The organism is Glaciecola siphonariae (genome assembly GCF_042652645.1).
GTDB classification, from domain to species: domain Bacteria; phylum Pseudomonadota; class Gammaproteobacteria; order Enterobacterales; family Alteromonadaceae; genus Glaciecola; species Glaciecola siphonariae.
Window position 1 is genome coordinate 230685 of sequence record NZ_JBHSGU010000029.1, and the last position, 57671, is coordinate 288355.

Genomic DNA, 57671 nt, shown 5'->3' on the forward strand with positions numbered 1-57671 from the left:
AACTGATAATCGATGGAGGTATAGCGTGCTTCAAATACCGCATCGGTAACGGCACCTATGCGATAGTAAAATGTACCTGCCAAACGACTGATATCGCGGTCGCGTGCACGGTATAGCGGCGTGTCTATGTCGTAGTTTAGGGATCTGATATCAAAATTCAGGTCCAAGCGGCCATCTGAATTAAATGCCCCATATGAATACAAAATATCTAATTCAGTTTGCTTGTATTTATCAGGCTCGCTAAGTGATGCACCTGTACCAATTGAAAAGTTACTACCGCGAGCATCATGCCCGTCTTCAAAGTTAAGGGATGCAATGACGCGGTTTCGAGCGTTAAATTCTACATCGGCTTGGGCAACAAAAAAGTGGTCGGTATAGTTATCTTCTTTACTGCTGAAGAAATCTTCATTCCTGAGTCTATAGCCGAGGGTGACCTGACTCGCGCCCAAGCTACTTTCCATCATAATATGCGGCGAGATAATGCGCGACCATGAGCTGATGCTGTCAATGTTGGCTCTAGTTACATTGTCGTCGTACTTTAAGCCGATATCGACCGTTGGCGTAACATCAAATCCGCCAAGCGCGAAATTTGCAGCATCATCAAACTGCTGAGCAGTTGCCACGGTTGCAGTGAAAGAAAGACCAAGCGCAATTAACCTAAGTGTCGTTTTCATATTTTTCTTAATCCCTGAATATAAATTAGCGCGAGCATTGTGATGAAAGAAGCTTATGATAAGGTCATAAGTATACCTTAAATTCCTTTGATTAAACAATGACCTATTTATGCCTTACAGCAAAATAAAACGCATTCTCCTTTTGAAAATTCACTATAAAAACAATGACTAATAACAAGCGGTCTAAAGTGACTATTTTTTGCAACACATCAAAACACCGTTGGAACATGAAACTAAACCACAACGATATTCAAAAAGTACAAATGTTTTCTAACAAAAAGGCTAATAATGACGTCGATTCCTCTAGTATTTCATCCAATATATAGTCAGCTTGACCTTCCTCAGCGGCATCGATTCCCCATACAAAAATACCAAGGAATTAAAGACGCGCTTATAGCAAAAGGCGTTGCTGAATCGTGTTTTCGTCAGCCACAAGCGCTCAGCCTAGGGCAATTGCAAAGCGTTTATGACCCAGAATATATCCGGCAATTATGCGGCGGCGAACTTGATCCAAAGGCCATGCGACGCATTGGCTTTGAGTGGTCTGAACAACTCATTGAACGCACGCTTACGGCCGCTGCAGGCACTGTACTCACCGCTGAGCTCGCCATAGAGTATGGCAAAGCGCTTAATTTGACCGGTGGCTATCATCATGCATTTGCCAATTATGGTTCAGGTTTTTGCATGGTAAACGACTTATACCTTGCAGCGCTTAGCATGCTTAAACATGCGCACATAGATAAGGTGCTCATTTTTGATTGTGACGTACATCAGGGCGACGGCACAGCGAAGTTAGCGGCCAATAATCCGAGTGTGTACACAGTTTCGTTGCATGGTGAAAAAAACTTCCCTCATCGCAAGCAGGTCTCAGACATGGACTTTCCGATTGAGCGAGGCACTACAGACAGCGATTACCTTGCTACCGTTGAACAAGCGCTTGATATGGCGCTTACCTACAGCCAACCCGATGCCGTTATTTACGATGCTGGCGTAGATATTCACGAAAATGATGATTTAGGTCACCTCCTCATCTCAACCAACGGCGTGTTTACGCGCGACAAAATGGTGTTTGATACCTGTAAACAGCGCGGACTGCCAGTAGCGGCGGTGATAGGCGGAGGCTATCAGCGAGACATCGACGCATTGGTTAATGTCCATTTGCAGTTATTCAAAGCGGCTGGTGTTTACTGACTTTTTTTGCGCTCTGTGTTCTGTTTCTAGAATCCAGCTAAGTGCAAACCGGGTTTCCTGCGCGATTAGCTTCAATGATTTACGGAAAACCTGTCCTAATCAATATGATTGCATACTGTTAATACATACAGTATCATTTATTGCTATATTCAAACACAACGCGAAGGTACCTGATGACTTTGTCAGCCACACACAATCTCATCGAGCAGCATTTGTCTCAATTTTCACTGTCGCAGCGAGAACGCTTGGCATTCATCGATTTTAATCTGCAGTTTTTTGGTAAAATTTCGCGCGGCGATTTAATATCGCGTTTTAAAACTGGTCTTGCCGCTAGTACCCGCGATTTTGCGGCCTACAAAGAATTGGCAGAAAACAATCTCACTCTCGATCATTCTACGAAACAATATTACCGCACCGCCGATTTTAAACCTGTATTTGTGTTTTCAGCTCAAAGCATTTTGCAGTCGGTGAGTAAGGGTTTCAGCGATGGGATTGTTAGCGATGCTCAGCCATCATCACACTGTTTTGAAGCAGTGCAGTTAATTCATCCGAACATTGAAATTATTGCTACCCTGATGCGCGCAATACATAATCAACAGGCTTGTTTAGCTACATATGTATCAATAAGTTCTGGCGAGAGCCAACGGCGCATTGTACCGCACGCCATCATAAACAACGGGCATCGATGGCACGTAAGAGCTTACGACGGGCGCTCCAAGTCGTTTAGAGATTTTGTGTGCACGCGCTTTAGCGAGGTGGCAGAACTTGGTGAACCTAATGACGCAAGTGAACTTGCACCATCAGACCACCATTTTAATACTTACACTACGCTAGTATTAGTGCCCCACCCCGGCATTGCCAATCCAACGGCAATTGAAATGGACTACGACATGATAAATGGCGAAAAGTCCATGCGCGTGCGCTCTGCGCTAGCGGCTTATATACTGCGCCAATGGCAGGTGGATTGCTCGCCTGACGCAAGGATATTGCATCAAGGATGTCAGTTAGCGCTTAAAAATACTCAAGTACTTGAAAGCATTGAAAATCCGCAATTAGCACCAGGTTTTCGAACAAAAAAGTGAACCTGAGTTGCCAAACTAGGTCGAATGCATACTTAACATCATGAGTAATTAATATGTCTGACAATATTGAACAGTTACAGCTTAAATCACAGCAGTTCAACGAGGCACTTGTGCGTATGATGGTGCTGTTTTATCAGATAGATGGAAAAATTACCCTCACCGAACAAGATTATTTTGAGAAAGTCACCGACTCTCTAGACTGGCGCAGCGGCGTGGTGCTCCCTGCCTTTATCAATCAGGCTATTCACGATGCTCGAGAAGCCATATCAAGCGGTCAAGCCAGAGAATTCTTGCGCAAGCTCGGTAATGACCTCAACATCGACGCGGCAAAATCGTTTGAAGTCGCCATGGACATCACGGCAGCTGATGGCAAACGAAGCGACGAAGAATTAGAGCTATTGTCGCTTCTGTCAAACCGCGTCTTAGCAAAAGGCTTGGTAGCTTAAGTCACTTTTAAACCAGATCTTAGAGTAGATTTATGCCTGCAACAGCAGGCATATCTAAATTTGCCAACCTATAATAATTCGTTAAACTCTGAATCTTGATCTAAGCCTCCTGCACCGTGAACAGCGCGGCGTATTTTTTACATACTAAATAAGACGCTAGGCCACCCACTACGCCCGGTGCAATCCAAAACACCAGTTGCCATTGTCCTAAATCGCTGAAGAAAGTTCGGGCACCAAAGGTCAAAAATGCGGTGTAGGCGCCAATTCCAGAGCCAATGATGCTGCCGATATGCTCAAATATCCATTGATTTGCCGCGACAGTTTTGGCATAGCAATAGCGCAACATAGTGACAGCAATGATGCAGCCTAAAACACCAAACACAATATACAGTGTGCTTTCACGAAATATCCCCAGAGCAATCATGCCCACGCCCCCGATAGCGAGCAACCAAATCGGCATGATATAGCTGTACCTACGTAAAACGCTGTGCTGTGCTTTATATCTCAGCACAGCAATACCATGTCGCGTTGTGGTGAAAGTCAGTAGCGCTAAATACAGCAAAAACACACTCAAATAGCGGAAATAAGCGGCCGCTGATGCAGCATTTTCAGCATTTGCATACTCATGTTTGATGACCAGTGGCGCAGCCAGCACCAAGGATGCCATCAGTACGCCGGTGGCAGCTGTCCCATACATAGCGGTTTTATAGAAATGACCAAACCTACGATGGTTTAGCTGACCTTTTTTAGTAAACACCGGTACCCAAAAAAGCATTAATGCCGCTGCACCAAAAATGATGTGTAAAACAAAACTAAAGCTGTGTATGTACGTCATGGAATGTTCCTCGTTTTTTCAAACTAAGTGCTACTCACTATTGATACCCAATCAGCGAGTTAAGTTAATAAGTGAGGTAAGCTTAGCCAGCAAGCTAAATACGCATAAGTGCCATTGGTCACATTATGAAACATGACTTATGGCCTATAGATGCGTGACTTGTAAAACTGGTAATCTAAAACCAATGCATACACAATCATGAAAAAGTGTCTTAAAAATGACCTCGACCTCCGCTACTGCCAAACATGGCTCAAGCTCAATGATTCCAAGCGAAAAACGTCCACACGTAATGGCCTCTAACACAATGAACAACTGGCGCGACAAGCTATCACTAGATAAAATCTCCGGCATCATGACCTGGGCAGTTGTTGCCGGCATGAGTTTGTTTGTGCTTCATAAAAATAACGCAGACATGGCCAGCATAGTGCTGGCGAGCGCGCTCTATTTGGTCTATATCGTGGGATGGCTGTTTATGATCAGAGACCGCGATTATCAGTCTGATGGCGCAATCCGCAGCGCTATATTAATTATGCTGTTTGCTGTGGTTATCGGGATCTTTTTTACCGTACCGCTGTCGTTCAACAGCATTTTAATGGGCATCATCTCAGGCGCACTCCCTTATTATGTCAATGTAAAAAAAGCGCTAATGATTGGCACTATTGCGTCTTTTCCTCTTTATTTCGTTTTTACTTATTATTGGCAAGATGACTTTGTATTCTTAACCGCTTCTTTGTTTTGGACCTTCAATATGTTTGCCATCATCATGGTAAATGCAACCGTGAAAGAGAAAGCTGCCAGAGAAAAGGTTGAAGAAACAAATCGCCAGTTAGTTAGCACGCAGGCCCTTTTAAAAGAAGCCAGTAAGCAGAGCGAGCGCATTCGCATAGCACGAAATATTCATGATTTGCTTGGGCATCATCTCACAGCGCTGACTATCAATTTACAGGTGGCCAGTATTAAAGCCGAAGGTGATGTGAAAAAGAATGTTGAACAGTGCCATCAACTTGCCAAACTGCTTTTAAGTGACGTACGCGATGCAGTGAGCGATATACGCGATAAAAGCCAAGTAGACCTTCATGAAGCTATCAATAGCATGGCCAAACAAGTGCCTTTTGTTGATATAGAGCTTATTGTAAGTGACAACTTGCACATAGACGATATTGAGATTGCAGATGCACTTTTAAAATGCGTGCAAGAATCTATTACCAACACCATCAAGCATGCGAAGGGTAAAACCCTTTTGATTGATATTTCTCAAAACGAAACAGCCCTTAGCTTCGAAGTAAGAAATTCAGGAACCATCCCCAAAACCCTTAAGATAGGTAACGGCTTAAAAGGCATGCAGGAGCGCATCAATCTATTGGGCGGGCGCATAACGTTCAGTCTGCAGCCTACAGAATTTATCACCTCTGTAGTATTGCCAATCAATAGCGAGCAACAACCATGATCAATTTGATGCTAGTAGACGACCAAACGCTTGTGCGAGAAGGGATAAAAAGCCTGCTGTCATTGTCAAGCGAGGTGTGTGTTGTCGCTGAGGCACAAAATGGAGAAGTTGCGATTGCGCAATACGCACAGCATCCGAATATAGACGTGATATTAATGGATATTCGAATGCCCGTGAAAAACGGCATTGAAGCGCTGGAAACTATTAGCCAGCAGGCAGATGCGGCGCCAATCATTATGCTTACCACCTTCGACGACCATGAGTCGGTGATGAAAGCGATAAAAGCAGGGGCAAAGGGCTACTTACTAAAAGATGTTTCTCTTGAAACGCTAGTGCAAAGCATACAAACCGTCCATGCGGGCTCCACCTTAATTCAACCCGGCATTACCGAGCGCCTTATCGAAGGTTTACAAGGTAAAGCGAGCGATTTTGAGGCCGCTGACCTGCCGGAAACCCTATCAAAACGTGAAACCGAAATTCTACGCCTTATGGCAGCCGGCTGTAGTAACAAAGAAATGGCTGACAGCCTATTTCGCTCACAAGGCACCATTAAAAACCAAGTCTCGAGTATTCTCGCTAAGTTAGGCGTGCGCGACCGCACCCGGGCTGTGCTTAAAGCCATTGAATTGGGCTTGATATAAGCACCGTTTCTGCTTGCATTAGCAAACAGCTTGGTCGATGTTTGGCGCTTATGTGTTTATAGCAAGGAGCCTATCACCGCCTCAAGCGACGATGCTGACATTTGCTCTTTGGCTAAAACGTGGTTAAACCCTTTGGCGTGCACAAGAGTCTCAAGCTCATCTGTATCTAAGCCAGTCACAATGATGCACGCCGTGGTGTAACCTAAGGCATGAATTTTCTCTGCTAGCTCCACGCCCGTCTCGGCGCCTAAATGATAGTCGAGCAAACACGCATCGATATGTTGTGAGTCAATGATTTCAAGGGCTCCAGCAGTATCTTTAGCCTGAAAGCAGGTAATATCCCACGACTGAATCTGCGACAAGTAATATCCCATTAATTTCAATTCAATATCGCCGTCATCAACTGCGAGGATATTAATCTTACGTTTATTCGAGATATTCGCTTCGTTCATCTAGTTTATCGCTCACTTAGTACTCGTTTTATTTTTGAATGAGGATTCGAATGAAGATTCGAATGAAAATGTGAATACATAAATGACTGAATGCATGAATACGCATGCACTCAGTCAATTAGCTAGCTAACAGCTAACACCGCCTATTTTTCACCAATCCACTGCACACGGTAAAGATCACGTCGTTTATCAAGATAATTACGCACCGAACCTTCGTTTTGCAGTTTTTCTAATTTGTCTAAATCTAAGTCGACAATGAGCATCATCTCAGTGTTCGGCGTCGTTTCAGACACAATGGCATCGTGCGGAAATGCAAAGTCAGATGGCGAGAAAACGGCTGTCTGGCCATACTGAATGTCTACGTTATCCACTTTTGGCAGGTTGCCCACACTTCCGGCTATTGCCACGTAGCACTCATTTTCGATAGCGCGGGCTTGGGCGCAGCGCCTTACGCGCAAATATCCATTTTTGGTGTCAGTCCAAAATGGCACGCATAGTATTTGGATTTGTTCTTCTGACAGTAAGCGAGCAAGCTCAGGGAACTCAACGTCATAACAAATTAAAATACCAATCTTGCCAAAATCGGTCTCAAAAGCCGCCAGTTTATCGCCACCTTTCATCAACCAACCGTTTTTCTCATATGGCGTGGGGTGTAGTTTATACTGGCTATCAATACGTCCGTCTCGATGACAAAGGTACGACACGTTATAAAGCTCATCATCCTCAATTAGCGGCATGGAGCCCGCTATAATATTTATGTTATAGCTAATAGCGAGTTCAGAGATAGCGCTTAAAATTTCAGAGGTGTATTCTGCTAGGTGCCAAATGGCGTCTATCGGCGCCTCAGATTCACTTAATCCCATGAGCGGCGCATTAAAAAACTCAGGCAACACAGCTAAATCACACTTGTAGTCTGACAACGCGTCTACAAAGTACTCTACCTGAACGAGCATATCCTGAACGCTGTCGAAATAGCGCATTTGCCACTGCACAAGACCAATTCGCGCACTTGAGAATTTACTGTCGAGCAAAGACGGCTTCTCAGCGTCGTAGTACATATTGTGCCACTGCAATAGCGTAGCAAAGCCCATAGACTGATTGTCTTCAGGTAAGTAGGCCTTCATCACCTGTTTTACCTCAAAACCGTTGCTCATTTGAAATGATAGAGTCGGATCGTGAATTTCTTTCGCTTTTACCTGTTCAATATACTCAAAGGGCGTCATTTCGTTCGCATATCGCGAATAGTTCGGGATCCGGCCGCCCGCCATAATGCTTTTTAAATTTAAGTTACGACAAAGCTCTTTGCGAGCCTCGTACAGTCTGCGCCCTAATCGCAAACCCCGGTATTCTGGGTCAACAAAGAAGTCGACTCCGTATAGCACATCGCCCTTTGGGTCGTGCGTGCTGATGTAAGCGTCACCGGTTATTTCTTCGTAAGTGTGCTTGTCTCCAAACTTTTCATAATCAACAATCACTGAAAACGCAGCAGCTACAACTCTGCCCTTGTCTTCTATACATATTTGTCCGTCGGCAAAGGTGTTGATTTGCGCTTGATATCGTTTTTTAGTAAACGCACCGCCGTTGTTACGATACACAACATCCATGAGCGCTTTTATGCCCTCAAAGTCGTCCAAGGTAAGGTGTCTTAGTTCAAATAAATGCTCTGTTTCGTTGGCTGGATTAGACGTTTTGTCGTCGCTCACTCAAATCTCCTAATGGCTTCGTTGCGCATACTATCTCATAGCGCCATCAGCAGGTAAATATCGACCATTCGAGCAATATGCGCTTAAACTGTGCTCTAAAGCCTGTTAAAGCCTCGAACTAGCATCTTAAAAAAGCACAGTTAAAATACGTTTATTGCTTAAAAAGAAAGCACATTTAGAGCTTTTGTATCGGCTTTTCCTTGCAAGGTTTGTAAATACAAATCAATGATGGCCTGTTCGCCCGTCATGACCTGTTCATGCATGGTATTCTCAAGGGCACTTGCAACGTGTTTCCACGCTTGCGCATACTTCTCTAAAAACACCCCTTGCCCCCAATCTTGATGTAAGCTTTTTACCACGCTAGGGGCAAAAAATATTTCGGCTTTCAAGGCTTTTTTATTCGGTTTTACTTGCGCCTGCCAGTCGGTGGCGCCAATGAGCGTTACCTTTTTCAAGTCATCGCCTAAGCTTGATTGAATATTAGAAATCACGCTGCCGTTTGCGGCAAAATCTAGTAGCCAACTCGATTTATTCGGTAATTTATTCAGCTCGTCGTAGGTATATACTTTATCGTAACAGCCAAGAGACTCAACCAGCGCTTTATTTGACGCAGACGTTAGGCCAATAACCTCATAAGCATGCTTACGAATCGCTTTATTAGCTTGTAACAAAAATGCGGTACCAAAGGCTGTTTTACTTGAAGCGGAGCTTAGCAGTAAGCTCTCATGGTCTAATTGCTGACCGACAAACTCGTCGAGTACAAACGACGTCATAAACAAGGGTCTAAAATTGAGTTGCCACGGCTCTCGTTTAGCGTTGTAACCAGGGTCTTGTTTGCAGTATACATAGCTGTCATACACAGAGCTGATGCTCTTGCGCTCGGGATGCCCATCAGAAAATCCGTATTGACTCACTTTGTGAGCCCTCACAAGCAAATGACTCGCCATCGGCAAATAACCAAAGACCTTTTCGCCCACTGCTATCTCGCTGTGGTTTGAGTGCGATACCGTAGCAAAGCCCCAAACCGGAACAATGCCGTAACCTTCATCTGCAGGGAAAAACCCCCAATAGCCCATAGTCTCGCCCAGCGCTGCATAGGTAATATTGTTGGCAGAAAACCCAAAGCTATCTGTCGACAATACAATTTCGTCTGGCGCCAAATTCTCAATATCCATAGTAGCCATATGAATCTTTGCACTTGCCAAATCATCTTTTTTAACTTGAATCTGAGTAAGGTTGAGCATGGCCTTGTCTCCATAATAAATTGGGTGCTAAGCACGAATGTTGTTAGCGCTTGTACGTCATCTTTTATTTTGTATCAGCATGTACATGCAAACGCTTAATATTTTGCGATTACGCCGCCTATTTCGAGTCTACTTCTAGGGTCGACTTCTAACGTCTAATTCATTTCCAGACATGCTTTCGGGGTTGGCCTTTATCTCGTTTGCCATCTGCGAATTGACCATAATCAGCTTGGCGGCGTAATCGGCATAGTCAAAACCCTTTGCTTCAAACAAAAGGCTAATATCACTGCTCAGCGGCGCTGATGCAGCAACATCTATTATGTGTGTAAATTGCGCTTGCGTATTGGCAAGCTCTGCGTCGTCGGTAACTGTGCGCACCGCCTGCATGATGCCGGTGTCTGAAAAGCCTGCCAAAAACAAAGATACCGCGCCGTTATCTCGAGTAGTCTTTGCTACCACCGCATAATCGGTATGTTCTTGACTTTGCTGTCCCTCCCCCACAAACGAGTAGCCGGTATCGGTGCTCAAGGTATTCTTGCAGTTGTTCTCGCAGCTAAACTGGCTTTGTTCAAAATAGGTGCGTAAAAAACCCATGCTCTTAATCATGCCAACATATACAAAGTTTGCATCTCTGATGTCTTTGGCATCAACATCTGAAAGGGTTGTGATTTTTACAACTTTGCCAGCGTCGCTCATGACATCATGCAGTGAAATCAAGGTATAGGCCGACGACTGCATCAAAAAACGATTCGCACTTGGCGCAACGCGCGATGCGTATTGCGGATTGTCTGCTTGCCACTGTTCGAAGTCTTGCTGTGAGTTCACGTCATAATTGCGCATTAGCGTGTTTATTGGCGCACTAGATTGGCTATCTTCCGTGGTCGTAACCTCATCGTTATTCGGGCCGAGCGAGTACTCAAACATAAAAAGGTCGCCCAACACGATATATGTGGGAAAATCATTTGCCATAAAACCTGACCAAAACTTAGCGAGTTTTGGCGTATCGCTTAGCTGATTTTGAAGCGCAAGCTCGCGTGTTCTAGCGCTTGAGGCATCGCTTGAAGCGGCGTCCTCAATTTGCTGCCCTATGGGCGTAAATACAAACACAAGCGCTGCGATTAGCATGCACGCACTTAATACAAAGGCAATATACGCGTGCTGGGTAATTCGCGATTTATTAGCATTCTGACCAGACTCTGTTGTTGGCTCGGCCTCAACTACCTCGTACGGCATGAGCTGATAACTGCCTTTTGGAATAATCAAAGTAGTTTTAGAGCTGGCATTATCTTGTACGCCGTCATTTTGCGATGCGCTGTTTTCATAAAACGCTGCCATGCGGGAGCGCAATTTGTGTATGTACACGCGTACAAAGGCATCTTCGCTTGGATCAAAACTTGAGGGTTTGTTAAACACCTCAATACCAATGGTGATCTCTTTTGGCTGATGGTTTTTGAGCGTACAGTCTCTTAAAAATGCCAGTAGTTTGCTCAGCATCGGGGAGCGCACAAACGCATCGCTTGCGAGAATACGAGTGCATTCCCGCTCAACAAATGACTTTTGCTCATCGCTCAAAATTTTCATTAAATACAGTTATTTACCCTTTTGCAGTTAACAAAGAATGCATGTTAACTCTATGTTAGTCAACCGTTAATTAACCATATAAAAGGCGCGTTTTCAGTTCTTTTGGGGCATGATAACAAATAATTAACAAACTCTCGTTTACTAACACGAGGAAGCTGTAAATATGACTCGCACAACTAAAAGCAATTTCGCATCGCACGCTGGCTTTAATTCACCTTGGAATCCATCAGGCGATCGTTCAGGTGATCGATTAGGCGATCGTTCAGATAATGCATCAATCCAAAATAAACGACGCAATTTTTTAAAATCGGCCGCTGCCACTGGCGCAATCGCAACTACCTTGCCACTTAGCTCAGCGCTCGCTTCAGCGTTTTCTGCGCAATCGGGCAATGAGAGCGCGAGCAGTACCGAGGGCGCATACGCGGGGCCACAGCTAAATATCGGCATTATTGGCGTGGGCAGTCGAGGGGCTGGCATTGCGTCCGTACTGAACGATGTCCCAGGTATGAAGGTTAGCGCGATTTGCGACACCCTTGATTTTAGATTGCAAGCTGCAAAAGCGTACATAAAACACGAAGGATATAAGTCATATACAGACTTTCGACAGCTTCTCGATGATAAAGGCATTGATGCGGTGGTGATTGCAAGTCCATTTTCGATGCATGCGAATATGGCCAAAGCGGCTGCACAGGCAGGCAAAGCTATTTATTGTGAAAAAACACTGTCTTATGGCATTGATGAAACGCGCGAACTGGCAAAAGCGGTAAGTTCTTCAGGGGTTATTTTTCAAACCGGACACCAGCATCGGAACTCTCCACTCGTCCAGCAGGTTCGCAACTACGTGCGTGATGGCTATTTAGGCAAGGTCATTAAAATAGAAAGCCAGTGGAACCGAAACAATAATTGGAGAAGAACTGTCCCCGACCCTGCTCTAGAACGCCAAATTAACTGGCGGATGTATAGGGAGTATTCTGGTGGCCTAGCGGCAGAATTATGTTCGCATCAAATCGATTTTGTAAATTGGATTACCGACAGCCACCCCACACGTGTAATGGGCATGGGCGGAATCGACTATTGGAAAGACGGCAGAGAAACGTATGACAATGTGAATATACTTACCGAGTATGACACCGGCCTCAAAGCCTCTTACACCTCGCTTACCAGCAACACTAAAGACCATCGACGCATGACCTTGTTAGGTGACAAAGGCAGCATCGTGATGTACGACGACAAAGCCTATGTTTACAGTGAAACTCGACCAGAAGACCTAGCAGGTGCCGTGGTAGATGGCGTGTCGGGGGCCACCATGAAAGCTTGGCAGCAACAAAAAGGCGTAGCTATTGATGCCGACGGACAAGACTCCACCGCGTATGCGCTCGCTGCCTTCAGAGACGCGATTGTTGAACAAAAACAGCCCATATCTTCACTCAAATCTGGCGCTCAAACCGCGGTGGTCGTGCAAATGGCGCTTGATGCCATGGACAGCGGTAACACCCAACATTGGCGCAAAGACTATGATTTTGTTTAAACACACTGCCTTAAAACATTTTATTTAACGACTTCTCAGGAGATGACACACCATATGGAAAAGCGACAAAACACTCCATCCCGAAGCTTGAGTGCGTATTTTGCGCGCTGTGCTTTTTTTGCTGTAGCCGCATTTATTTCTGTGAACAGTTATGCAGCACTTGCTGACAGTCATAGCGAAGGTAACTGGACGCCTTTATTTAACGGAAAGGATCTCGAGGGCTGGGAAAAGGTAAACGGAGATGCACCTTTTGAGGTGATTGACGACATGATCGTTGGCACATCCATTGCCGATACACCCAACACTTTTTTACGCACCACGCAAACATTCGACGATTTCATCCTTGAATACGACATCTGGGTAGATAATGGGGTCAATTCTGGCGTGCAAATCAGGAGCAATATCGACCCAGATTATCGCGACGGCAAAGTCTTTGGTTATCAGGTCGAGACCGACACTAGCGATCGCGCCTTTACCGGTGGCATATATGATGAGCAGCGCCGCGGCTGGATTTATCCGGTAGCACATCAACCCTCACGCGATGCGTTTATTCGCGGCGGCTGGAATACCATTCGGGTAGAAGCGATTGGACACAGTATTAAAACATGGCTCAATGGCCAGCAAGTCACGCGTTTGGTAGACGACGCAACCAGCAGCGGTTTTATTGGTTTGCAAATTCATAGCGTTTGGCGAGGCTCAAAAGTGGACGGCAAATTTCGCTGGCGCAATATTCGTATCATGACTGAGGACCTTGATAAGCACCAATGGGCTGATGACCCTCAAGTGAGAGAAATCAGCTATCTTGACAATCAGCTCACCGATTATGAAAAGCGTAAAGGCTTCCGATTGTTATTTGACGGCAAGTCTAGTGAAGGTTGGATGGGTGCTAAATTAAATGACTTTCCAACAAGCGGCTGGACAATCGAAGACGGCGTGCTGCGTGTAGAAGCTACCGATGGAGGGGAATCTACCGGGCCTGGCGATATTATCACTACCGATAAATTCAGTAACTTTGAGCTGATAGTCGATTTTAAAATTACTGAAGGCGCCAATAGCGGTATTAAGTATTTTGTTGACCCCGAGCTTAATAAAGGTCCTGGCTCTGCTATTGGTCTAGAGTTTCAAATTCTAGACGACCAGCGTCATCCCGATGCCAAAAATGGCGTAGCCGGTAATCGCACGATGGCATCTTTATATGATTTGATAACCGCAGAAAACCTTACCGATACGGCAAGCGCTAAGGAGCGCTACGTACGCGGACCGGGCAACTGGAATAGAGCGCGTATTGTGGTAAACCAAGGTCAAATTGAGCACTGGCTAAACGGCATTAAAATGGTGGAATTTGACCGAGACTCTCAGCTTTTTACCGCACTGGTGGCCTACAGCAAGTATAAAGACTGGCCTAATTTTGGTCGTCTTGCACAAGGGCATATTCTGCTTCAAGACCACGGAAATGAAGTGCACTTTAAAAACATCAAAATTCGTGAATTTTAGGGGTGAGGCTATGCGTGATTCAAAGGCTATGAATGATTTAACTAACGAGCATACACAATCTGTCGACATTACAGAGCAAAAAAGCAACGACCGACGCCAGTTTATAAAAGGCAGTGCGGCCGTCGCTGCAGGAATATCAATGGGTATGGCATCACTTGGGTTATCTGCCAAAAGCTATGCTCGTGTGATTGGCGCGAATGAACGCATGCACAGCGCTGTAATAGGGGTAAATGGTCGCGGACAAGCGCTTATGAAAGCTGCCGCGCTTGCGCCGAATGCTGAGGTCAATGTTATTTGCGATGTTGATTCTCGGGCGATGCAAAAAGCCAACGATATGCTCGTTCATGATACAGGCTCACCGGCTCGCTTAATCGAAGACTATCGCGAAGTATTAGCACAAAAAGACGTTGATACTGTGCTCATTGCCACCCCAGAGCATTGGCACGCGCCTATGGCCCTTTTAGCGTTGCAGGCCGGTAAACACGCGTATTTAGAAAAGCCGTGCAGTCATAATCCCGCTGAGGGCGAAATGTTGCTGCAAGCTCAGCAAAAGTATAAACCCCTTATTCAGGTGGGTACTCAGCAACGGTCTGCACAAACCTCAATACAGGCGGTTAAAGACATTGCTCAGGGGATTATCGATAAGGTCTATTATGCCAAAGCATGGTATAGCAACAATCGCGCATCGATTGGTCAGGCGAAAGAGTCACCTGTGCCTGAATGGTTAAATTGGGATTTATGGCAGGGGCCTGCACCGCGAGAATCGTTTAAAGATATTTATGTACACTATAACTGGCATTGGTTTTGGCAATACGGCACCGGCGAGATAAACAACAACGCCACACACGAACTCGATATTGCCCGCTGGGCGATGGGTTTGACCTATCCAAACCGCGTAAGCTCCAGTGGCGGGCGCTTTCATTTTGATGATGCATGGCAGTTTTATGATACCCAAGTGGTCAACTACGAATATGACGATGGCAAGATGCTCTGCTGGGAAGGTCGCAGTTGCAATGGCTTTAATCATTACGACCGCGGGCGCGGACTTACTCTGCACGGCACAATGGGAACTATCTTGCTCGACCGAAATGGCTATACCGCCTACAACCTTGAGCGCGAAATCATCAAAGATATGAAAGAAGAAGGCGAGTCGGCTACTACTAACACCATTGGCGCTGGATTTTTAGACAACCAACATATGAACAACTTTGTTGCGGCTATTCGCACCGGTGAAGCACTCAGAGCGCCAATCACAGAAGGAATAATTTCTAACCAGCTCTGCCATTTAGGAAATTATTCACAGGCAGTAAAACGCTCGCTCAATATAGACCCAAGCAATGGGCGCATTTTAAACGACCCTGAGGCGATGAAATACTGGTCGAGAGACTATGAGCCTGGCTGGGAAATGAAAGTGTAGGCAGATACGTAGATACCATAGCGCTGCAATCGCGCTAAAGTTAAGATGCAAATGAGCAACAAGACGAAAATGCCCTCGGTGCCTATCATCAGCACCGAGGGCTTTTTATTGAAAAGTAGAGTCAGCCGATAAGCCGGGTTCTGTGTTCTTTTGCAAGAATGGCAATCATTCGTCTAGGCCAGCAATCGCTCACTGGCTCAAGCAACCTACCCGTTCCCAACGCGGGTCGCGCCATACGGGAACCTATTTGGTCTTGCTCCGGGTGGAGTTTACCTTGCCGTTTACTGTTACCAGAAACGCGGTGCGCTCTTACCGCACCCTTTCACCCTTACCTAATTTTACAATTAGGCGGTCTCCTCTCTGCTGCACTTGTCGTCGGCTCACGCCGCCCAGACGTTATCTGGCACCCTACCCTATGGAGCCCGGACTTTCCTCCCCTAGAGCTTGCTTACACAAACTAAAGCGGCGACTGCCTGGCTGACTCTGGGCGCAGTATAAAGCATCTTCAAAAAATAGCGAATACGAAAAACCAGCATGCCAAGCGATACAAACGCGTAAACTCAGCGCAAAAAAAATACCCTAGTGTGAGTAGGGTATTTTTCAGATGATTTAGATTTATTTTATGTAAGTATTAACAAAGTGTGTTACGTACGGCATATAAAAATACCCAGCTATGAAGACGTAAGCTTAAACGTTCGCATTATGATAAATATTTTGCACATCTTCGCAGTCTTCCAGCATATCCATGAATTTTTCAAACATAGGCATGTCGTCTTCGCTTATATCTTTGGTATCCTGCGGCACCCAGCTAATCTCTTCTACCTCAAACTCAATGCCGTCAAACGCATCTTGAAGCGCGGTTTTAGCCTTGTAGAATTCGGTGTGCGGCACTAAAACGGTTACTTGACCGTCTTCTACTTCCACATCGTGAATATCAACATCTGCTTCCATTAAAGCTTCAAGCACAACCTCGTCGTCATCGCCTTTAAAGCCAAATATAGCTAGATGGTCGAACATGAACGCCGATGAATTTTGCGCACCCAATTTACTGTCGGTTTTTGTAAAGCAGTTACGCACATCGGTGATGGTGCGATTAACGTTATCGGTTAAGCAGTCTACAATGACCATGCAACCGCCTGGTCCAAAACCTTCGTAGCGAGCCGGTGCAAAATCTTCACCGCCGCCGCCAGCGGCTTTATCAATGGCTTTGTCGATAACATGCGCAGGGACTTGGTCTTTTTTAGCCTTTTCAATCAGGCGCTTGAGCGAAAGGTTTGCCACCGGGTCGGGGCCGCCCGCTTTTGCAACAACGTATATTTCTTTGCCGTATTTTGAATACACCTTTGTTTTTTGCGCCGCTGTTTTGGCCATTGCGACTTTTCTTACTTCAAACTTTCTTCCCATAATATGCTCTTATTGTATTATTTATACCCGACACGTATGCCTTTATGAATGGCCGATATTGTACAGGATTTCTTTGTAATGAGTAAGCACACATCTTGCCAAACAAAGCACAGATGGCAGTGTACTAAAGATAAAATCCAAAAGATAAAATCAGCTAAAATTCAAAAGATAAAACCAAAAGACACAGTTCTGTTACCTTAGGGTATCGCTAGAGTATGCTTACGCCAGGTGCTGCTGAGCCAAATAACTGCGCGACTGCATCTCTTGTAAGCGGCTCAAACAACGCTGGAATTCAAAGCTCAAACGCCCTTCGCTATACAGTTTTTCTAGGGGCACTTCCGACGACATAATGAGCTTTACACGTCGCTCATAAAACTCATCGACCATGGCAATAAAACGCCGGGCAATATCGTCTACATTTGCGCTCATTTGCTCCACATTAGCCACCAACACACTGTTGTACTCATGACTTAACTGAATATAGTCTGATTGGCTGCGAGGTCCGTCGCATAGCGCTCTAAATTCAAACATGATAACGCCTTCTGCCTTTCTGAGAGCCGGAATATGACGCCCTTCAATTTCTACAAAAGTATCGCTCTCGCCTTTTTCTGCGGCAAGTTGATCAAAGTAGCGGTTAAGATTTTTCTGAGCGTCACTGTCTAAGGGATAGTGATAAATTTCGGCGCGCTCAAGGGTGCGTAAACGATAATCGTGACCGCTATCAACGTTTATAACACGAGTATTTTCATTAATCAGTTCAATTGCAGGTAAAAATCGTGCGCGCTGCAGGCCGTTTTTATAAAGCTCATCGGGCACGATGTTCGACGTTGCCACCAATACAATGCCTCGCGAAAAGAGCTCTTGCATGAGCGTGCCTAAAATCATTGCGTCGGTAATATCTGATACAAAAAACTCATCGAAACAAATTATACGAGTTTCGCTGGCAATTTTCTTTGCAATGGTTTTCAAAGGGTCAGATTGACCGCCTAACAGCTTGAGCTCTTTATGAACCCGCTGCATAAACCGATGAAAATGTACTCTCATTTTATTTTCAAAGGGCAGACAATCGTAGAATGTGTCTACCAGATAAGTTTTGCCTCGCCCCACACCGCCGTAGAAATAAATACCCTGAATGCTCGGCTTCGTCATGCCCTTACCAAATTTTTGAGCAAGCTTAACCCGCCACTTCACTTTTTGCTGTGGCTTTAACAGCTCGTCGTATAGACGCTGGAGCTCTTTAACCGCGTTTTCCTGTGCTGGGTCATACTGAAACTCAATCAGCGTTAAATCTTCTTGGTACTTTTCCCATGGCGTCATGCTGTTGCGTAAACCTAAGCGTTGTGTAAAGCGAGTAATGGCGCAAGATTATACAGGCTTACCCAATTTTTACGCAATAAAGCCTTGCATGAAGACCATGAATGTTGAATGATCTATGCATTAGAAGCTTTAAAGCAGAGTAAATTATGGACCTTATCAGTATCGTTGTTGGTGCACTTATTGGCGTAGTCATTGGGTTTATCATCGCATGGCAATGGGCTTCTATACGCGCAAACAAAAAAGGCGCGAATCTCAGCCGCTCCGAAAAAGAACTCAAAACTATTTTGGCTGAACAGGCTCATCATCACATTTCATCTAGCAAAGAATCGATTGAAGCTATCCAGCTTCGATTAGAACAACTCACCAATAATCTGCAGCAGTATGAAAGTTCTTTACAGGTTGGCAGTGAAGAAAACGACAAAGTGAGCTTCTTTGGTGAACACGCTAGCGTTTTCTTACGTAACAATAAATCAGTGAAAGCGTCGAACGATAGAATCAATGTGGGCGATGCCCCGCCGCGTGATTTCGCAAATAACGGCTCTGGTTTGTTTGTAGGCAATGTAGCAGAAAACAAAACGCTAAATAAATAACTTGTAATCTGAACTATTGCCCCAAAATTCGAGTCTGTACAAGGTATTTGAATTTAGGAGTAATAAGATACATGAAGCAATTGATACGCCGCAGTTTTGTTGGCATCACCGCCGCTCTATTCGTGTTTACCACCGCATCTACCGCTGTTGCCGGCATTCCGTTTTTCTCGCAGGACGATAAGCTGCCCTCGCTTGCGCCCATGCTTGAGCAAACCACCCCCGCAATAGTTAGCATCGCCGTTGAAGGTACTCAGACCTCACGTCAACAAGTACCTGAAATGTTCCGTTATTTTTTTGGTAATCCACAACAAGCCCCACAAGAGCGCCCGTTTCGCGGATTAGGCTCGGGCGTAATCATCGATGCTGAAGAAGGCTTAGTCGTAACAAACAATCATGTTGTCGACAACGCAGACAAAATCAAAGTTAAGTTAACCGACGGACGAGAGTTTGAAGCTGAGAAACTAGGTGCCGACGCACAAAGCGATATAGCCCTTCTTAAAATAGACCCCGAGAACTTAGTTGAGGTCAAATTGGCAAACTCTGACAAACTCCTTGTGGGTGATTTCGTAGTGGCCATTGGTAACCCCTTCGGCCTCAGCCAAACGGTTACTTCGGGCATTGTCAGCGCCTTAGGCCGCTCTGGGTTAAACATTGGTGGCTATGAGGATTTCATACAAACAGATGCTGCGATAAATCGCGGTAACTCGGGTGGCGCGCTGGTAAATCTAAGAGGCGAATTAGTTGGCATTAACACCGCTATTTTTGGCCCTAACGGCGGCAATGTCGGTATCGGCTTCGCTATTCCGAGTAATATGATGAAAAGCTTGGTAGACCAAATTGTAGAATTTGGCGAGGTGCGAAGAGGCCTTCTTGGTATTTTAGGAAACGATGTTGATGCTGGGCTTGCCGAAGCACTTAACTCACCTGCTAACAAAGGGGCATTTGTTAACGAGGTAGCGGAAGACTCTGCTGCCGAGAAAGCCGGCATACAGTCTGGTGATATTATTACCGCAATAAATGGCAATGAGCTTCATAGCTTTAACGAACTGCGAGCTAAAATCGCAAGCTTGGGCGCCGGTGCCGAGGTAGAACTTACCATTATTCGAAACGGCGACAAACAAACCGTGGAAGTTGTGCTAGATGCCGCTGAAAGCATGGTAGCTGCAGCGGAAGAGATGCATCCAGCGCTTGAAGGCGCCACTTTTGTTACGGGTAATGACCGTGCAGGAAACGCTGCGGTAGAAGTGCCCGAAGTTACCGAAGGCTCTCCAGCCGCTCGCATAGGACTGCGCCCCGACGATGTAATTGTGGGGGTTAACCGCAAGCGCATTAACAGTGTAACGCAGCTTAGTGAAAGCATTGAACAGGCAAAAGGCGTAATAGCGCTTAACGTGCAGCGCGGCAATAGCAATTTATTTGTGATTATCCGCTAAACGGGGTGTTGCCTGCTGTTTTGTCGGCACTGAAGGGCCGCTCTTTGAGCGGCTTTTTGCTTTGTGCAAGATAAAACACGTTCTTTAATGCATTCGGTCAATGACAATGACGTCAGATTTGCTATGATCAAAACACTTGTCTTGCTTGTATGGAATATATGTCTTTATTTAGCCGAATCTTGATTGCACTGATAAAACCGATAATGTTGGGCATTGTCGTGGCCGTTATCTTGCTTGTGTTCTTTCCAGAATTTCGCCAAGGCTCTGGCTTAAATTTAAACTTTTTCAAACCCAACCAAAGTATCCCCCCTCGCATCAGCTATTACGACGCACTCGAGCAAAGCGCACCTGCTGTAGTGAATATTTACAGCATAAGCCTAGAAAACAGCAATCGAATTTTTCGAAACAGAGCGTATGAACGCACGTCGCTAGGTTCGGGTGTCATCATGAGCGAAGACGGCTATTTAATGACCTGTTATCACGTGATCAAGAATGCCGACAGCATATATGTAGCGCTGCAAGACAGTCGCTTATTACAAGCTCAACTCATAGGCTTTGATGAAATTACCGATTTAGCCGTGCTTAAGGTTTTTGCAGAAGACTTACACGTAATGCCACAAATGGAAGAGCCCGATCTTCGAGTGGGCGATGTAGTAATGGCAATTGGAAATCCACTTGACCTTGGACAGACTATTACATCGGGAATTGTCAGCCGTACCGGGCGCAATGGTTTTTCAAATTTCTTCGATTTTGTTCAAACCGACGCCGTGCTTAATCAAGGTAATTCAGGCGGCGCCTTGGTTGACAGCAATGGATACTTGGTGGGCATAACAAATGCAAACTTTAAAACCCTTGATAATCGCCGGCGCGTAACAAGCGTAGATGGCGTTAACTTCGCGGTTCCTTACACGCTGGCGCGCCGCGTGATGGACGAAATCATCACCAACGGCAAAGTCACTCGTGGACAACTTGGATTCTCTGGTAAAGAAATTGGCGGGGCTCAAGGCATTGTAGTTGACTCAGTCATGACTGACTCTCCTGCAGATCAGGCAGGGCTGCAAGTAAATGATGTACTGCTGTCTGTAAATGGCGTAGAAGTCGAAAGCGCCGCCAAGACGCTTGATATGATTGCAGAAACGCAGCCCGGTTCTGAAATTACCTTAGTGGTGAGCCGTAACGATAGAACTATTTCAATGGTTGTGGTGGTAGGAGAGCTTAAGCCCCAGATGATTGCTAGGGGCTAAGCTTAAAGATACTTCAATTACTCAGCAACACGCTCGATGTTTGCGCCTAGGTTACTTAGCTTCGCTTCAATATTTTCATATCCACGGTCAAGGTGATAAATTCTATTGACCGTAGTTTGTCCTTCGGCAATTAAACCTGCAATAACCAAACTCGCAGATGCACGTAAATCCGTCGCCATGACTTGTGCACCGCGCAAGCTAGACGAGCCAGGCGTGACTGCACTGTTCCCCTCTAAATCGATGTGCGCGCCCATGCGCTGCAATTCTGGCACGTGCATAAAACGATTCTCAAAGATGGTTTCGGTAATCACACCAGAGCCCTGGGCAACTGCATTTAAGGTAACAAACTGCGCCTGCATGTCGGTTGGGAAGCCGGGGTGAGGCATCGTTTTAAGCGATACGGCTTTAGGCTGCTTGCCATGCATGTCTAGCTCTATCCAATCCTCGCCTACGGTTACAGAGGCACCACACTGCTCCAACTTGCTCAAAACTGCATCGAGCGTATGCGGAGCGGCATTCTCACAACGAATACTGCCTCTGGAGAGCGCTGCGGCAACTAAAAAAGTGCCCGTTTCAATTCGATCTGGCAAAATGCTGTACTGACAGCCCTGCAAAGATTCCACACCAACAATCGTGACATTATCGGTACCCGCCCCACTAACCTTAGCGCCCATTGCATTTAAGCAATTGGCAAGGTCAACAATTTCAGGCTCTCGAGCCGCATTTTCAATCACCGTGGTGCCTTCGGCTAAGGACGCGGCCATCATAAGATTTTCGGTGGCGCCAACACTGACCATATCCATGAAAATACGTGCGCCTTTAAGGCGACCGTTTACTGATGCGCGGATATACCCTTCTTCAACGTCGATTTTCGCGCCCATCTTTTCAAGACCGTTTAAATGCAAATTTACCGGTCGTGCGCCGATGGCGCAGCCACCTGGCAATGAAACATTGGCTCGTCCGTGTTTAGCTAACAGTGGACCAAGCACTAAAATCGATGCACGCATTGTTCGCACAAGCTCATAAGACGCTGTAACGCTGTCTAATTTACAAGCGTCAATTTCAACGGTATCGCTCGCCGTTTGGTTTGTGGTTGCGCCAAGGTCTTTGAGCAGCAATAGTGTCGTTTTGATGTCACGAAGGTTAGGAACATTTGTGAAGGTGCATGCCGAGTCCGCAAGTAAACTGGATATCAACACCGGTAGCGCTGCGTTTTTTGCGCCTGAAATTTTAACCGTGCCTTTTAGAGGAGGGCTTTTTTTGATAAGCAGTTTATCCACAACTGTCCTTTTTATTGGTGAAATAGTTTCTCTCGTTGCCATTGAGCTTGAGAAAACGTTTTAATAGTTAATGCGTGAATAGTGCCATCTGCTATCTGTTCAGACAAGGGTGAAGACACGAATTGTTGACGTTTCACTCGCGTCATCTCATCAAACTTATCGTCTACAGCAATCACTTGAAAGTGACTTCCTTCACTTTTTACAAAAACCTCTTGTAGTCCGGTTGCGGACTTTATCTTCTCAACAATTTCATCGTGGGTCATTACTACTCTCATTTTTTACTAAAAGTTGATCGGCATTACTCAGCGCAGCGAGCTCCATTAACTTTTTAGGCACCTTGCTCACGGTAACGGTTACGCCCTGCTGACGAATATCACGCACAGCATTCAGTACCCAAGCCAAGCCTGCAGTGTCGGCACGCCCCACTTCGCTTAAATCTATGTTTGTTTTAGTGTTCTTTAAAATTTCTTTTTTTAAGTTGCCGTCTATGCTCGTCCATAGATTGTGCTTCAGCGTGTCGCGGTCAAGTTCACCCGCAACCTTTATGATGCTAGCATCGCTAGTGCTCGAGACAGACAATTTCACTATTGCGTCGCCGCATCAGAATCGTTCGACTCTGCTTGATCGTTATTCAGCGTAATAGGTTGATTAATACTTGCGCGCATTTGAGAAATGACCTCTTGAATCCCATCGCGACGCAAAATTGCTTCAAATTCGCTTTGCTTGCTGGATAAAAGAGAAATTCCCTCCGCTATCATGTCGTATGCTTGCCATTCGTCACCCTTGCGGTCTTTGCGCACTTTAAATGCGACTTTGATGTCTGGGCGGCTGCCGTCTTTAATAACCGCTCGCACGGTTACGTCGCTGCGGTCAGAATAATCGCGCACAGGATCAAACTCGACCACCTGATTGTCGTAATATCCCATGGCAACTGCGTAACTGGTAATAAGGTACTGCCGAAATACTGTAATAAACTCAAGCAAGTCTTTTTTCTCAACACCGCGGGCATACTTGCCCAGTACTTTATATGCTGAAAAGCGATAGTCGATATACGGAAGCAGTTCCTCTTCCATGATCGTGCGAAGCACTTCAGGGTCTTGCTGAATTTGAGCCTGCTCTCGTTTAATGCGTGCGAAGGTTTTGCTCGCCACCTCTTGAACCATTAAATAAGGGTCGGTTCTATCAACCTCTATTACTGTGTCGGTGGCGGCATCTTGTGCCTGCACAGACATTGCCAGCGCAATCAGGGCAGTCGATATCCCAATAAATCGTACAATTGTTTTTAAAATATTAACGCGTCTCATGAATTATTCATTCCCCTGATTGAATAAAAATTGTCCTATTAAATCTTCTAACACCAAGGCTGACTTGGTATCGAGAATTTCTTCGCCCTCAGTTAAATATGGGCAATCTTTGTATGGCGCTGTTTCGCACACTTTATCTTCTTCAATCATTTCTAAGTCTTCTGGAAATATGAAGCCTGGTTGCAAGCCAATGAATTGCTCACCGAGCAGGCCAGATGTCAAGATTGAAAGACTGCTTGTGTCTGGAAATGTTTGTCGATATTCCTCGCCGATTTCTAGTTCTACCATAGGAATTAAATCTTGTTCATTCAAATAAATACGCGATACCCGACCCACTACAACGCCGCCTACTTTTACCGATGAACGTGGCTTAAGCCCGCCGATGTTATCGAAGCGCGCATGCAGCTTGTAGGTATCGCCGCTACCAGCCATACCTTGGTTTGCAACACGCAGCGCGAGCAACAAAGTCGCTGCGATTGCTAGCGCGACAAAAAAGCCTACCGTTAATTCTGTTCGTTTGCTTATCATTGATTTTCCTAGCTAATGCCAAACATTAATGCGGTCAGAACAAAGTCTAAACCCAATATTGAAAGCGACGAAAACACCACTGTCTCGGTGGTCGCTTTGCTGATCCCTTCGGAGGTTGGAACGCAGGAATAGCCTTTATAAAGCGCTATCCAAACCACCACCAAACCAAAAACAAAACTCTTAATGATGCCGTTAACAACATCTTTATTCCATTCAACAGTCGACTGCATAATCGACCAATAGCTGCCTGCATCAACGCCCAACCAGTCTACGCCAACAATATGACCGCCTAAAATACCCACAGCCGAAAAAATTAACGCGAGCATCGGCATGCTTATCACACCCGCCCAAAACCGCGGCGCTATCACGCGGCGTTGAGGGTCAACGGCCATCATCTCTAGTGAACTAAGCTGCTCTGTTGCTTTCATCAGGCCAATCTCAGCGGTCAGTGCGCTTCCCGCACGCCCGGCAAACAAGAGCGCGGTAACCACAGGACCAAGTTCACGCAAAATAGACAACGCAACCATGGGACCTAAGCTGCCCTCAGCGCCGTAATTGACCAATATCGTGTAACCTTGTAAAGCCATAACCATGCCAATGAACAAACCCGACACCAAAATAATGAGCAATGACTGCACACCTACTACGTGCATTTGTTGGATGGTTAAGCCTACATTTTTCCATTTAGGTAAGGCGAATAAAGCGCCAAACAGCATGACGCTCGATGCACCAACGGCAGCGAGCTTGTCTATCGTAGAGCGGCCTAACTTTTGAATCATATTCATTCTTGACTCCCCAAAAAGCTTGTTTCAAGGTCGTCGGAAGGAAAATGGAAAGGCACTGGACCGTCTGCCGTACCGTTTAAAAATTGCTGTACCAGTGGAGAATCTGAATCTTTAATTTGTGCAGGAGTGCCATGTCCAATGATCTTTTTATTAGCCATGATATACACGTAATCAGCGATAGTGAGTACTTCGCTCACATCGTGAGTGACGACTAACGATGTCACGTTGAGCGCTTTGCTGAGGGCCTTAATTAAGGATACTAAAACACCCATAGAGATTGGGTCTTGGCCAGCAAAGGGTTCGTCATACATAATCAAGTCAGGGTCAAGCGCAATGGCCCGCGCCAACGCAGCACGGCGCGCCATACCACCGGAGAGCTCACTCGGCTGCAGATTAGCTGCCCCGCGAAGCCCCACGGCTTCGAGTTTTAGCATCACAATGGTGCGGATGATATCTTCGTCTAACTCGGTGTGCTCACGTAAGGGAAAGGCGACATTGTCGAACACCGACATGTTTGTAAATAGTGCGCCACTTTGGAATAACATACTCATTTTCCGGCGCAATACATATAGCTGGTTACGTCTGATGCCGTGAACATCTTCGCCCTCAAACATCACCTTGCCGGCAGATGGCCTTAACTGCCCGCCAATTATTTTTAACAGCGTAGTTTTACCAATGCCGCTAGGGCCCATGATAGCGGTGATGCTGCCGCGCTTTACCGACAGTGATATGCCTTCGTAAATCACGCGGTCTGCGCGACTGAAATTCATATTATCTATTTTGATGATGTCTTGTGGCATTACATTGTCTTTTATCATGTTGCAAACAACATGTAAGTTCCCTGTGTGTTTAAAATACCGCTGTGCAAGCGCTAATGATCATTAATTTTAAGTAATATCAACTACCTTGCATACATCCGCTTTGGCATTGGTTTTGAGCAATCGTTCAGTCAGGCTGGTCAAAGTAATATCATTTTAGCCTTTTTCAAGCGTAGCTGCCGTATAAAACACAAATAAAGATACATTTTGTAGTTATAGCTTATTTCGAAGCATATAAATGTGATTTATTTATACTAAAACGTTACAATTTGTGACATTGAAATCGTCGGCTTTGACCTGAAGAATTTTGTGCTAATAAATATAATTATTTTTGTTATTGGATTAGTGGTACTGAGCTGGAGCGCAGACCGTTTTGTGTACGGCGCATCTGCTCTCGCTAAAAACATTGGTATATCACCAATGATGATTGGTCTCACCATTGTGGCTATGGGTTCCTCTGCGCCAGAAATTGTCGTATCTGCCACCGCTTCACTTGCAGGCAATGTAGATACCGCGGTAGGTAATGCGCTTGGCTCTAACATTACCAACATCGCATTAGTACTTGGCATCACCGCACTCATCAAACCTTTAATGGTGTCTTCAACCACGCTCAAGCGCGAACTACCGGTCATGCTTCTGGTTACCTTATTAGCGGTATACTTTATTGATGATAGTTATTTATCTCGCATAGAAGGCATCGTGCTGATGACCTTATTTGTGCTGGTAATAGCAGGAATGGCGGTATTGTCTTTCACGGTTGATAAAAACGACCCTATTTTGAAAGAAACCGAAACTGAAATACCTAAAGATGTTGCCACATCTACGGCGATTTTCTGGGTCGTCGTTGGGATTATTTTGCTGCCGCTAAGCGCTAATTTTTTAGTCGACTCAGCGGTGAATATTGCGCGCTATTTTGGCATTAGCGAACTAGTCATTGGTCTTACGATTATCGCCATTGGTACGAGTTTACCTGAACTTGCAGCAAGCGTTGCCGGCGTACTCAAGGGAGAAGATGATTTAGCCTTGGGCAATATTATCGGTTCAAATATTTTTAATCTATTGGCCGTTTTAGCAATGCCGGGGCTAATACACCCGGGAATATTAGACGAAAATGCGGCCAGTCGAGATGCAATGGTGATGCTAGGTTTGAGCGTCTTGCTGTTTATTTTTTGTTTTAACATTCGAGGAACGCGGCGAATATCGCGCTTAGAAGGCGGCGTGTTTGTCGTTACATTCCTTGCTTATCAAATGTGGCTGTTTAGCTAGTTATGAGCTATTTATCCTCTGCTCAGCGCACCTTTTCCATTCAGGTTGAGGCGCTTAAACACCTCAATTCAATGCTAGACGAGCAGTTTACTGAAAGCTGCGAACTGCTTAAGCTCTGCAAAGGCAAGGTGGTTGTATCTGGGATGGGTAAGTCGGGCCACATTGCTAATAAAATAGCAGCTACGCTTGCAAGCACCGGTACCCCCGCATTTTTTATGCATCCGGGCGAAGCCAATCACGGCGATTTTGGCATGCTCAGCAAAGACGATATACTTATTGCGATATCAAATTCGGGGGAGACGGGCGAGCTGATTGGCTTACTACCCGCCGTTAAACGCCTCAACATCCCGATTATCGCCATCACCAATAAGCCGAACAGCAGTCTGAGCAAATTTGCCACAAAGACGCTTCTGCTGCATGTGAACCAAGAAGCATGTTCGTTAGGCTTAGCGCCAACCACAAGCACAACAGCCACTCTCGTACTCGGAGATGCACTGGCCATAGCGCTGCTCGAAGCCAAAGGCTTTACCGCTGAAGATTTTGCGTTTTCACACCCAGGCGGCGCATTAGGTAAACGCTTACTACTTACCGTGAATGACATAATGGTTACTGGCTCTGAAATACCGCTTGTTAACAGTGACGCGAGCTTGAGTGAAACCTTACTAGAAATGTCATCGAAGGGAATGGGATTTGCCGCGATTGTTGAACAAAACAAGGTAATCGGTATCTATACAGACGGGGATTTGCGGCGCACACTAGATAAGCAAATTAATGTTCATACCACGGGCGTGGTTGACGTAATGACCGCAAACGGCGTAACCCTATCTGCTGATGATTTAGCCGTAAATGCGCTTAATTTAATGCAGGAAAAACGCATCACCGCCTTAGTTGTGGTGGATGACGATATGCACGCTGTGGGTGCGCTGAATATGCACATGTTATTAAAAGCTGGAGTCGTGTAGATGGAAAACATTGAAACACTATATGGCCATGTGCCCGCATCTTTGTTCGATGCCTGCAAGTCAATAAGGCTTTTGGTCCTCGATGTTGATGGCGTACTCTCAGACGGATTTATATATCTCGGCAATCATGGTGAAGAGCTAAAAGCGTTTAACAGTAAAGACGGTTATGGCGTGAAAGCACTCGCGCAGTGCGGTGTAGATATAGCAGTTATTACCGGCAGAAGCTCTGATATTGTGCATAAGCGTATGCAAGCGTTGAACGCAAAATTTATTATTCAGGGCGAAGAAAACAAGTACGATGCACTCAAACAGCTAATGAATGAGCATGGACTTAGCACAGAGCAAGTAGCGAGTATCGGCGATGACATGCCTGACTTAGGTTTGTTTGAACTAAGCGCGATTAAAGTTGCTGTCAGCGATGCTCATCCCTTCGTAAAACGTCAGGCGAATCATATTACTCAGCTAAAAGGTGGCCGAGGTGCGGTCAGAGAATTCTGTGACTTGGTCCTGCAAGCAAAAGGCTTACTCAACATCTCGCATGGAGCAAGCATGTGAATCGCATTGGATACAGCATTGCCTTTATATTTACCGCAGTATTTTTACTTTACCTGCCTATTTTGTTTGAAGAGGAAAAAGCGCTTGAATCCATGGAAGATGATTCTCCCTTGGTGCCAAACTATAGAGCTATCAACCTCAACAGCAAGCTATACGACATTGAAGGGAAATTGAGTCATCAGGTCGCGGCGACCAAAATGGAGCACTATGACGAACTTGGATTTGCGGTTTTTGATAATCCAGTCTACACCCTGTATTTAGACAATGGCGACCCCTGGCGCGTGACTGCCGATGAAGGCACTCTTTACAGCAACAATCGTATCCAGCTCGAGAAAAACGTACGCATTGTTAATCTACAAACCGATGAGTTTATTAAAGAAATAAGCACGGAATTTATTGAGATTAATTTAGAAAATAAAACCCTGTCGTCTGACCAAGTAGTTAATATAAGTGGTGTTGATTACCAAGTGAGAAGCATTGGTTTATTTGGCAACCTTGCAACGCAACAATATGAGTTATCAGAACATGTACAGACCCAGTTTAATCCAAAGCCTTAGCATATTACTGCTTGTGCTTGCATCAGAGTCAGCCCACTCTTTTCAAACAGAGTCTAACGCCGAAGCGATAGAATCAAACGTTTCAACAGACTTTAGTATGCCGGTTACACTCGACTCGAAAAGTCAGGCCATCGACGGACGCGCTAAAACCTCAATATTTACTGAAAATGTAATCATTCGCCAAGGCAGTCTAGAACTCCTTGCCGACAAGGTAGAGGTCAATGCAGCCGACGGCACCGGTAAAGAAATTATTATCGCAACGGGCAGCCCGGCAAGCTATAAGCAGCGCAAAGAAGACGGCACATGGGTGGAAGCAAGAGCCACTGAAATAATTTATGAGGTGGAGCCTCGCACCATCGCACTCAAAGGCGAAGCGCTGATTATGCAAAATGAAATGCGAGTGACGGGCGATATGATTGTATTTGATATGACCCGAGAACAAGTCTTAGCAACAAGTAACGATGACAGCGCAGAAAGTGTGCGCACTGTGATTAGCCCCGGCGCATTCTCGGCAGATGATACGCAAACCAAGCCCGAAAACGACGAGGTGCAGCAGTGAGTAAGCTACAAGCAAGACATCTCGCGAAGTCGTATAAATCAAGGCAAGTTGTACGTGATGTCAGCATTGAAGTATCGACCGGTCAGATTGTAGGCCTCTTGGGACCTAACGGCGCAGGAAAAACAACCACATTTTATATGATCGTGGGTTTAGTGCCGCTAGATAAAGGCGAAATTCACATTGACCAAAAAGACATTACGTTCCAGCCTATGCATGAGCGTGCGCGTGAGGGTATAGGCTATCTGCCTCAAGAGGCCTCGATTTTTCGTAAACTTACCGTATACGAAAACTTGATTGCCATTTTGCAAACGCGTAAAGAACTCAGCCGGTCGCAACAAGAGCAAAAAGCCGACGAACTGCTTGACGATTTTAACATCAACCACATCCGAAATAATTTGGGTATGAGTTTATCGGGCGGTGAGCGCCGCAGAGTAGAGATTGCGAGGGCTTTGGCCGCCAATCCAAAATTTATTTTACTCGACGAACCCTTCGCAGGTGTTGACCCAATTTCTGTTAATGATATAAAGAAGATCATATATCAGCTCAAAGAACGCGATATAGGCGTATTAATCACTGATCACAACGTAAAAGAAACGTTAGACGTGTGCGAGTTAGCTTATATTGTCAGCCACGGCGAATTAATCGCCTCTGGCACAGCAGATGAAATTTTAGCCAATCAGACTGTACGCGATGTATATTTGGGCGAACAGTTTGCACTCTAGTCTGCGTTAACGCGTATAAAGGGCTTAAACGTAAGCAAAGGAAGTAAATGAAACCTTCGTTACAACTGAAATTCAGTCAACAGCTAACGATGACCCCGCAGCTTCAGCAGGCCATCAAATTGCTGCAGCTATCTACGCTGGATTTACAACAAGAGATTCAAGAAGCATTAGAGTCTAATCCTTTGCTGGAGCTTACCGAACAAGATTTTAACGACGCAGATTCAGGTGACAAAAACGATTCCAGCGAAAAAAACAATGCTGACGGCGCCTCTAATTCTGCCGAGAGTGACTCTGACTTATCTGGCAGTGACGGCATCGATAGTCACGATGCATTAGAAAAAGGCGATTTACCCGACGATCTCCCCCTAGACAGCTCTTGGGAAGAATATTTGGGGTCAAGCTCAGCGCCTGTGAAAATGGTAGGTAGCAATCCCGATGATGATTTTGTCTTTCAAGGGGAAACCTCTGAATCAATACAAGACCATTTAATCTGGCAAATGGAGCTGACGCATTTTTCCGAAACTGACCGCTCCATTGCCATCGCCATTATTGACTCGATAGATGAGTCGGGCTATTTAACCACCAGCAGTGAAGATATCTTAGATAGTTTAGATGACGAAGAAATTGAGCTCGATGAGGTTGAATGCGTTCTCAAGCGCATTCAAATGTTTGACCCTGTGGGAGCAGGCGCGCGCTCTGTGCAAGAGTGCTTACTTATTCAATTAAAGCAGTTTGACGAAAGCACGCCTTGGCTAGATGAAGCTAAGGAGCTCATCAAACAGCACGCGGATTTATTAGGCAGCAAAGACTATCGCACCTTAATGCGCAAAACCAAGCTGAAGGAAGATCAGCTGCGCGAAGTAATGCGCCTACTCAAAACGCTCAATCCGCGCCCCGGCACCGCTATTTCCAGCCGCGAGCCTGAATATGTCATTCCTGACGTAAACGTATACAAGAAAAACGGCGTGTGGACGGTAGAGCTAAACAATGACGCTCTTCCGGCGCTATCGGTAAATGAAACCTATGCGAGTTTTGGAAAAACCTCTAAAAATCCGAACGATTCACAATTTATAAAGTCACATTTACAAGAGGCAAAGTGGTTTATAAAGAGCTTGGAGAGTCGCAACGAGACCTTGCTTAAAGTGTCTCACTGTATTGTGTCAAAGCAACGTGAATTCTTTGAAAAAGGGCCAGAGAAAATGACCCCGATGGTGTTAAATGACGTGGCGGAAATGGTTGATATGCATGAGTCGACTATTTCTAGGGTGACCACGCAAAAGTATATGCACACGCCTCGTGGGATTTTTGAATTAAAGTATTTCTTCTCTAGCCATGTAGCGACAGAATCTGGTGAAAACTGTTCGTCGACTGCAATCCGCGCGCTGATCAAAAAGCTCGTGGCTGTAGAGCCGGCAAACAAACCGCTAAGCGATAGCAAAATTGCGCAAATGCTTGCCGAGCAAGGTATTCAGGTTGCTCGGCGAACAATTGCAAAATATCGGGAATCGTTACACATTCCTCCATCTAATCAACGAAAGAGTCTAATTTAGACGCAACAAGAGGACCTAGCATTATGCAAATAAACCTTACCGGTCATCATGTAGAAATCACCGATTCATTGCGCACTTATGTGGATACCAAATTTGAAAAACTCGAAAGGCATTTTGATCACATAAACAATGTGCATGTAATTTTAAACGTAGAAAAGTTGAGCCAAAAAGCAGAAGCGACGCTACATTTAAACGGTGGCGAAGTGTTTGCAAACGCCGAACATACCGACATGTACGCTGCCATAGACTCTCTGATAGATAAGCTTGACCGACAGGTTATCAAGCACAAAGAAAAGCTTAGACGGCACTAGTTGATACCCTTATATGATCATTTCTGACATCATTTCACTCGACCGGACTCAATGTTCGGTTGAGTGTCATAGCAAAAAACGCATTTTTGAAGTTATTAGCGAAATTGCTATTAAGCAGCACCCTCAATTAGATCAAAATGAAGTTCTGACCAGCTTGCTCAATCGCGAAAAAATGGGCAGTACAGGTATTGGCAATGGTATTGCAATCCCCCACGGACGTATGAACGGGATCAGTCAAATAATGGCAATCATTGTGACAAGTGACGAGCCGATAGAGTTTGACGCCATCGACAATAAACCGGTCGATATCTTTTTTGCAATTCTAGTTCCCAATGACGAAGCCGAAACGCATTTGAAAGCATTGTCGGGCATTGCTCGGAAACTAAGCGACAAAGACATTGTAAAAGCGATAAGAAAAGCCGAAAATAAAAATGAAATCGTCGCTGCACTAGCATAAGCGACCCCCTCAAATATTAATCAGGAGCAAGGTGTGAAGCTGTTAATAATAAGCGGCCGGTCTGGCTCAGGTAAGTCTATCGCGCTCAGAGCGCTTGAAGATTTAGGGTATTATTGTGTTGATAATATCCCCGTAAATTTGCTCCCTACCCTTACCCATGCGCTCGCTGACGAACACGAGCTAGTTGCCGTGAGTATTGACGTGCGAAACATGCCAAAGGCCGAGCAAGAGATTTCAGAAATTCTCGAATACCTGCCAGAATTTTGGGACATCACCATCATATTCTTAGATGCCAGCGATGATGTTCTTATAAAACGCTATAGCGAGACGCGCCGCTTGCATCCATTATTTAAATTATCTAATTCACTTACCGATGCGATTAGCGCTGAGCGAGAAATTCTTGTGCCGGTGGCTGAAAAAGCAGATTTAAATATAAACACAGATCAACTGTCGGTACACGATCTCGCTGAGCTCATAAGGGAGCGCGTGTTAGGCAAAAAAAGCACTGACTTAGTGATTTTGTTTGAGTCCTTTGGATTCAAATATGGCATTCCCAAAGACGCCGATTATGTTTTTGACGTGCGCTTTTTACCCAACCCGCATTGGGACCCGGACCTTCGTCCGCTAACGGGTTTAGATGGCCCGGTTGAGGTGTTTCTTGCGGGGCAACCTTTAGTTATGAAGTTTATTTGGCAAGTCCAAAATCTGATAACGACTTGGCTGCCTCATCTTGAGCGAAACAACCGCAGCTACGTAACCATTGCCATTGGCTGTACCGGTGGTCAGCATCGCAGCGTGTATGTGGCGCAAGCGCTCTCTGAAACATTCAAATCCACTCATGGTGACGTGCAGGTTAAGCATAGAGAACTTAAAAACATCCTCGCAAAGCAGGCTTAATAATGAACAAACCCCATTCGGTGACCCGCCAGCTAACCATTACCAATAAGCTTGGCCTGCACGCTCGCGCCGCCACCAAGCTGGTACAGCTCGCTAAGCAGTTCGAGGCAGATATTCAGCTAACGCAAGCAGATAATACAGCGCCTGCCAATAGCGTCTTAGCACTTATGATGCTAGAAAGCGGCCAGGGAAAAACCGTTGAGGTAAGCTGCACTGGCAAAGATGCTGATGCAGCGATGGTGGCTATCAGTGAACTCATTGAAAACAAATTCGACGAAAGCGAATAAATACGTATTCATCGTTTAGCAAGGTCAGTTAATAGGCCTCGCGCACTATAAACTTCATAAAAATCAAGTATTCATGAGCCTTTATGGTGATATAATGCCACTAGAAGCCTCAGCATTTCGTTTATGCTCGCTTGACTTCTCTTGGGGTAAACATGTCAGAAACCGCAGAACTAAGTAATACGCAGGCTAGACTTGAGTCTATCGGTCGTTCTTTGAATGCCGGCGCATTTGTGCGCGTGCGTAAAATGCTGCTCGATTTACCTGCCAGTGACGTCGCGCTTCTGCTTGAATCTTCACCCACAAAAACTCGAGACGAACTATGGAGACTGCTTGACGCAGACTTTCATGGAGACGTCATTGAAGAGCTGTCGGAGGATGTTCGAAACGGCATTATTAGTAAAATGATGCCAGCGACAGTTGTTGATGCCCTCGAAGAGATGGACACCGATGACTTGGCAGAGACCTTAAGCTCACTGCCTGACAACGTTCTGCAAAGCATTCTTAAATCAATGGATGCCCAAGACCGATTAAGGGCTGAAAAAGCCTTATCGTATGGTGAAGAAACCGCCGGTTTCATCATGAACACCGACACCATCACCCTACGCCCAGATGTAAGCATAGATGTAGTATTGCGCTACTTGCGTTTAAAAACCGAACTACCTGAAAATACCGATACCCTTTACGTTGTCGACCGCCAAGATATTCTTATTGGCACCGTATCACTTGCTACTTTGCTTACCGCCAGTCCTGACATTTCTGTCACAGACATCATGGACGATGAACCAGATGCTATTAGCGCCGATACGCCCGATGACGAAGTCGCCAGCATGTTTGAGCGATATAACTGGCTGTCAGCGCCAGTTGTGGATAATGAACACAAATTAGTAGGCCGGATTACCATTGATGATGTAGTCGATATTATTCGTGAGGACGCCGAACACTCCATGATGAGTATGGCGGGCCTTGATGACGAAGAAGATACATTTGCTCCCGTGGGCCAAAGTACCAAGCGTCGCTCTGTCTGGTTAGGCGTGAATCTGGTGACGGCGCTTTTAGCGGCAGCCGTGAGCGATATGTTTGAGGCAACTCTTAGTCAGCTCGCGGTCCTTGCCATTCTCAATACCATTGTGCCGAGTATGGGCGGGGTTGCTGGCAATCAAACCTTAACGCTTGTAATACGCGGTATGGCGCTCGGTCACGTCACTGGCAGCAACTCCGTGTGGTTGGTGCGTAAAGAGCTGGCAATTGGATTTTTCAATGGCATGATTTGGGCAATATTGATTGCTGGCGTAATTGCCCTTTGGAAACAGGACTACATGCTGGGCGCCGTGATAGCTTTTGCTATGATGATGAATATGATGGCCGCAGGTCTTGCCGGTGCCACCTTACCCATCATCATGAAGCGCTTAAATATAGACCCGGCCTTAGCCGGTAGTGTCATTCTTACAACGATTACCGACGTTGTAGGTATTTTCGCCTTCTTAGGCACTGCAACGCTATTTTTGCTCTAACTGCAAAATCTGCATTGTCGCGTTTACTGCAGAAATCTTAGGCTAGTCGTCAATTTCATTTTCACGCAGCCATAGCTCTAGCGCAGGGACATCTTGTGCCAAGGCCATGTCAAGCTGCTCCATCCAATCATGCACATTTTCCCACCATGCAGGATGATCGCCCTGCTGAATTTCATTAGCGGCACTTTGCACGCGCGAAAGCCCCACGGAGCCCGCTGCTCCTTTGATTTTATGCGCCTGTGAGCAAACTTCATCTTTATCTTGAGCCGCCAGCGCAACCTTCATTTCCTCCATATACTCAGGAATTTTCTCTTTGAACACGCCCAAGCTGGTTTTCACCATGGAGTCGCCGATGGTCTCAATTAGCATGTTAAGTAAATCTGCATCTAAAACGCTAGGTGCTTCTTTTTGAATTTTCACAACATCGTCCTTTGCTTGTATAGGCACATCTGTTTGGGTGTCGGTACGTGCGAACAGTTCATTGAACACCTGTATCACGCGGCTCTTTTTAATGGGTTTGGCAATGATATCGTCCATCCCGTTTTGCAAATATTCCTCACGCTTTTTAATGACGTTGGCCGTTAGCGCAACAATGGGTGTTTGTAGCACAAGATCTTCGTCAAGTAAGGTGCGAGCAACATCAAATCCTGTCATGTCGGGCAACTGAATATCGAGCAATATAAGGTCGAAGGTTTCAGCCCTCGCCATATCAATTGCCGCTTGGCCGGTCATCGCAACACTTACTTTCTGCCCGAGCTTTTCGAGTAGCGCTTTTGCGACCATAACGTTTAGCTCGATATCTTCAACTAAAAGGATATTAAGGCCTTTGACCTGTAACTCCTCCATGGCTACTCGCTCATCAGATACTGTGACCGGCAATGTAATTTCAAAGCAGGTTCCCTTATTAAGCTCGGAATTCACCTGAATATCGCCGCCCATTTTATCGACCATCTGTTTACAGATGGCGAGGCCAATACCCGTCCCGGTGGCTGACTGAAAATCTTCGCGCTGCACCTGATAATACATCGCAAATATTTTGTCGAGCTCAGTTTTGGGAATACCAATACCGGTATCGCGGATAGTAAAGTGAATATTGGCAGTCTTTGTACCCGTTGTACTGGCAGACATACTCAACGAAACTGAGCCTTTGGGCGTAAACTTAACGGCATTAAACAACATGTTCCATAATACCTGTCGCAGACGCGTGCCGTCGGCTTCAAAGGCCGCAGGCACCGGTTCTATGACTTCATAGTTGAAGCTTAGGTTTTTATCAGCCGCGAGTAGTCGAATGATGCTAGCAATTTCGTTAACAAATGCGGTAGTCGATACCGTTTTTAACTGAATTTCAACTTTGTCTCGGTCGAGCTTGTCTAAATCAATGATGTCGTTAAATATGTTGCCCAGCGTAATTGCGCTAGCATAAATAGTACTAACCCATTCAAATTGTTCTGTATTTAGCTGTGTGTCTCGAAGCATTCGGCTCAAGCCAACAATGCCGTTTAGTGGGGTGCGCAGTTCGTGCGAAATCGTCGCTATAAATTTCGTTTTATCTTTACTCGCCTGCTCAATGGCGACTTGTGACTGTTTTCGCTCGGTCATATCTCGACCGAAGGCGAGCAAGCCCAGACGGTGGCCATCGTTGTCATAAAAAGGAACTTTTTGCATTTCAAAAAATCGCTTTCGCCCGTCGGCAAATCGTAGCCATAGCTCTTCAGTAATAGACGCATTGCGCTCTAGAACCTCATGATCTGACGCGGCGACCTGTCGCGCAAGCTCTTCATCATAAACTTGATGCGGCGTCAGTCCGAGCAGCTCCTCTTCGGTTTTGCCCACTAATTCTTCGGCCACTTTATTGCAGCCAGCGAATTTACCTTCTTCATTGCGGTAGTAAATGAGATCGGGTGAAGCGTCGATAATTGAGCGAGTGAGTGTAGAGAGGCGTCTTGCTTGAAGTTCCTGCTCAGATTTTTCTTTAATTTGCCGCTCAAGCTCAGAGAACATTTTTTCACGCTCAAGCTGAGCGTTTTTACGCTGTTCTATTTCATAATTTAGCTGACGGATATTGTTCTGCAGTTCACGATTTAGAATAACATCATGGCGGCGCAGCCGCTCGAGTTGGCTAACAGCCTCTTCAAGGTTAATACGCGAATGCTCAAGTTGTTTAATCAGCTCACTGAAAAAATACAGTACCCACGGCGCACTGATCAGCGTCAAAACCAAGGCACCGATAAAATCATCCACCTCAATGTCGCTTCCCATGCTAGCGCGAATGATATAAGAGCCAAACAGGGTAAATAACAAAGTAAATACAACAAACAGTACGCTGACCTTTAGCGTACCGACCTTATCGACGAATTGTGCGAATTTAATCGCCCACGACTCTGGAGGAGTTTTTAGCTGCATGGCTGTTTTAGAAGAACCTATAAAAGAAAGTAGCGACATGCTATCAAATATTAAGATTTCAGGGTAGTCACTCCCCTTTCTCTTGCTTCATTTAGACAAATCGATGGGTAAATATTTATGCGCTTAAATCGCGTTAAAATGGCATCTTCAGAAAAATGGACTGCGCCAAACTTAGTTGTACTTACAACTAAATTTCACATCATATTAACGCTGTATCACTGAGTGTACGCGTCTAAGACTATTTTTAATTAAAAATAAAATATATATATTTCAGCCAATTAGGCCCTATTGATTTGATGAATGGCAATATTGCGAACCGTGATAATTGATTTCTCTGAGCGAAATAGGTATTTTCTCAGACCCGCTTAGTGAATTGCATAATAATTCGATACGCATTCGTATCTTCAAAACCGCAAACTAACGACAATACAATAATAACAATATTAAAAGCAGCGAAAGGCTGGGTATATAACTTGGGTGTTTGCGTCAAACATAAGCAGGTATGTTGTTCAATGCAGCATAGCGCGACACAGATTGATGCGTGAAGGAGTATTAAATGGGTTTGTATCATGTAACCGATTCAAAAGATAACTGCGGATTTGGGCTTATCGCTCACATTCAGGGCGATGCTAGCCACAAACTCGTAACAACGGCCATAGAAGGTCTAGACCGTATGCAGCATCGTGGCGGAGTTGCCGCCGACGGCAAAACGGGTGACGGCTGCGGTTTATTGCTGCAAAAGCCAGACAGCTTCTTCAAAAAAGTCGCCAAAGGGCGTGACTGGACCTTAAATACGAACTATGCCGTTGGCATGGTGTTTCTAAATCGCGACCCGATTGTCGCAAGTGCCGCGCGTGCCGTACTTAACGCAGAGCTAGAAAAGGAAATGTTAAGCGTGGTGGGTTGGCGTGAAGTGCCTACCGACCATAGCGTATTGGGCGACCTAGCGAAAACGGGCGTCCCTCAAATCGAGCAAATTTTTGTAAATGCACCAAGCGGCTGGTCTATGCCAGACCTTGAGCGCAGATTGTACATGGCTCGACGAAGAGCTGAAAAAGTACTCGCAGAAGACGAAGATTTTTACATCGCATGTTTATCGACCTTTGTAACCATCTACAAAGGCTTGGTCATGCCAAAAGACCTCCCTGCGTTTTATCATGATCTGGCAGACCCCGACATGCAGTCGTCTATCTGCGTATTCCATCAGCGATTTTCAACCAACACCCTTCCGAAGTGGCCGCTCGCGCAGCCTTTTAGATTTCTTGCCCACAACGGCGAAATTAATACCATAAAAGGGAACCGCGACTGGGCGATTGCTCGAACCAGTAAGTTTGCCACCCCGCTCATTCCTGATTTGCGCGATGCCGCGCCGTTTGTAAACTTGACCGGCTCAGATTCAAGTTCGTTAGACAACATGCTGGAGCTATTTTTGGCCGGCGGTATGGATTTGTTCCGTGCGATGCGCCTGCTAGTGCCGCCTGCATATCAAAATAACAAAACCATGGACCCAAATTTGCGTGCATTCTATGAGTTTAACTCTATGCACATGGAGCCTTGGGATGGCCCAGCGGGTATTGTGATGACCAATGGTCGTCACGTCGCCTGTAACCTTGACCGCAATGGTTTACGTCCCGCTCGCTACGTCATTACAAATGATAATCTCATTACCCTCGCCTCAGAAATAGGGATTTGGGACTACAAACAAGAAGACGTAGTTGAAAAAGGCCGTGTAGGTCCAGGTGAAATGCTTGCGGTAGACACGCATACGGGCAAAATTTGGCGCTCAAATGAAATTGATGAAGATTTAAAAGCGCGCCACCCCTACGCTGAATGGATTACATCGCACATCAAGCGCCTGGCACCCATTGAGCAGGTAGACGCCTCACAAATTGGCAAGCGCGCCTTTGACGACGTGCAAATGGCGACCTACCATAAACTGTTTAACTACAGTTACGAAGAAATGCAGCAAATCATCAAGGTGCTCGCAAAAGACGGCCAAGAGGCGGTGGGCTCTATGGGCGACGACACACCAATGGCGGTTATGTCCTCAAAAAACCGTACGCTCTATGATTTTTTCCGTCAGCAGTTTGCTCAAGTGACGAACCCTCCCATTGATTCACTACGTGAAAATCACGTCATGTCTTTGGCAACGTGCATTGGGCGAGAACAAAATGTATTTAATGAGACGAGCGGCTATGCTCACCGTGTATTGTTTGACTCGCCAGTGCTGGTATATACCGACCTTAAGCAACTTAAAGAATACGATTCTCAGTACTATCATAACGAGCAAATAGACATTAACTACCGCTTAGAAGAGGGCCTTGAGAACGCACTTATACGAATTTGTGATGAAGCTGAAAATGCAGTGCGTGAGCGAAATGCCGCCTTTGTTATTTTAAGCGACAGACAAATTGCTAAAGATACACTGCCCATTCCTGCCGCGATGGCCGTTGGTGCGGTGCAGCGACGATTGATTGACAAGCAACTACGTTGTGACGCGAACATTGTGATTGAAACTGCCTCTGCTAGAGACCCGCATCACTTTGCGGTGCTCATAGGCTTAGGCGCAACCGCCGTTTATCCTTTCTTAGCATATGAAACTATTGAACAAATGGTTGAGCAAAAAGAGCTCGATATTTCGCCTATGGAGGCAGTACTTAATTATCGCAAAGGCATAAACAAAGGCCTTTATAAAATAATGTCTAAAATGGGCATCAGCACGATTGCCAGCTACAGAAGCTCAAAATTGTTTGAAGCTATTGGCATAAATAGCGATGTCATAGAGCTTTGTTTTAAAGGGATTCCTAGCCGCGTGCAAGGCGCTAGCTTCGAAGATTTTGAACAGGATGTTGTAAATAGTGCCCGCATTGCTTGGCTAAAACGCAAGTCTATTTCCCATGGCGGCTTGTTGAAGTATGTGCATGGCGGCGAGTATCATGCCTACAATCCAGATGTAGTTAAAACGCTGCAAACAGCGGTGGTAAGTGGTAATTATGCCGATTACCAAGTTTTTTCTGACTTGGTAAATAAGCGTAATCCTAGCCACTTACGTGACCTTATGGGCTTAAAGTCTGATTTAAGTCCAGTGTCGATTGATGACGTAGAAGCCGCTGAACATTTGTTTCCGCGCTTTGATACCGCGGCAATGTCCATAGGTGCACTTAGCCCTGAGGCTCATGAAGCCCTTGCAATTGCAATGAATCGATTAGGCGGACAGTCTAATTCGGGTGAAGGTGGCGAGGATCCTAAACGCTTTAACACCGAGAGAAACTCTAAAATTAAGCAGGTAGCCTCTGGCCGATTTGGCGTGACCGCGCACTACCTAATGAATGCAAATGTTATTCAAATTAAGGTTGCTCAAGGGGCAAAACCTGGAGAAGGCGGGCAACTGCCCGGTGATAAAGTAAATAAGTATATTGCAGAACTGCGCTTTTCTGTGCCTGGCGTGACGCTGATATCACCGCCTCCTCATCACGACATTTATTCCATTGAAGATTTAGCGCAATTAATTTTTGATTTAAAACAAGTTAACCCTGATGCACTAATTTCAGTGAAATTAGTGTCAGAGCCTGGCGTTGGCACAATCGCCACAGGCGTAGCAAAGGCTTACGCTGACTTGATTACTATTTCGGGCTATGACGGCGGCACCGGCGCCAGCCCACTCACCTCAGTAAAATATGCAGGCAGCCCTTTTGAGCTAGGTCTAGCTGAAACCCAGCAAGCATTAGTAGAAAATGGCTTGCGGCACAAGGTAAGAGTACAAACAGATGGCGGCTTAAAAACCGGACTCGATGTTGTAAAAGCAGGCATTTTAGGCGCTGAAAGTTTTGGCTTTGGCACCGGTCCGATGGTTGCACTTGGGTGTAAGTACTTGCGTATATGCCATTTAAATAATTGTGCAACCGGTGTGGCAACACAAGACGCCAAACTGCGTGACAATTATTTCATTGGTCTGCCTGATATGGTAATGAACTACTTTAAGTTTGTAGCCCAAGAAGTGAGAGAAATTATGGCCAGTATTGGCATAACGCGCTTCCAAGACCTAGTGGGCCGAACAGAGCTGCTTGAGTTGCTAGACGGGCAAACGGCTAAGCAAACAAAGCTTGATTTGTCGCCCTTGCTCGAAAAACCACAGGCGGGTACTCATACCAAGTTATTTTGCTCAGAAGTTACCAACTCACCCATTGATAAAGGTGAGCTAAACAAACGCTTATTGAACGATGCTGAGAAATCCGTGCTAGGCAAAACCAGTACCCGCTTACACTACGATGTACGAAACACCGACCGGTCGATTGGCGCAACATTGTCTGGTTTTATTGCAAAACACTACGGCAACTCGGGTGTAGATGACTCGCCCATTGAGGTAACGCTCACTGGCACTATTGGTCAGAGCTTTGGGGTGTGGAACGTTGGTGGACTGCATATGCATTTGATTGGCGATGCCAACGATTATGTGGGTAAAGGCATGACCGGCGGAAAATTGGTTATTAATCCTCCCGCCAAAATCAGTTTTGACACTCATCAAAGCGCCATTATGGGCAATACATGTTTATACGGTGCCACTGGCGGCAAGCTTTACGCCGCAGGGCGAGCTGGCGAGCGCTTTGCAGTTCGTAACTCTGGCGCTATTGCGGTCATTGAAGGAATTGGCGACAACGGTTGCGAATACATGACAGGCGGCATAGTGGCTATTTTAGGCAGTGTTGGTGTCAATTTTGGAGCAGGCATGACCGGTGGATTTGCTTATCTGTATGATGAATTTGGCGACCTTGATCAGCGCGTTAATCATGAATTAGTCGACGTACAGGGCATTGAAGACAAAGTGATCTTGTCTGAACATTTGCGCGGTCTCATCAATGAGCATTACGAAGAAACCGGCAGCGCACATTCGCTAGATTTATTGACCAACTTCGCTGAAGAAATGAAGAATTTTCGCTTGGTTAAACCAAAAACAAGCGATGTGAAAAATTTGCTAGGGCACATCAGTCGCTCAAGCGCAGAACTGCGCATTCAAGCACAATAGCCCAGGAGTAGTTTTTAGTATGGCAAAAAATGTATATCAATTCGTAGATGTGGCGCGTATTGACCCGCCTAAAAAACCTATCATCATGCGAAAAGAAGAGTTTGGTGAAATTTACCAACCCATGACATCGTCACAGGCAGCTGGTCAGGCCGACAGATGCCTTGATTGCGGGAATCCTTACTGCGAATGGAAGTGCCCTGTTCACAACTATATTCCGCAGTGGTTAGATTTAGCTAACGAAGGAAAGATTATAGAAGCCGCTGAGCTGTCTCACAAAACCAATAGCCTACCTGAAGTATGCGGCCGAGTATGTCCACAAGACAGACTGTGCGAGGGCGCATGTACGCTTAATGATGACTTTGGCGCGGTAACGATAGGCAGCATCGAAAAATATATTACCGACACGGCATTTAAAATGGGATGGCGACCAGACATGTCGGGCGTTGAATGGACCGACAAAAAGGTAGCGGTTATTGGTGCAGGACCGGCAGGTTTAGCGTGTGCCGACATCTTAGTACGAAATGGCGTAAAGCCAGTCGTGTTTGATAAGTATGAAGAAATTGGCGGACTACTGACTTTTGGCATTCCATCGTTCAAGTTGGAAAAAGAAGTCATCACGCTAAGGCGCCAAATATTTAGCGATATGGGCGTTGAATTTCGTTTGAATGTAGAAATTGGTAAAGACCTCCCCTTCCAAGACTTGATGGATGAGTATGATGCCGTGTTTTTAGGCATGGGCACATACAAAGCTATGCAGGGCGGTTTTACTAACGAAAAAGCTCCCGGAGTTTATGAAGCACTTCCATTTTTAATTGCAAATACGAACCGGGTTATGGGCATTGAGAAGTCACCTGAAGACTTTATTGATATGCGCAACAAACGCGTTGTAGTGCTTGGCGGCGGTGATACCACAATGGACTGTGTACGCACATCCATAAGGCAAGGAGCCTCATCGGTTATTTGTGCCTACAGAAGAGACGAGCAAAGTATGCCTGGCTCACGGCGAGAAGTTGTCAACGCAAAAGAGGAAGGTGTCGAGTTTCAGTTCAATATGCAGCCTATAGACATCGCTGTTGATGAAAATGGCGTTGCGATTGGTGTGCGTATGGTACGCACAGAAATGGGCGAACCTGATGCGGCAGGTCGTCGTAAACCAGTAGAGATACCAGGGTCTGCACACATCCTTGAAGCCGACGCCATTATCATTGCATTTGGGTTTTCGCCAAGTCCTGCAAGCTGGTTTGGTGATGTTGGTATCATTTTGGACGAAAAAGGCCGAGTTCGGGCACCGGCCGCTGGTCGCTTCGCTTTTCAAACCTCCAATCCAAAAATATTTTCTGGCGGCGATATGGTTCGTGGCTCTGATTTGGTTGTCACTGCTATTGATGAGGGCAGGAAAGCCGCTGAAGGTATCTTAGATTATTTAGAGGTATAGCAACGGGTGCTATACTGATTACCTAAACCCATAGTAAGCTACATGCTTCATTTATGTGATTACATAGATAAAACATTGCACAAGGGATGTTAGGGCAAAGTCGGAGAGCTCTTAAGTCATAACAGGTCGTTAATCTGACAACGCGCGAAAATTACATCGCGCGTTAGCTATTTATTGTGCAAGACAGTAAACTGTGGATATAAGATACACAAGGTGAGATTTAGGTTATATGGAATTACATTCGTCAAAAACGTTATGGCTAGCATTAATGATAGCCGCGTCGTCACAAACAATCGCACAAGAACCCGTTAATTTAAAAAATGAACAAGCGCCCGCCGCACAAGAAAATCCTAATGCTGAGAGAGATTTTAAGGTTATAGAGGAGCCCACGACGCCTCCAACCGCATTCGAGCGCGAACTAGACTCGCAACTTGCCTCTGCTTTGCTTTTAAATGAAAACGCGCCAGAAAATGATGCCTCAGATGAAGAGGTTTCAGACCCCATTGCCGAATTAACGTCGCAAGCGCCCTCCCCCGTTGAGCAGGCCGAAGGTCTTGGCGAGCAAGACTTCGCTGTAGATGAAGCTATCGAAGAGGAAGTAGTCGAGGTTGCTGTAGAAGAAGCTATCGAAGAAGAAGTAGTTGAAGCCGCTGTTGAAGAGGCCATTGAAGAAGAAGTACTTGAAGCTGCTGTTGAAGAGGCCATCGAAGAAGAAGTACTTGAAGTTGCTGTTGAAGAAGCCATCGAAGAAGAAGTAGTTGAAGCCGCTGTCGAAGAGGCTATCGAAGAAGAAATAGTTGAAGCCGCTGTAGAAGAAGCCATCGAAGAAGAAGTAGTCGAAGCTGCTGTCGAAGAGGCCATGGAAGAAGAAGCAGTTGAAGCCGCTATCGAAGAGGCTATAGAGGAAGAAGTAGTTGAAGCCGCTGTCGAAGAAGCCATCGAGGAAGAAATAGTTGAAGCCGCTGTAGAAGAAGCCATCGAAGAAGAAGTAGTCGAAGCTGCTGTCGAAGAGGCCATGGAAGAAGAAGCAGTTGAAGCCGCTATCGAAGAGGCCATCGAAGAAGAAGTAGTTGAAGCTGCTGTCGAAGAGGCCATCGAGGAAGAAGTAGTTGAAGCCGCTGTTGAAGAGGCCATCGAGGAAGAAATAGTTGAAGCCGTTGTCGAAGAGGCTATCGAAGAAGAAATAGTTGAAGCTGCTGTTGAAGAAGCCATCGAAGAAGAAGTAGTTGAAGCTGCTGTTGAAGAGGCCATCGAAGAAGAAGTAGTTGAAGCCACTGTCGAAGAAGTCATTGAAGAAGAAATAGTTGAAGCCGCTGTCGAAGAAGTCATTGAAGAAGAAATAGTTGAAGCTGCTGTCGAAGAAGCCATCGAGGGAGAAGTAGTTGAAGCCGCGGTCGAAGAGGCCATCGAAGAAGAAGTAGTTGAAGCTGCTGTTGAAGAGGCCATTGAAGAAGAAATAGTTGAAGCTGCTGTCGAAGAAGCCATCGAGGAAGAAGTACTTGAAGCCGCTGTCGAAGAAGAGCTGGTTGAGACGGCTGTCGATGAGCCAGTAGAACAGCTAATTGCAGAGACTCGCGAACAAGAGCAAGCACCTGCATTCGAAGAGCCAGTAAAGCAAGCCTCAATGGACGATAGTCAGCAGGTTCAGGCAACAAGAACGGTTATGACTTACCCAAGCAGCAATGAGCGAACGCAAACCTGTCCAACAGTGTTTTACGACGTAGAGATTCCTCAAGGCGGCAAACTATGTCAGATTTTTGCCGATGACTTGCCGGCAACAATGGTGTTTTATGTTCCTCAGGCAACCGCCGACACCGTTGCGTTTTACAGAAATCAGGGGCAGTTTGCAGCGCCTCAAGAGGTCAAACAGCGTTTTATCATGCGCTCAAATAACGGCAACACAACCTTAATTGTTTCGCCAGACGGTGATGGAAGTCAGGTAGATATTTTAGTAAAGGCGCTTTAATTCTTTAAAGCGTCAAACTTTTATGCCTGCGTGATTTTATTGGCACAGCCTTTGCAGAATTCCAAATAAGTTAAGCTATTGCGACGTGTTTTCGTTCGCCTCGTATACTTTTTGGAGTCATAATGGAATTTGCAATTATCTTGTTAGCAGTGTTGATTTGTGTTTCGGTGTTAGCCGTAAAACTCAACGACAATAAAATAGCCTTTCCTTTTGCTGTCAAAAAACAGCTTTTCACCGCAGCAGAGCGTCAGTTTTTGCAACTTATTGAGCAGTCAGTAGGTGACGAATTTCGCGTTATGTGTCGTGTAAAATTAATTGATCTGCTCTCTTTGCGCAGCAACACCGACAAAAAAATAGCCAATAGCGCGCTATTAAGAGCTGGGGGCAAACAGGTTGATTTTGTTTTGTGCGACCGCAAAGATATGACGCCTGTGATGGCCATCGACCTTGTCTTCGGCGTCGGCAAAGACGGTCACAATACTCAGCGCGATTTTTTTGTAAGTGGTGCACTCGATACCGCTGCCATTCCACATGTGAGAATTAAAGCAAAAGGCGGATATACCGTTACGGATATCAGAGAATGCATCGAAGCGAAACTCATTCCCCTCAGACGCCGCCAAGGTAAAATTCCGTTTAGTGGAGTAACTGCAGCAAATCCTAGTATCATACCTACGAATAAACGCCCTACGCGACCGTTGAGCGCTAGTAGACGTGCTGTTGCAGCCTAGCACTATATCCTCTTGTATTTAAAAACTGAGCGTCTATTATGACGCTCAGTTTTTTACTATCAGTGAGCCTTACATGAAAATAGCCATCATCGGAGCAATGGAAGAAGAAGTGCAGTTGATAAAAGACAAACTGCAGGACGGAAAAACCATAAGCGTCTCGCATTTAGAAACGCATGTAGGACACATTCGTAATCACGAAATCTTTTTAGTACAAAGCGGCATTGGTAAAGTTGCCTCTGCGCTTGCGGCCTCTCTGCTCATTCATCAGTTCAATCCTGATTTGGTGATCAATACCGGGTCTGCTGGTGGCTTCGACCCCGACCTCAATATTGGTGATATCGTGATTGCCGACTCACTTATGTATCACGATGTGGACGTAAGCCATTTTGGATATGCGCCGGGACAAGTGCCGGCCATGCCCAAACAGTATGTCGCAGATGCGTATGCCAGCGGTGTCGCGATGGAAGCGGCAAAAACCTTATCAAACATTAAAGTAAAAACCGGTCTTATCTGCAGTGGTGATAGCTTTATAGGCTCAGATGAAGCAGCAGCTAAAATACGTGAGGCCTTCCCAGCCATGAAGGCAGTAGAGATGGAGGGCGCTTCAATAGCCCAAACCTGTCACATGATGGACACTTCCTGTGTGGTCGTCAGAAGCCTGTCGGATATTGCTGGAAAAACGTCTACAGTGTCGTTTGAAACCTATCTCGAAAAGGCGGCAAAACATTCAGCAATGCTGATACTAGGTATGTTAGACAGGCTGTAACGCTTGGATGAATTAATTGCGCAGTACTTGCCAGCAGCACTAAGCGCTTGGTTTGTATTACTAATTGCTTGGCTCGCAGAAAAAACCATTCCTGTTGCCAGTTGGGTTGACCCTATCGGCTTCTTCAGATTTGTTTGTGAACGAATGGCGAAAAAAGTGCTGCCTCGTTCACAGCAAACTCAGCAACATTACATATCAGGAGCGCTGGCGGTTATTGTGCTTATTGCCCCGGTGCTTTTATGTGTTTTCCTCATTCGAGAATTTGCTTACTACCCGCTTATTTTTGATGCTTTGATTATATATTTATGCCTGCAGTTTACGCCCTATGCAAAACTCACTGAGCAGTGCCATAAAGCGCTGAACGCAGACAAAAAGCAGTTAGCAAAATCACTGCTGAACCCAAGCACGCTCAGGCAAACTGGCTCTCTCTCAAGCACAGGACTGATAAAGGCTACCATTGAAATGTTCTGCCTGAGGATCGTATATCAACAAATTGTGGTGATGTTTTGGTACTTGGCGCTCGGACCTATTGCGGTATTGTTTTACAGACTTTGCTACGAGGCTCATCAAAGCTGGAACACTAAGATTGACACTTTCCAAGCCTTTGGCTGGTTTAGTCACTGGGTATGTTTTTTGTTTCAATATGTCCCGGTGCGATGTTTTGCACTTTTACTGCACACTGTGGCATCGCTGCAAAATATAGGACGGCGCACAGCAACAAAATCATTGCCGATGAGCTATCCTAAGGCAACATTCTGGCAATCTAATGGTGGGGTGATATTAGGTGCTCTGTCTGGTGCAATTAATCGCACGACTAGCGGCCCTGTCAAGTATCACTCCTCTCACAATGGAACGGTTAAAATCAGACGGGTAAAATTTTTAGGGCGCAGTGAACCACTTATCACAGATATATTGCTGAGCACTCGACTATGCAATCACACAATCATCGCTTTTATGTGGGTACTATTATTATGCTGCTGGGTGTTTTCACTATGACACGATACATACAGATACAGCGGTTTGTTATGAAATCCCTAATGCTAAGCTTTTTACTGCTTTCACAAAGTATCGCATATGCAGATTCAACGACAGTGCGCACTGAAATACGCATTGTGACCCTTTCACCGCACCTTACAGAGCTCGTATTTGCACTAGGCTTAGGCAAGCATGTTGTTGGCGTGAGTGACTTTAGTGATTTTCCGGCAGATGCAGAATCAATACCGCGTGTTGCAAGTTATCAAGGCGCCAACATCCCGGCTATATTACGCCTAAAACCCACGCATGTTCTAGCCTGGCAAGGGGGCAATAAAGACGTTGATATCATGAAGATGAAACAAGCTGGCTTAAAGGTCTATTTATCGAAAATAGAGAGTGTCGATACCCTGAAAAATGACATATCAGAAATGGCGGCATTTTTGGGTGTATCTCAAAGCGGTGAATCATTGATAGCTGAGCTCAGTCAAGCCGTATCACGCATCAAAAATCGTTATGCGGGCAAAAAGCAGCCTACTTTGTATTATTTGAACAATCATCCTCTGGTCGCACTAGGTAATGATAAATGGATTAATGATTTACTTGATTTGTGCGGGCTCAGCAATATTTTTAGAGCGTCAATCGCGCCTTATCCTCAAGTAAGTGTTGCACAAATACTTCGCCTTGAGCCCCAATTGATTGTATCCGCATCAAACGAAAGCAAAGCAGTGATAGAGTCAACATGGCGCGAACACAACAGCACTGCATACGCAAAGGTAATTTTGGCTGACGCAGACAAAATGCATCGCTTCACGCCGAGAGCTATTATAGAAACCGCGCGTATTTGCGAGAAGGCCTATACAAATCTTTAACTTCGTCATACAGTTAATGAGTACGTGTAACTTCCGGAGATTTTATGAAACACACTCGTCAAAAACATTTAAGCATCCTTGCCTTGCTTATCAACCTTATCGCAATGCTCTGCATCAACGCATTTGCTTTCGCAAATGTTATCACCGAATTGGACCATGACGCATTTCAGAGAGTAGCCAGCACCAGCCTTGTCGTTGATGTCAGAACACCCGATGAATACGCCGAAGGTCATATTCCTGGCGCTATAAATATTCCGCTGGCAACGGTGTCCGATAGCTTGGATATGTTCGGTAACAAAAACACCAACATCGTGGTTTACTGCCGGTCAGGGTACAGAGCTGGCAAAGCATTAGAAGTACTAGCAAATGAGGGGTTTACCAAGCTCAATCATTTAGAGGGAGATATTCAGGCTTGGGCAGAAGCCGGGCTCGATATGGAAAAGCCCGGATAGAAAACGCCATAAACCATTACGACAAAGTGATCTTTGCGAATTTACGCTTGCCTACCTGATAGACTGCGACGCCCGGTTCATTTAGCAGTAAACGGGTGTCATCCACTTTTTCACCGTCTATTTTAACTGCGCCTTGTTTAATCATGCGCATTGCGTCAGAAGTAGAGCTTACTAATTCTGCTTCTTTTAGCAAATTTCCTATTGCCAACCCTTCAGAGGGCAAAGCTATAGAAACTTCAGGCATATCATCAGGGATCGCGTTCTTTTGAAAACGCTGAATAAAATCCTTATGTGCACTTTGCGCTGCATCGGCATCATGGAAACGAGCAATTAACTCCTTCGCCAAATCAATTTTAACGTCGCGCGGGTTTTTGCCAGCCTCTACTTGTGCTTTCAGCGCTGCAATATCCTCAAGTGGACGAAAACTTAGCAAATCAAAGTAACGCCACATTAGCTCGTCGGATATAGACATAATTTTGCCAAACATATCATTAGGTGCATCAGTAATCCCAATGTAGTTATTCAATGACTTAGACATTTTTTGCACGCCGTCCAATCCCTCCAACAGAGGCATCATCAAAACGGTTTGCTGCGCTTGGCCTTGACCTTTTTGTAATTCGCGGCCCATCAGAAGATTAAAGCGTTGGTCTGTGCCACCAAGCTCTACGTCAGATTCTAATGCAACTGAATCCCAGCCTTGTACTAGGGGGTATAAAAATTCATGGATAGCGATGGGCTGTCCGTTCGCATAGCGCTTTTTAAAGTCATCACGCTCTAACATACGAGCTACTGTTTGGCTCGCTGCAAGCTTGATCATACCCGCAGCTCCAATCTTGTTCATCCACTCGCTATTAAAGCGTATCGTGGTTTTTTCTGGATCGAGTATCTTAAACACTTGCTCTTGGTATGTTTTCGCGTTTTCAAGCACCTGTTCTTCGGTAAGTGGCTTGCGGGTGACGTTTTTGCCGGTAGGATCACCAATCAAGCCAGTGAAGTCCCCAATCAAGAAAATAACCTCATGACCTAACTGCTGAAAGGTTCTTAGTTTATTGATAAGAACGGTGTGCCCTAAATGCAGGTCTGGCGCTGTTGGGTCAAAGCCGGCTTTGATTTTTAGAGCTTTACCCGTCTTTAAGCGCTCAATCAGCTCTTCTTCTATTAAAATCTCATCTGAACCGCGCTTAATTTCAGCAAAAGCTGCTTCCCAAGTTGCCATTTTCTAATCCTATTAAGTGTCGTGCGTACGCGATATTACAGTGCGCGAGCCGTTATATTTTCGGGCGATCTTAGCACGCAAGCTGTGAGGTTGTAGTTTCTATGGTCACAGCCGATAAGACTATATGTGATAGAGTGAACCTTTGGGCTGGAAACGAGACTAAAATCGTTATATTCTGCCATTTGATTTGCCGATATTTTACGAGCGTATGATACACAATACAATAAAACATCTTCCTAAAGTTCATCGGGTGACGCTTGCCGCCGTTGGCTTTTTGTTAGTTCTGATGATTTTATGGCCATCTGAAAATGTACAGGCCTCGCGTCAACTCAATACCCTAGAGCTCATACCTGGTATGCAGTACGAGCTCCCCATGCCGAGCTTCGAATCACAGCCAGCAGTAGATGAAAGCATATTTGAGGGTGAAGACTACATTACCCATAAGGTAAAACGCGGCGATACGCTTGCAAAAATTTTGTCTGCGCACAAACAATCGCCGCAAACGACCTACAAACTGAGTAATGCAGGTGAAAAAGCTAAAACATTACGCAAAATAAAGCCCGGTGATGCGTTGTATTTGCAAATAAATGAGGCAGGTCAACTTGCATCATTGAAATACCCACTGAATCAAACCGAAACCTTAGTTATCACATCAAAAGACGATGGTTTTGTTAGCGAAATTGAAACTAAACACGTTGAAACTGTGCTTAATTTTGCCCAAGGTACTATCAGCAGCAGCTTTTGGAACGCTGGGATTGAAGCAGGGCTTACCGACAACAAAATTATGCAGCTGGCCGGTATATTTGGTTGGGACATTGATTTTGCTCAAGAAATTCGACCTGGCGACTCATTCAACATGGCCTTTGAGGAGCTCTACGTGGACGGTGAGTTTATCGGATATGGTGATATCGTCTCTGCAGAATTTGTGAATCAGGGTGATGTATTTACTGCCATTAAATATACCGACGGAAACTATTACACGCCCGAGGGCCGCAGCATGCGAAAAAGCTTCTTGCGGGCACCCATTAATTTCAGTCATGTGAGCTCAAACTTTAATCCTAAGCGCTTTCATCCGGTTCAAAAACGCATTAAACCTCACAGGGGCGTAGATTATGTAGCCGCAGTTGGTACGCCGGTGTTGGCCGCAGGTAACGGCAAAGTGGTACGCTCTTCTTACGATAAATACAACGGTCATCATGTGTTTTTGCAACATGGTGAGCGTTATCAAACTAAATACCTGCATTTTAAGAGCCGTGCGGTCAAAGTAGGTCAGTGGGTTAAGCAGGGTGACGTAATCGGATATTTAGGCTCAACGGGAATGGTCACGGGCGCACACCTACACTATGAATTTTTAGTAGATGGCGTGCATCGTAACCCAAGGACGGTTGAGCTTCCCAAAGCCGAACCTATTGATAAAAAAGAAAAAGATAACTTTTTGTTGATTGCTGACCAGCAACTATCTTTGCTGAACAACAACAAACGCATCATGCTGGCAATGAAATAAAGCCAGACTCGGTGTAGTGTGAATAGCGTCTCGCAGAATCGACTACACCGCACAAGCGCAACCGCGCCTTTTTAAGTGGAAATACTTGAAATCTGTTGGTGCTACAAGGCGTTGATACGTTAAGGAACTAGCGCAGTAGGTTGCGTGGCAAAATATTTTTCTAATTCAAGTGGCATGGGCTCGGCGCGCTCTTTTGTGACAAGCGCCAGTTTTTCAAAACATGCTAACCAACTGTATTGCTGTTGCAGCATGTCTTGCTCGCGTTTAAAACCTCGCTGACTCAGAGAAATGGTGCTAGTTTCGTTGTCTTTAGCAGCAAAACTAATGTCGACCTTTGTAATATCGTTAGTGTCTTCCCATCGCCACGTATAGCTGAGACTCTTATCTTTTTGTATCTGTTGGTAGGTTCCCACAACGGTCTGCTGAAAACCGTCTGGAGACTGCAATACCATTTGATAATTGCCACCTTGCGTAAAGTGGGAGTGAAATTGTGATACTGAAAGTTGGCCTGGTGCGCACCATTTAATGATCAATTCTGGTCTAGAAAAGGCATCATATACTTGGGGTAGACTTGCGTTTAGAATGCCATTAATAGTGAAATCGAACATAAAATATGCGAACCTCATTTCAGTCTTTGTTGAATAATTTATATCGGCATCGATATTGATTTCTCCACCGCTTAAACTGAATAATTAAAGGAAATTGCCTTGCACAAACTGGCCATCATCAGCAGAGACTTTTTTCTTTATCGAGATTTATTCGCGTCTATTGAAAATGACTTTGACACCGTTCAGTTAATATATGCTGGCCCTGCGATGTGTTATGAAAATAACACCGCAGAAGGCAATACACATACACACGATACTCAAGCGTACGTAAATGCTCTTAACGAAGCGTCAATAGTCCTAAGCGAACCAGATATTGGTAGTGATAATTTGGATAAGCTTTCAAAATTAAAGTGGCTGCAATCCACGTGGGCAGGCAATAATAAACTCCAGCATCACAAAAAACGTGATTACATGTTAACCGGTACCAAGGGCATCTTTGCCGAACAAATGCGGGAGTATGTCTTTGCCTATATATTGTTTTTTACGCGCCAAATCGCGCAATTTACGTCACTTCAGGGTAAGCGCTTATGGCAACAACCCGCCATCCCCACGCTTGCCGGGAAGCGAATTGGCATAATGGGCATGGGGAGCATCGGTATAGAAGTTGCAAAAATGGCTCATGAATTTGGTATGACCGTCTCGGCTATTACGTCACAAAACAAAGTTTTGGACGAGGTTGATTATTTTACTCTTGAGCAACGAACGTCATTTGCAACTCATTGCGACGTCATCGTGAATCTTTTGCCTGAAACAGAGCAGACTATCGGGGTGTGCGATGAAGACTTTTTCGCAGCGATGAAGGCAGATGCGGTGTTCATTAACGCAGGCCGTGGGTCGGTTGTCAAAAGCGACGAGACACTTTTTAATACTCTAAAGGAAAAAAAAATAAAAGCAGCCGTGCTAGATGTTTTTACGCAAGAGCCGCTCACTGCCAATCATCCGTTTTACCAGCTAAACAATTGCTATCTCACCAATCATACTGCCGCCGTATCAGACCCAAAAAAAGTGTTTTCTGTGTTTAAAGACAACTTACAACGGTTTGTAACAGATGCTCCTCTTTTGCACCAACATGACTTCGTGAAGGGCTACTAGGCGCTTTCCTGTTTAAGCAACTGCGTCATACCCTGATTAAACAGGCGCAGCCAGTTACCGCTTAACTGCCCTTTATGCTGCTGGTTTAAGGCAATTATGGCTTCTTTAGATGTAAGGCACTTGCCATCCGCTTGCGGTGTGTTAGTCAGATTATCGTAGCGGTCTAAAATGGCTAGCAATTTAGCGCCAGCGCACATCTGGTCGCCGGTTATGCCAAGAGGATAGCCGCTTCCGTCAACATTTTCATGGTGCTGCATGATAATTTTACGCGCTTCATCCCAAGTATTTAGATGCTCGATTAAACGAGTGCTCTTGTAAACGTGCGAACGCAGCAAATTTGACTCTAATTTTGTTAGCTCTTCACCTTTCATCACAACGTGATTTGGCATAAACGCCATGCCAAAATCATGCACATAACACGCTACCGCCAACTGCTCTTCTGGCAAAGGCTCGTCACTTAAACTATTTATATAGAACGCTAGAATAGCAAGACGGTCTCCTCGCCCTTCCTTGTAACCCGTGCGCTTTTCGATTGGTCGCATGAGTTCTCTGAAAAACAGCAAATCTGCCATCTTATCTGGCGAAAGGTCTTTTGGAATACCTGTTTTTGCCAACTCAATGCGCGGCGCGCTGTCAACATTGTCTTGTTGATTCGTTAGGCAGTTAATTGCTCGTTGGAGCAATTGCTCATGCTGAGTAGAATTCTCAGCGTTGATTAGTTTGATTACGTCAATAGTCGCATCTAGCGCCTCTTTGTCGTAATTCGCCCGGCCATCGTTAATACAATCGCTAACAAAGCGAGTGACACGGTCCATCAGCTTAAGCACGAGGTCGCTTAAAACACTTGTATAGGTCGCTTCGCCTTTTCGTAACAGATCAAGAATATCCTCAAGGTATTGAAGCACCTCAATCATAGGCATAAACCCTACTAAGCCAAGGTCACCTTTTATGGTGTGCACAGAGCGAAAAAGCGAACGCTGAAGTTCATTGTCGTTAGGCGTCAACTCGAGTTCAATAAGTGTCTGCTCGCTGGCCTCGTAGAGCTCTTGAATTTCTTCGCTGAGGTCATGCAGAATGTCAGACTCAAGTTCTTCAGGTATAAATAGTGCCATGTAGATGCGCCAATAATCGATTGAATTTCTATAGGAGATTATCGGCACACAGCACAATTACCTAAGCGATTGTGTTCACTCATTTAGCATATTTTGATAGGAATTAAATTCGTGCTGGCGCTGTGCTCAAGATAAAAACTGCGTATAATCGCGGGTAAGCTAAACAGTGGGAACTTCATGTGCTAGGCCTCTTACGAGCTATTGTTTTATTTTTTTATTTTATTTTGATCAACGCCTTCTTAATCATTGCATTTTTGCTTAGACCTATGCATCGAAACAACGTGCATTTAGCCGGCAATGTGTACAGTAGCATGGCCAAAATACTCGGCGTAAAGCTAGAGTTAAGAGTATCTGACAAGATTAAATCAGACGAATCGTACATCTTCATCGCTAATCACCAAAATACTTGGGATTTATTAAGCATCAGCAAAGCCGCTCTTCCCGGAGTGGTGACCATCGGTAAAAAAAGCCTAAAGTGGATACCAATTTTTGGCTTAATTTATTGGCTATCGGGCAATATCATGATTGACCGAAAAGACTCCGGAAAAGCACGCAATACGCTTTCTTTAGCAGGGCGAAAAGCGCGCAAGCGAGGCCTGTCTATTTGGATGTTTCCGGAGGGAACGCGCAGTCGAGGCAAGGGTATTCTGCCTTTCAAAACAGGCGCTTTTAGACTAGCCTTAGATACAAAATTAAAGGTCGTTCCCGTCTGCTGTAGCGATAATCACCACTCAATTCGTTTTAATCGCTGGAACAATGGCACTGTTGTCATCGAGGTGATGGACCCGATGGAAATCGACAGAGAGCTGCCTGCTAAACAAACAGCGCTGCGGTTTGAAAATATCATTAAACAGAAATTCGAGCAGTTGAATGAAGAGGCAGCCCTACTCAGCAAAGCCTGATTGTGGGCCCTTGTTATAAACTGTCATGACATACAATCGTTCGGGTTTGTTGATTACTAACGATAAATGCCAACAACGCGGTATAAGGACCAAACATGAATAATGAAGAACTACAGGCATGGTACGAGTTTAATGAAGAAACCATCCAAGCGCTTAAAGATGACGGCAGTGATATCAGCCAGCCGCATACAATTGAACATCACTTTGCCAGTAAAGACTTTGATATTCTTGAAAAAGCAGCCGTAGACGTATTTAAAGCTGGTTTTGAAGTCACTGACGCTGAGGAGCTAATGCTTGATGACGGCGGCACGGTGTTTTGTTTCGACGCGGTAATAGAAAAGAAGTTAGACCTGACCGCATTTAATAAAGACACGCAAACCCTAGTGGCGCTCGCCGATAAACATCAGGTGCATTATGACGGTTGGGGAACCTACTATGTGGGCGACGACGCCATTGAATACAACGATGACGATGGCGAGTACGATTTAGACGAAGACTGATTTCAAGAGAAAGGTAAAAATGCAATCAGCTTTGAATTAAACAAAGCC

At 45.4% G+C, this 57671-nt stretch carries 54 protein-coding genes and 1 other RNA gene (1 of these 55 only partly in view); 35 read left to right on the forward strand and 20 right to left on the reverse strand.

Annotated elements, in window-relative coordinates:
* Positions 1-674 carry the 5' portion of an outer membrane beta-barrel protein gene (locus tag ACFO4O_RS17750; RefSeq protein WP_382410988.1) on the reverse strand. 538 nt of this gene lie to the left of the window's left edge, so 674 of the gene's 1212 nt are visible here — the first part of the coding sequence; its start codon is at positions 672-674; its stop codon lies beyond the left edge, outside the window.
* Between the two features lie 288 nt (positions 675-962).
* On the opposite strand from ACFO4O_RS17750, the gene ACFO4O_RS17755 reads away from it, so the two are divergent.
* The 3 genes from ACFO4O_RS17755 to ACFO4O_RS17765 all read left to right on the forward strand — a co-directional run bounded on the left by ACFO4O_RS17755 (position 963) and on the right by ACFO4O_RS17765 (position 3393).
* On the forward strand, positions 963-1865 hold the full coding sequence (locus ACFO4O_RS17755; RefSeq protein ID WP_382410990.1) for a histone deacetylase family protein: 903 nt from the start codon (positions 963-965) through the stop codon (positions 1863-1865).
* A 173-nt stretch (positions 1866-2038) separates the two neighbouring features.
* Entirely contained in the window at positions 2039-2947 is a 909-nt protein-coding gene (locus tag ACFO4O_RS17760; RefSeq protein WP_382410992.1) for a WYL domain-containing protein, read from the forward strand.
* Positions 2948-3000: 53 nt separating this feature from the next.
* Positions 3001-3393, forward strand: coding sequence for a TerB family tellurite resistance protein (locus ACFO4O_RS17765; protein WP_382410994.1), 393 nt, complete (start codon positions 3001-3003; stop codon positions 3391-3393).
* Positions 3394-3493: 100 nt separating this feature from the next.
* On the opposite strand, the gene ACFO4O_RS17770 is transcribed toward ACFO4O_RS17765, so the two are convergent.
* Positions 3494-4228 carry a hypothetical protein gene (locus tag ACFO4O_RS17770; RefSeq protein ID WP_382410996.1) on the reverse strand — a complete coding sequence of 245 codons (735 nt, stop codon included), beginning with the start codon at positions 4226-4228 and terminating at the stop codon, positions 3494-3496.
* Between the two features lie 217 nt (positions 4229-4445).
* On the opposite strand from ACFO4O_RS17770, the gene ACFO4O_RS17775 reads away from it, so the two are divergent.
* Positions 4446-5675 (forward strand): sensor histidine kinase, encoded by a 1230-nt coding sequence (locus ACFO4O_RS17775; RefSeq protein WP_382410998.1) that lies wholly within the window; start codon positions 4446-4448, stop codon positions 5673-5675.
* Positions 5672-6316: a response regulator gene (locus ACFO4O_RS17780; protein WP_382411000.1), complete on the forward strand. Its 645-nt coding sequence runs from the start codon at positions 5672-5674 to the stop codon at positions 6314-6316. Before ACFO4O_RS17775 ends, ACFO4O_RS17780 begins: the two co-directional genes overlap by 4 nt.
* 56 nt (positions 6317-6372) lie before the next feature.
* On the opposite strand, the gene ACFO4O_RS17785 is transcribed toward ACFO4O_RS17780, so the two are convergent.
* The 4 genes from ACFO4O_RS17785 to ACFO4O_RS17800 all read right to left on the reverse strand — a co-directional run bounded on the left by ACFO4O_RS17785 (position 6373) and on the right by ACFO4O_RS17800 (position 11296).
* Complete coding sequence (locus tag ACFO4O_RS17785) at positions 6373-6768, reverse strand: response regulator (protein ID WP_382411002.1); 396 nt, start codon at positions 6766-6768, stop codon at positions 6373-6375.
* Positions 6769-6911: 143 nt separating this feature from the next.
* Positions 6912-8471: a GNAT family N-acetyltransferase gene (locus ACFO4O_RS17790; RefSeq protein ID WP_382411004.1), complete on the reverse strand. Its 1560-nt coding sequence runs from the start codon at positions 8469-8471 to the stop codon at positions 6912-6914.
* Between the two features lie 158 nt (positions 8472-8629).
* Positions 8630-9715 carry a DUF2855 family protein gene (locus ACFO4O_RS17795; protein ID WP_382411006.1) on the reverse strand — a complete coding sequence of 362 codons (1086 nt, stop codon included), beginning with the start codon at positions 9713-9715 and terminating at the stop codon, positions 8630-8632.
* A gap of 135 nt (positions 9716-9850) precedes the next feature.
* Positions 9851-11296, reverse strand: coding sequence for a hypothetical protein (locus tag ACFO4O_RS17800; RefSeq protein WP_382411008.1), 1446 nt, complete (start codon positions 11294-11296; stop codon positions 9851-9853).
* Between the two features lie 163 nt (positions 11297-11459).
* Here ACFO4O_RS17800 and ACFO4O_RS17805 point away from each other — a divergent pair, with 163 nt between their 5' ends.
* Genes ACFO4O_RS17805 through ACFO4O_RS17815 form a run of 3 tightly spaced genes read left to right on the forward strand, consistent with a single transcriptional unit; the run spans position 11460 to position 15735 of the window.
* Positions 11460-12824 carry a Gfo/Idh/MocA family protein gene (locus ACFO4O_RS17805; protein ID WP_382411010.1) on the forward strand — a complete coding sequence of 455 codons (1365 nt, stop codon included), beginning with the start codon at positions 11460-11462 and terminating at the stop codon, positions 12822-12824.
* 54 nt (positions 12825-12878) lie between these two features.
* Entirely contained in the window at positions 12879-14318 is a 1440-nt protein-coding gene (locus ACFO4O_RS17810; protein ID WP_382411012.1) for a 3-keto-disaccharide hydrolase, read from the forward strand.
* A 10-nt stretch (positions 14319-14328) separates the two neighbouring features.
* On the forward strand, positions 14329-15735 hold the full coding sequence (locus tag ACFO4O_RS17815; protein WP_382411014.1) for a Gfo/Idh/MocA family oxidoreductase: 1407 nt from the start codon (positions 14329-14331) through the stop codon (positions 15733-15735).
* Positions 15736-15848: 113 nt separating this feature from the next.
* Here ACFO4O_RS17815 and rnpB read toward each other — a convergent pair.
* From rnpB to zapE, 3 genes are all read right to left on the reverse strand, one after another.
* Positions 15849-16220: RNase P RNA component class A (gene rnpB / locus ACFO4O_RS17820), an RNA gene on the reverse strand.
* Positions 16221-16422: 202 nt separating this feature from the next.
* On the reverse strand, positions 16423-17139 hold the full coding sequence (locus ACFO4O_RS17825) for a YebC/PmpR family DNA-binding transcriptional regulator (RefSeq protein ID WP_382411016.1): 717 nt from the start codon (positions 17137-17139) through the stop codon (positions 16423-16425).
* A gap of 219 nt (positions 17140-17358) precedes the next feature.
* The gene (gene zapE, locus ACFO4O_RS17830; protein ID WP_382411018.1) at positions 17359-18456 is read right to left on the reverse strand and encodes a cell division protein ZapE; all 1098 of its coding nucleotides are present in this window, start codon (positions 18454-18456) and stop codon (positions 17359-17361) included.
* A 146-nt stretch (positions 18457-18602) separates the two neighbouring features.
* Here zapE and ACFO4O_RS17835 point away from each other — a divergent pair, with 146 nt between their 5' ends.
* The 3 genes from ACFO4O_RS17835 to ACFO4O_RS17845 all read left to right on the forward strand — a co-directional run bounded on the left by ACFO4O_RS17835 (position 18603) and on the right by ACFO4O_RS17845 (position 21723).
* Positions 18603-19046, forward strand: a complete 444-nt coding sequence (locus tag ACFO4O_RS17835; RefSeq protein ID WP_382411020.1) for a ZapG family protein — start codon at positions 18603-18605, stop codon at positions 19044-19046.
* 71 nt (positions 19047-19117) lie between these two features.
* Positions 19118-20479, forward strand: coding sequence for a DegQ family serine endoprotease (locus ACFO4O_RS17840; RefSeq protein WP_382411022.1), 1362 nt, complete (start codon positions 19118-19120; stop codon positions 20477-20479).
* A 158-nt stretch (positions 20480-20637) separates the two neighbouring features.
* Positions 20638-21723: a trypsin-like peptidase domain-containing protein gene (locus ACFO4O_RS17845; protein ID WP_382411024.1), complete on the forward strand. Its 1086-nt coding sequence runs from the start codon at positions 20638-20640 to the stop codon at positions 21721-21723.
* 17 nt (positions 21724-21740) lie between these two features.
* Here ACFO4O_RS17845 and murA read toward each other — a convergent pair whose 3' ends face one another.
* From murA to ACFO4O_RS17880, 7 genes are read right to left on the reverse strand one after another with little or no spacing between them, the layout of a single operon-like run.
* Positions 21741-23003, reverse strand: a complete 1263-nt coding sequence (murA, locus tag ACFO4O_RS17850) for a UDP-N-acetylglucosamine 1-carboxyvinyltransferase (protein WP_382411026.1) — start codon at positions 23001-23003, stop codon at positions 21741-21743.
* An 11-nt stretch (positions 23004-23014) separates the two neighbouring features.
* Positions 23015-23266 carry a BolA family protein gene (locus ACFO4O_RS17855; protein ID WP_382411028.1) on the reverse strand — a complete coding sequence of 84 codons (252 nt, stop codon included), beginning with the start codon at positions 23264-23266 and terminating at the stop codon, positions 23015-23017.
* Complete coding sequence (locus ACFO4O_RS17860) at positions 23253-23588, reverse strand: STAS domain-containing protein (protein ID WP_382411030.1); 336 nt, start codon at positions 23586-23588, stop codon at positions 23253-23255. The genes ACFO4O_RS17855 and ACFO4O_RS17860 overlap by 14 nt, the downstream gene beginning before the upstream one ends.
* Complete coding sequence (locus tag ACFO4O_RS17865; RefSeq protein WP_382411032.1) at positions 23588-24307, reverse strand: ABC transporter substrate-binding protein; 720 nt, start codon at positions 24305-24307, stop codon at positions 23588-23590. Before ACFO4O_RS17865 ends, ACFO4O_RS17860 begins: the two co-directional genes overlap by 1 nt.
* Before the next feature lie 3 nt (positions 24308-24310).
* Positions 24311-24835: an outer membrane lipid asymmetry maintenance protein MlaD gene (mlaD, locus tag ACFO4O_RS17870; protein ID WP_382411034.1), complete on the reverse strand. Its 525-nt coding sequence runs from the start codon at positions 24833-24835 to the stop codon at positions 24311-24313.
* 8 nt (positions 24836-24843) lie between these two features.
* Entirely contained in the window at positions 24844-25614 is a 771-nt protein-coding gene (gene mlaE, locus ACFO4O_RS17875; RefSeq protein ID WP_382411133.1) for a lipid asymmetry maintenance ABC transporter permease subunit MlaE, read from the reverse strand.
* 2 nt (positions 25615-25616) lie between these two features.
* The gene (locus ACFO4O_RS17880) at positions 25617-26420 is read right to left on the reverse strand and encodes an ATP-binding cassette domain-containing protein (RefSeq protein ID WP_382411036.1); all 804 of its coding nucleotides are present in this window, start codon (positions 26418-26420) and stop codon (positions 25617-25619) included.
* Between the two features lie 327 nt (positions 26421-26747).
* On the opposite strand from ACFO4O_RS17880, the gene ACFO4O_RS17885 reads away from it, so the two are divergent.
* From ACFO4O_RS17885 to mgtE, 12 genes are all read left to right on the forward strand, one after another.
* Positions 26748-27704 carry a calcium/sodium antiporter gene (locus tag ACFO4O_RS17885; RefSeq protein ID WP_382411038.1) on the forward strand — a complete coding sequence of 319 codons (957 nt, stop codon included), beginning with the start codon at positions 26748-26750 and terminating at the stop codon, positions 27702-27704.
* Between the two features lie 2 nt (positions 27705-27706).
* Positions 27707-28666 (forward strand): KpsF/GutQ family sugar-phosphate isomerase, encoded by a 960-nt coding sequence (locus tag ACFO4O_RS17890; RefSeq protein WP_382411040.1) that lies wholly within the window; start codon positions 27707-27709, stop codon positions 28664-28666.
* Positions 28667-29221, forward strand: a complete 555-nt coding sequence (gene kdsC / locus ACFO4O_RS17895; protein WP_382411042.1) for a 3-deoxy-manno-octulosonate-8-phosphatase KdsC — start codon at positions 28667-28669, stop codon at positions 29219-29221.
* Entirely contained in the window at positions 29218-29778 is a 561-nt protein-coding gene (lptC, locus tag ACFO4O_RS17900) for an LPS export ABC transporter periplasmic protein LptC (protein ID WP_382411044.1), read from the forward strand. The genes kdsC and lptC overlap by 4 nt, the downstream gene beginning before the upstream one ends.
* Positions 29747-30337, forward strand: a complete 591-nt coding sequence (gene lptA / locus ACFO4O_RS17905; protein ID WP_382411046.1) for a lipopolysaccharide transport periplasmic protein LptA — start codon at positions 29747-29749, stop codon at positions 30335-30337. Before lptC ends, lptA begins: the two co-directional genes overlap by 32 nt.
* Positions 30334-31059, forward strand: coding sequence for an LPS export ABC transporter ATP-binding protein (gene lptB, locus ACFO4O_RS17910; RefSeq protein WP_382411048.1), 726 nt, complete (start codon positions 30334-30336; stop codon positions 31057-31059). Before lptA ends, lptB begins: the two co-directional genes overlap by 4 nt.
* Positions 31060-31106: 47 nt before the next feature.
* Positions 31107-32609 (forward strand): RNA polymerase factor sigma-54, encoded by a 1503-nt coding sequence (locus ACFO4O_RS17915; protein ID WP_382411050.1) that lies wholly within the window; start codon positions 31107-31109, stop codon positions 32607-32609.
* 23 nt (positions 32610-32632) lie between these two features.
* Positions 32633-32920: a ribosome hibernation promoting factor gene (gene hpf / locus ACFO4O_RS17920; protein ID WP_382411052.1), complete on the forward strand. Its 288-nt coding sequence runs from the start codon at positions 32633-32635 to the stop codon at positions 32918-32920.
* Between the two features lie 13 nt (positions 32921-32933).
* Positions 32934-33377 carry a PTS IIA-like nitrogen regulatory protein PtsN gene (gene ptsN / locus ACFO4O_RS17925; RefSeq protein WP_382411054.1) on the forward strand — a complete coding sequence of 148 codons (444 nt, stop codon included), beginning with the start codon at positions 32934-32936 and terminating at the stop codon, positions 33375-33377.
* A 33-nt stretch (positions 33378-33410) separates the two neighbouring features.
* Positions 33411-34274, forward strand: a complete 864-nt coding sequence (rapZ, locus tag ACFO4O_RS17930; RefSeq protein WP_382411056.1) for an RNase adapter RapZ — start codon at positions 33411-33413, stop codon at positions 34272-34274.
* A 2-nt stretch (positions 34275-34276) separates the two neighbouring features.
* Positions 34277-34561, forward strand: a complete 285-nt coding sequence (locus ACFO4O_RS17935; protein ID WP_382411058.1) for an HPr family phosphocarrier protein — start codon at positions 34277-34279, stop codon at positions 34559-34561.
* A gap of 152 nt (positions 34562-34713) precedes the next feature.
* Positions 34714-36072, forward strand: coding sequence for a magnesium transporter (gene mgtE, locus ACFO4O_RS17940; protein WP_382411060.1), 1359 nt, complete (start codon positions 34714-34716; stop codon positions 36070-36072).
* A 42-nt stretch (positions 36073-36114) separates the two neighbouring features.
* On the opposite strand, the gene arcB is transcribed toward mgtE, so the two are convergent.
* Positions 36115-38475: an aerobic respiration two-component sensor histidine kinase ArcB gene (arcB, locus tag ACFO4O_RS17945; RefSeq protein WP_382411062.1), complete on the reverse strand. Its 2361-nt coding sequence runs from the start codon at positions 38473-38475 to the stop codon at positions 36115-36117.
* Between the two features lie 556 nt (positions 38476-39031).
* On the opposite strand from arcB, the gene gltB reads away from it, so the two are divergent.
* The 8 genes from gltB to ACFO4O_RS17985 all read left to right on the forward strand — a co-directional run bounded on the left by gltB (position 39032) and on the right by ACFO4O_RS17985 (position 50689).
* The gene (gltB, locus tag ACFO4O_RS17950) at positions 39032-43498 is read left to right on the forward strand and encodes a glutamate synthase large subunit (protein WP_382411064.1); all 4467 of its coding nucleotides are present in this window, start codon (positions 39032-39034) and stop codon (positions 43496-43498) included.
* A 19-nt stretch (positions 43499-43517) separates the two neighbouring features.
* Entirely contained in the window at positions 43518-44933 is a 1416-nt protein-coding gene (locus tag ACFO4O_RS17955) for an FAD-dependent oxidoreductase (RefSeq protein WP_382411066.1), read from the forward strand.
* Positions 44934-45162: 229 nt separating this feature from the next.
* The gene (locus ACFO4O_RS17960) at positions 45163-46899 is read left to right on the forward strand and encodes a hypothetical protein (protein ID WP_382411068.1); all 1737 of its coding nucleotides are present in this window, start codon (positions 45163-45165) and stop codon (positions 46897-46899) included.
* A gap of 122 nt (positions 46900-47021) precedes the next feature.
* On the forward strand, positions 47022-47627 hold the full coding sequence (locus ACFO4O_RS17965; protein WP_382411070.1) for a DUF2726 domain-containing protein: 606 nt from the start codon (positions 47022-47024) through the stop codon (positions 47625-47627).
* 73 nt (positions 47628-47700) lie between these two features.
* Positions 47701-48393: a 5'-methylthioadenosine/adenosylhomocysteine nucleosidase gene (locus tag ACFO4O_RS17970; protein ID WP_382411072.1), complete on the forward strand. Its 693-nt coding sequence runs from the start codon at positions 47701-47703 to the stop codon at positions 48391-48393.
* A gap of 3 nt (positions 48394-48396) precedes the next feature.
* Positions 48397-49389, forward strand: a complete 993-nt coding sequence (locus tag ACFO4O_RS17975; RefSeq protein ID WP_382411074.1) for a cobalamin biosynthesis protein CobD/CbiB — start codon at positions 48397-48399, stop codon at positions 49387-49389.
* A gap of 29 nt (positions 49390-49418) precedes the next feature.
* Positions 49419-50237, forward strand: a complete 819-nt coding sequence (locus ACFO4O_RS17980; protein ID WP_382411076.1) for a helical backbone metal receptor — start codon at positions 49419-49421, stop codon at positions 50235-50237.
* A 44-nt stretch (positions 50238-50281) separates the two neighbouring features.
* Positions 50282-50689 carry a rhodanese-like domain-containing protein gene (locus ACFO4O_RS17985; protein WP_382411078.1) on the forward strand — a complete coding sequence of 136 codons (408 nt, stop codon included), beginning with the start codon at positions 50282-50284 and terminating at the stop codon, positions 50687-50689.
* Positions 50690-50705: 16 nt separating this feature from the next.
* On the opposite strand, the gene tyrS is transcribed toward ACFO4O_RS17985, so the two are convergent.
* Entirely contained in the window at positions 50706-51905 is a 1200-nt protein-coding gene (tyrS, locus tag ACFO4O_RS17990) for a tyrosine--tRNA ligase (protein ID WP_382411080.1), read from the reverse strand.
* Between the two features lie 208 nt (positions 51906-52113).
* Between tyrS and ACFO4O_RS17995 the strand changes: the two genes are divergently transcribed.
* Entirely contained in the window at positions 52114-53409 is a 1296-nt protein-coding gene (locus ACFO4O_RS17995) for a peptidoglycan DD-metalloendopeptidase family protein (RefSeq protein WP_382411082.1), read from the forward strand.
* Positions 53410-53528: 119 nt separating this feature from the next.
* On the opposite strand, the gene ACFO4O_RS18000 is transcribed toward ACFO4O_RS17995, so the two are convergent.
* Positions 53529-54017, reverse strand: a complete 489-nt coding sequence (locus tag ACFO4O_RS18000) for an SRPBCC family protein (protein ID WP_382411083.1) — start codon at positions 54015-54017, stop codon at positions 53529-53531.
* Positions 54018-54116: 99 nt separating this feature from the next.
* Here ACFO4O_RS18000 and ACFO4O_RS18005 point away from each other — a divergent pair, with 99 nt between their 5' ends.
* Positions 54117-55109: a D-2-hydroxyacid dehydrogenase gene (locus ACFO4O_RS18005; protein ID WP_382411085.1), complete on the forward strand. Its 993-nt coding sequence runs from the start codon at positions 54117-54119 to the stop codon at positions 55107-55109.
* Here ACFO4O_RS18005 and ACFO4O_RS18010 read toward each other — a convergent pair.
* Positions 55106-56221 (reverse strand): HD domain-containing phosphohydrolase, encoded by a 1116-nt coding sequence (locus tag ACFO4O_RS18010; RefSeq protein ID WP_382411087.1) that lies wholly within the window; start codon positions 56219-56221, stop codon positions 55106-55108. The two genes, ACFO4O_RS18005 and ACFO4O_RS18010, sit on opposite strands and share 4 nt — an antisense overlap.
* 179 nt (positions 56222-56400) lie before the next feature.
* Here ACFO4O_RS18010 and ACFO4O_RS18015 point away from each other — a divergent pair, with 179 nt between their 5' ends.
* The gene (locus tag ACFO4O_RS18015; protein ID WP_382411089.1) at positions 56401-57123 is read left to right on the forward strand and encodes a 1-acylglycerol-3-phosphate O-acyltransferase; all 723 of its coding nucleotides are present in this window, start codon (positions 56401-56403) and stop codon (positions 57121-57123) included.
* Between the two features lie 95 nt (positions 57124-57218).
* Positions 57219-57623 carry a ribonuclease E inhibitor RraB gene (gene rraB / locus ACFO4O_RS18020; protein ID WP_382411091.1) on the forward strand — a complete coding sequence of 135 codons (405 nt, stop codon included), beginning with the start codon at positions 57219-57221 and terminating at the stop codon, positions 57621-57623.
* Positions 57624-57671 lie beyond the last annotated feature (48 nt).

Bases quoted from the DNA above. Each gene is read 5' to 3' on its own strand.
- ACFO4O_RS17800 (WP_382411008.1), bottom strand. From the start codon at position 11,296: ATGAAAATTTTGAGCGATGAGCAAAAGTCATTTGTTGAGCGGGAATGC.
- mgtE (WP_382411060.1), top strand. From the start codon at position 34,714: ATGTCAGAAACCGCAGAACTAAGTAATACGCAGGCTAGACTTGAGTCT.
- ACFO4O_RS17760 (WP_382410992.1), top strand. From the start codon at position 2,039: ATGACTTTGTCAGCCACACACAATCTCATCGAGCAGCATTTGTCTCAA.
- ACFO4O_RS17955 (WP_382411066.1), top strand. From the start codon at position 43,518: ATGGCAAAAAATGTATATCAATTCGTAGATGTGGCGCGTATTGACCCG.
- tyrS (WP_382411080.1), bottom strand. From the start codon at position 51,905: ATGGCAACTTGGGAAGCAGCTTTTGCTGAAATTAAGCGCGGTTCAGAT.
- mlaD (WP_382411034.1), bottom strand. From the start codon at position 24,835: ATGATAAGCAAACGAACAGAATTAACGGTAGGCTTTTTTGTCGCGCTA.
- ACFO4O_RS17755 (WP_382410990.1), top strand. From the start codon at position 963: ATGACGTCGATTCCTCTAGTATTTCATCCAATATATAGTCAGCTTGAC.
- ACFO4O_RS17815 (WP_382411014.1), top strand. From the start codon at position 14,329: ATGCGTGATTCAAAGGCTATGAATGATTTAACTAACGAGCATACACAA.
- ACFO4O_RS17960 (WP_382411068.1), top strand. From the start codon at position 45,163: ATGGAATTACATTCGTCAAAAACGTTATGGCTAGCATTAATGATAGCC.
- ACFO4O_RS18010 (WP_382411087.1), bottom strand. From the start codon at position 56,221: ATGGCACTATTTATACCTGAAGAACTTGAGTCTGACATTCTGCATGAC.
- ACFO4O_RS17970 (WP_382411072.1), top strand. From the start codon at position 47,701: ATGAAAATAGCCATCATCGGAGCAATGGAAGAAGAAGTGCAGTTGATA.
- ACFO4O_RS17785 (WP_382411002.1), bottom strand. From the start codon at position 6,768: ATGAACGAAGCGAATATCTCGAATAAACGTAAGATTAATATCCTCGCA.
- ACFO4O_RS17890 (WP_382411040.1), top strand. From the start codon at position 27,707: ATGAGCTATTTATCCTCTGCTCAGCGCACCTTTTCCATTCAGGTTGAG.
- ACFO4O_RS17995 (WP_382411082.1), top strand. From the start codon at position 52,114: ATGATACACAATACAATAAAACATCTTCCTAAAGTTCATCGGGTGACG.
- gltB (WP_382411064.1), top strand. From the start codon at position 39,032: ATGGGTTTGTATCATGTAACCGATTCAAAAGATAACTGCGGATTTGGG.
- ACFO4O_RS17965 (WP_382411070.1), top strand. From the start codon at position 47,022: ATGGAATTTGCAATTATCTTGTTAGCAGTGTTGATTTGTGTTTCGGTG.
- ptsN (WP_382411054.1), top strand. From the start codon at position 32,934: ATGATCATTTCTGACATCATTTCACTCGACCGGACTCAATGTTCGGTT.
- lptA (WP_382411046.1), top strand. From the start codon at position 29,747: ATGTACAGACCCAGTTTAATCCAAAGCCTTAGCATATTACTGCTTGTG.
- arcB (WP_382411062.1), bottom strand. From the start codon at position 38,475: ATGCAGCTAAAAACTCCTCCAGAGTCGTGGGCGATTAAATTCGCACAA.
- ACFO4O_RS17795 (WP_382411006.1), bottom strand. From the start codon at position 9,715: ATGCTCAACCTTACTCAGATTCAAGTTAAAAAAGATGATTTGGCAAGT.
- ACFO4O_RS17840 (WP_382411022.1), top strand. From the start codon at position 19,118: ATGAAGCAATTGATACGCCGCAGTTTTGTTGGCATCACCGCCGCTCTA.
- ACFO4O_RS17935 (WP_382411058.1), top strand. From the start codon at position 34,277: ATGAACAAACCCCATTCGGTGACCCGCCAGCTAACCATTACCAATAAG.
- ACFO4O_RS17855 (WP_382411028.1), bottom strand. From the start codon at position 23,266: ATGACCCACGATGAAATTGTTGAGAAGATAAAGTCCGCAACCGGACTA.
- ACFO4O_RS17805 (WP_382411010.1), top strand. From the start codon at position 11,460: ATGACTCGCACAACTAAAAGCAATTTCGCATCGCACGCTGGCTTTAAT.
- ACFO4O_RS17845 (WP_382411024.1), top strand. From the start codon at position 20,638: ATGTCTTTATTTAGCCGAATCTTGATTGCACTGATAAAACCGATAATG.
- ACFO4O_RS17770 (WP_382410996.1), bottom strand. From the start codon at position 4,228: ATGACGTACATACACAGCTTTAGTTTTGTTTTACACATCATTTTTGGT.
- ACFO4O_RS17985 (WP_382411078.1), top strand. From the start codon at position 50,282: ATGAAACACACTCGTCAAAAACATTTAAGCATCCTTGCCTTGCTTATC.
- rraB (WP_382411091.1), top strand. From the start codon at position 57,219: ATGAATAATGAAGAACTACAGGCATGGTACGAGTTTAATGAAGAAACC.
- zapE (WP_382411018.1), bottom strand. From the start codon at position 18,456: ATGACGCCATGGGAAAAGTACCAAGAAGATTTAACGCTGATTGAGTTT.
- mlaE (WP_382411133.1), bottom strand. From the start codon at position 25,614: ATGATTCAAAAGTTAGGCCGCTCTACGATAGACAAGCTCGCTGCCGTT.
- ACFO4O_RS17810 (WP_382411012.1), top strand. From the start codon at position 12,879: ATGGAAAAGCGACAAAACACTCCATCCCGAAGCTTGAGTGCGTATTTT.
- ACFO4O_RS17765 (WP_382410994.1), top strand. From the start codon at position 3,001: ATGTCTGACAATATTGAACAGTTACAGCTTAAATCACAGCAGTTCAAC.
- ACFO4O_RS17980 (WP_382411076.1), top strand. From the start codon at position 49,419: ATGAAATCCCTAATGCTAAGCTTTTTACTGCTTTCACAAAGTATCGCA.
- ACFO4O_RS17825 (WP_382411016.1), bottom strand. From the start codon at position 17,139: ATGGGAAGAAAGTTTGAAGTAAGAAAAGTCGCAATGGCCAAAACAGCG.
- ACFO4O_RS17775 (WP_382410998.1), top strand. From the start codon at position 4,446: ATGACCTCGACCTCCGCTACTGCCAAACATGGCTCAAGCTCAATGATT.
- ACFO4O_RS18000 (WP_382411083.1), bottom strand. From the start codon at position 54,017: ATGTTCGATTTCACTATTAATGGCATTCTAAACGCAAGTCTACCCCAA.
- ACFO4O_RS17780 (WP_382411000.1), top strand. From the start codon at position 5,672: ATGATCAATTTGATGCTAGTAGACGACCAAACGCTTGTGCGAGAAGGG.
- kdsC (WP_382411042.1), top strand. From the start codon at position 28,667: ATGGAAAACATTGAAACACTATATGGCCATGTGCCCGCATCTTTGTTC.
- ACFO4O_RS17835 (WP_382411020.1), top strand. From the start codon at position 18,603: ATGGACCTTATCAGTATCGTTGTTGGTGCACTTATTGGCGTAGTCATT.
- ACFO4O_RS17865 (WP_382411032.1), bottom strand. From the start codon at position 24,307: ATGAGACGCGTTAATATTTTAAAAACAATTGTACGATTTATTGGGATA.
- ACFO4O_RS17880 (WP_382411036.1), bottom strand. From the start codon at position 26,420: ATGCCACAAGACATCATCAAAATAGATAATATGAATTTCAGTCGCGCA.
- ACFO4O_RS17915 (WP_382411050.1), top strand. From the start codon at position 31,107: ATGAAACCTTCGTTACAACTGAAATTCAGTCAACAGCTAACGATGACC.
- hpf (WP_382411052.1), top strand. From the start codon at position 32,633: ATGCAAATAAACCTTACCGGTCATCATGTAGAAATCACCGATTCATTG.